Below are 57671 nucleotides of genomic sequence, written 5' to 3'. Positions count from 1 at the left end.
CTCAGCCAAAATTTATCGTTTCCCGGTATCTCAGAGCGTGGATGAGCTGATGGAAGCCTGCCGCGACGTGATCCGTAAGAACAACCTGACCAGCGCCTATATTCGTCCGCTGGTCTTCGTGGGCGACGTCGGTATGGGCGTGAACCCGCCAGCGGGCTATACCACGGATGTGATCATTGCCGCGTTCCCGTGGGGGGCTTATCTGGGTGCAGAAGCCCTGGAGCAGGGGATCGACGCAATGGTCTCTTCCTGGAATCGCGTTGCGCCAAACACCATCCCGACCGCCGCGAAAGCAGGCGGTAACTACCTTTCTTCCCTGCTGGTCGGCAGCGAAGCACGCCGTCACGGCTACCAGGAAGGTATCGCGCTCGATGTAAATGGCTACATCTCCGAAGGCGCAGGTGAAAACCTGTTTGAAGTGAAAGACGGCATTCTGTTTACGCCGCCATTCACCTCGTCCGCGCTGCCGGGCATCACCCGTGACGCCATCATCAAGCTGGCGAAAGACCTCGGTATCGAAGTGCGCGAGCAGGTGCTGTCCCGCGAATCCCTCTATCTGGCCGATGAAGTGTTTATGTCCGGTACTGCGGCTGAAATCACGCCGGTACGCAGCGTAGACGGTATCCAGGTGGGCGAAGGCCGCTGTGGCCCGGTCACCAAACGCATTCAGCAAGCGTTCTTTGGCCTCTTCACCGGCGAAACAGAAGATAAATACGGCTGGTTGGATCAGGTTAATCACTAAATATAAATTTGGGACGGCACGCACCGTCCCATTACATAGTCAGACGGGAGTAAATAAAGCATGCCTAAGTATCGTTCAGCCACCACCACCCACGGCCGTAACATGGCGGGTGCCCGCGCACTGTGGCGCGCCACCGGAATGACCGACGCCGATTTCGGCAAGCCAATTATCGCCGTGGTGAACTCCTTCACCCAGTTCGTACCGGGCCATGTGCACCTGCGCGATCTGGGTAAGCTGGTTGCCGAGCAAATCGAGGCCTCCGGCGGCGTGGCGAAAGAGTTCAACACCATTGCGGTGGATGACGGTATCGCGATGGGCCACGGGGGCATGCTCTATTCACTGCCGTCGCGCGAGTTGATCGCCGACTCGGTGGAGTACATGGTTAACGCCCACTGCGCCGATGCGATGGTCTGTATCTCCAACTGCGACAAAATCACCCCGGGGATGCTGATGGCCTCCCTGCGACTGAATATTCCGGTGATCTTCGTCTCCGGTGGCCCAATGGAAGCGGGGAAAACCAAGCTCTCCGACAAAATCATCAAGCTCGACCTGGTCGATGCGATGATTCAGGGTGCGGATCCGAAGGTTTCTGACGAGCAGAGCGATCAGGTGGAACGCTCCGCGTGTCCGACCTGCGGCTCCTGTTCCGGTATGTTCACGGCGAACTCCATGAACTGCCTGACCGAAGCGCTGGGTCTGTCTCAGCCGGGCAACGGCTCGCTGCTGGCGACCCATGCCGACCGTAAGCAGCTGTTCCTCAACGCCGGTAAACGTATCGTTGAGCTGACCAAACGCTACTACGAGCAGGACGACGCCAGCGCGCTGCCGCGCAGCATCGCCAGTAAAGCGGCATTCGAGAACGCCATGACCCTGGATATCGCCATGGGCGGTTCCACCAACACCGTTCTGCACCTGCTGGCCGCCGCGCAGGAAGCCGAAATCGACTTCACCATGAGCGACATCGACAAGCTCTCCCGTAAAGTGCCGCAGCTGTGTAAGGTCGCGCCAAGTACGCAGAAGTACCACATGGAAGACGTGCACCGTGCCGGTGGCGTCATCGGTATCCTCGGCGAGCTGGATCGCGCCGGGCTGCTGAACCGTGACGTGAAGAACGTGCTCGGGCTGACGCTGCCGGAGTCGCTGGACCAGTACGACGTGATGCTGACCAAAGACGACGCGGTGAAAAAAATGTTCCGCGCCGGTCCTGCCGGTATTCGTACCACGCAGGCATTCTCGCAGGATTGCCGCTGGGACACCCTGGACGATGACCGCGCCGAAGGCTGCATCCGCTCGCTGGAACACGCCTACAGCAAAGACGGCGGTCTGGCCGTGCTGTACGGTAACTTTGCGGAAAATGGCTGCATCGTGAAGACCGCTGGCGTGGACGACAGCATCCTGAAATTCACCGGTCCGGCGAAAGTGTACGAAAGCCAGGATGAAGCGGTAGACGCCATCCTCGGCGGTAAAGTGGTGGAAGGCGATGTGGTGGTCATCCGTTATGAAGGGCCAAAAGGCGGCCCGGGTATGCAGGAGATGCTCTACCCAACCACCTTCCTGAAATCGATGGGCCTCGGTAAAGCCTGCGCGCTGATCACCGACGGGCGTTTCTCCGGCGGGACCTCTGGTCTCTCCATCGGTCACGTTTCGCCGGAAGCGGCAAGCGGCGGCAACATCGCCATCATCGAAGACGGCGACCTGATCGAAATCGACATTCCGAATCGCGGCATTCAGCTCAAGCTGAGCGACCAGGAGATCGCGGCCCGTCGTGAAGCGCAGGAAGCGCGCGGCGACAAAGCCTGGACGCCGAAAGACCGTCAGCGTGAAGTCTCCTTCGCCCTGCGCGCCTACGCGAGCCTTGCCACCAGTGCAGATAAAGGCGCGGTGCGCGATAAATCGAAACTTGGGGGCTAACGATGGCCGAGTCGCAACCCTTATCCGCCGCCCCTGAGGGGGCGGAGTACCTGAGAGCGGTGCTGCGCGCGCCGGTCTATGAAGCCGTGCAGGTCACCCCCCTGCAGAAAATGGAAAAACTCTCTTCGCGCCTCGACAACGTCATTCTGGTGAAGCGCGAAGACCGCCAGCCGGTGCACAGCTTTAAGCTGCGCGGCGCCTACGCGATGATGGCCGGGCTGACCGACGAGCAAAAAGCGCGCGGCGTGATTACCGCCTCGGCAGGTAACCATGCGCAAGGCGTGGCGTTCTCGTCTGCTCGCCTGGGTCTGAAAGCACTGATCGTGATGCCGGTTGCTACCGCAGACATCAAGGTCGACGCGGTGCGCGGTTTCGGCGGCGAAGTCTTACTCCACGGGGCCAACTTTGACGAAGCCAAAGCCAAAGCGATTGAGCTGGCGCAGCAGCAGGGGTTCACCTGGGTGCCGCCGTTCGACCACCCGATGGTGATTGCCGGGCAGGGGACGCTGGCGCTTGAACTGCTGCAGCAGGATGCCCATCTCGACCGCGTCTTTGTCCCGGTGGGCGGAGGCGGTTTAGCCGCAGGCGTGGCGGTGCTGATCAAACAGCTGATGCCGCAGATCAAAGTCATTGCCGTGGAAGCGGAAGACTCCGCCTGCCTGAAAGCGGCGCTGGAGGCCGGGCATCCGGTTGACCTGCCGCGCGTCGGGCTGTTTGCCGAGGGCGTGGCGGTGAAGCGTATTGGCGACGAAACGTTCCGCCTGTGCCGGGAATATCTCGACGATATCGTCACGGTGGACAGCGATGCCATCTGCGCGGCGATGAAAGATCTGTTCGAAGACGTGCGTGCGGTGGCGGAACCGTCCGGCGCGCTGGCGCTGGCGGGCATGAAAAAATACATCGCACAGCACAACATCCGCGGCGAGCGTCTGGCGCACGTGCTTTCCGGTGCCAACGTGAACTTCCACGGTCTTCGCTACGTGTCCGAACGCTGCGAGCTGGGCGAACAGCGTGAAGCGCTGCTGGCGGTGACCATTCCGGAAGAGAAGGGCAGCTTCCTGAAGTTCTGTCAGCTGCTGGGCGGTCGTTCGGTGACGGAATTTAACTACCGTTTTGCCGATGCCAAAGATGCCTGCATTTTTGTCGGCGTGCGTCTGAGCCGTGGCGTGGAGGAGCGCAAAGAGATCCTCAACCTGCTGCATGAGGGCGGCTATAGTGTGGTCGATCTCTCTGACGATGAGATGGCGAAGCTGCACGTGCGTTACATGGTCGGCGGCCGCCCTTCGAAGCCGCTCAAGGAACGCCTGTTCAGCTTTGAATTCCCGGAATCGCCGGGCGCGCTGCTCAAGTTCCTGCACACGCTGGGCACGCACTGGAACATCTCCCTGTTCCACTACCGCAGCCACGGCACCGATTATGGTCGCGTGCTGGCGGCGTTCGAGTTGGGCGAGCACGAGCCGGATTTCGAAACGCGGCTGAACGAGCTGGGCTATGAGTGTCACGACGAAACCCATAACCCGGCGTTCCGGTTCTTCCTGGCAGGCTAGTGGTAGAGCTGCGCGTAGGCCGGGTAAGCGTAGCGCCACCCGGCTTCAGTGGTTCGGCAATATCGTCCAGAACGCATCAATAAGCGGCTCATGCAGCCGCTTTTTTTGTGCGCATACGCCAAGCTCAAACGGCGTTTTCTCGTCGCTGCGTTCCAGAATCATCACGCGATTGCGCACCGGTTCCGGGCTATTTTCCAGCACCACTTCCGGCAGTAGGGCCACGCCGCAGCCGAGCGCCACCATCGACACCATCGCCTCATGACCGCTGACGGTGGCGTAAATCGACGGGTTGCTGATTTTCTGACGGCGGAACCACAGCTCAATGCGACGTCGCACCGGCCCCTGATCGGCCATGATAAACGGCACCGTCGACCAGTCCGGTTTTTCCACCGACACCTGGTTACGCACCGGGCAGGGCAGCGCCGGGGCAATCAGCACCACCGCCAGATTCTCCAGCATCGAGAACGCTACCGCGCCCGGCAGGGTTTCCGGCTTCCCGGCAATGGCGAGATCCGCTTCGCCCGTCACCACTTTTTCCATTGCGTCGGCGGCGTCACCGGTAGTGAGCTTAATTTCAACGGACGGATGCGCCGCGCGGAAGCGGTCAAGGATGGGCGGCAGATGGCTGTAGGCGGCGGTCACGGAGCAAAAAATATGCAGTTCTCCGGAGAGTGACGACCCCTGCTGATCAATCGAGTGCCGCAGCTGCTGGTACTGCAACAGCGTCTGCTGGGCAAAAATGCGCAGCTCTTCGCCCGCTTCCGTGAGGGTGACCGTGCGGTTATCTCGCACGAACAGCGGCTGGCCAAGGTCTTCCTCAAGGCGTTGGATCTGGCGTGAAAGCGTGGAGGGGCTAACGTGCATCGCCCGTGCGCTGCGGCCAAAATGACGGCTTTCCGCCAGGTGAAGAAACATTTTCAGATCGCGTAAATCCACCGATTCCACTCCCTCTTTTTACATTGCAAAAATTGCAATGTGACGTTGTGAATATATCAATTTCCGCAATAAATTTCCTGTTGTAATGTGGGTACATTCTCGCTGAAACGCGAACCGAACAATAAGACACACAACATCACGAGGTATCACCCATGGCTAACTACTTTAATACACTGAACTTGCGCCAGCAGCTGGCGCAGCTGGGCAAATGCCGCTTCATGGCGCGCGACGAATTTGCCGATGGCGCAAGCTACCTTCAGGGTAAAAAAGTGGTCATCGTCGGCTGTGGCGCACAGGGTCTGAACCAGGGCCTGAACATGCGTGACTCCGGTCTGGATATCTCCTACGCACTGCGCAAAGAAGCGATTGCCGAGAAGCGCGCTTCATGGCGTAAAGCGACTGAAAACGGCTTCAAAGTGGGTACCTACGAAGAGCTGATCCCGCAGGCGGATCTGGTGGTTAACCTGACGCCGGACAAGCAGCACTCTGACGTAGTGCGTTCCGTACAGCCGCTGATGAAAGACGGCGCCGCGCTGGGTTACTCCCACGGCTTTAACATCGTTGAAGTGGGCGAGCAGATCCGTAAAGACATCACCGTGGTGATGGTGGCACCGAAGTGCCCGGGTACCGAAGTACGTGAAGAGTACAAGCGTGGTTTCGGCGTGCCGACCCTGATCGCGGTACACCCGGAAAACGATCCGAAAGGCGAAGGTATGGCGATTGCCAAAGCATGGGCAGCGGCGACCGGCGGCCACCGTGCGGGTGTGCTGGAATCTTCCTTCGTTGCCGAAGTGAAATCTGACCTGATGGGCGAGCAGACCATCCTGTGCGGCATGCTGCAGGCCGGTTCTCTGCTGTGCTTCGATAAGCTGGTGGAAGAGGGTACCGACCCGGCATACGCGGAAAAACTGATTCAGTTCGGCTGGGAAACTATCACCGAAGCGCTGAAGCAGGGCGGTATTACGCTGATGATGGACCGTCTGTCCAACCCGGCAAAACTGCGTGCTTGCGCGCTGTCTGAACAGCTGAAAACCATCATGGCGCCGCTGTTCCAGAAACATATGGACGACATCATCTCCGGCGAGTTCTCTTCCGGCATGATGGCGGACTGGGCGAACGACGATAAGAAACTGCTGACCTGGCGTGAAGAGACCGGTAAAACCGCGTTCGAAACCGCGCCACAGTATGAAGGTAAAATCGGCGAGCAGGAGTACTTCGATAAAGGCGTCCTGATGATCGCGATGGTGAAAGCGGGCGTTGAGCTGGCGTTCGAAACCATGGTGGATTCCGGCATCATCGAAGAGTCTGCGTACTACGAATCACTGCACGAGCTGCCGCTGATTGCGAACACCATCGCTCGTAAGCGTCTGTACGAAATGAACGTGGTGATCTCTGATACCGCAGAATACGGTAACTACCTGTTCTCTTACGCCTGCGTACCGCTGCTGAAAGAGTTTATGACCACTCTGCAGACGGGCGATCTGGGTAAAGCGATTGCAGAAGGTGCCGTGGACAACGCGCAGCTGCGCGATGTGAACGAAGCGATTCGCAGCCACCAGATCGAGAAAGTGGGCCACAAACTGCGTGGCTACATGACCGATATGAAGCGTATCGCGGTAGCGGGTTAACAACTTTGTCGGGTGGCGCTTCGCTTACCCGACCTACAAAACCGTAAGATGTAGGCCGGGTAAGGCGCAGCCGCCACCCGGCTTTTTTATTTGCGATACAGCACTTTAATCACGTGGTAGCCGAACTGCGTGTGCAGCGGGCCGGTTGGCTCCAGCACCGGGCAGGAGAAGACCACTTTATCGAACGCCGGTACCATCTGACCCTGGCGGAATTCACCCAGATCGCCGCCGCGTTTGCCTGACGGACAGATGGAGTGCTTCTTCGCCAGTTTGCCGAAGTCGGCGCCGTTTTTGATCTGCTCCAGAAGATCCAGAGCCAGTTTCTCTTCTTTAACAAGAATATGCAGTGCTGCTGCTGTTTTTGCCATGATCGTGCCTTGAGTGGTATGGATTAGGCTCGCTATACTACCACGCTGTTATTCTCCCCTCCTGACTTTCATTGAGTGATCATTTATGCGTTTAAACCCCGGACAACAACAAGCCGTCGAATTTGTCACCGGACCGTGTCTGGTGCTGGCGGGGGCTGGATCCGGTAAAACCCGCGTGATCACCAACAAAATTGCGCACCTGATTCGCGGCTGTGGCTATCAGGCCCGGCACATTGCGGCGGTGACGTTTACCAATAAAGCGGCGCGTGAGATGAAAGAGCGTGTCGGTCAGACGCTGGGGCGCAAAGAGGCCCGGGGCCTGATGATCTCCACCTTCCACACGCTGGGGCTGGATATCATCAAGCGCGAGTATGCGGCGCTGGGCATGAAGTCCAACTTCTCCCTCTTTGATGATACCGATCAGGTGGCGTTGCTCAAAGAGCTCACCGAGGGGCTGATCGAAGATGACAAGGTGCTGTTGCAGCAACTGATCTCGACGATCTCAAACTGGAAAAACGATCTGATGACCCCGGCCCAGGCCGCGGCGATCGCCAAAGGCGAACGGGATCGCATCTTTGCCCACTGCTATGGTCTGTACGACGCGCACATGAAAGCGTGCAACGTGCTGGACTTCGACGACCTGATCCTGCTGCCGACGCTGCTGCTGCAGCGTAATGAAGAGGTTCGCGAGCGCTGGCAGAACAAAATCCGTTACCTGCTGGTGGATGAGTATCAGGACACCAACACCAGCCAGTACGAGCTGGTGAAGCTGCTGGTGGGGCAGCGCGCGCGTTTCACCGTGGTCGGCGATGATGACCAGTCAATTTACTCCTGGCGCGGCGCGCGTCCGCAAAACCTGGTGCTGCTGAGCAAAGATTTTCCGGCGCTGCAGGTGATTAAGCTGGAGCAGAACTACCGCTCCTCCGGGCGTATCCTGAAGGCCGCAAACATCCTGATTGCCAATAACCCGCACGTGTTTGAGAAGCGTCTCTTCTCCGAACTGGGCTACGGGACGGAGCTGAAAGTGCTCAGCGCCAATAACGAAGAGCATGAAGCGGAGCGCGTCACCGGTGAACTGATCGCCCATCACTTCGTCAATAAAACCGAATATAAGGATTACGCGATCCTCTATCGCGGGAATCACCAGTCGCGCGTCTTTGAAAAGATGCTGATGCAGAACCGCATTCCGTACAAAATCTCGGGCGGGACCTCGTTCTTCTCACGGCCAGAGATCAAAGACCTGCTGGCCTACCTGCGCGTGCTCACTAACCCGGATGACGACAGCGCGTTTCTGCGTATTGTGAATACGCCAAAACGCGAGATTGGCCCGGCGACGCTGCAAAAACTCGGCGAGTGGGCGATGACGCGTAACAAAAGCCTGTTTACCGCCAGCTTCGACATGGGGCTAAGCCAGACGTTAACCGGTCGCGGCTATGATTCGTTAACGCGATTCACCCACTGGCTCGGCGAAGTACAGCGTCTCGCGGAGCGCGAGCCGGTGGCAGCGGTGCGCGATCTCATTCACGGCATCGACTATGAGTCCTGGCTGTACGAAACCTCGGCCAGCCCGAAAGCCGCTGAGATGCGCATGAAGAACGTTAACCAGCTCTTCAGCTGGATGACCGAAATGCTGGAAGGCTCTGAAATCGACGAGCCGATGACCCTGACACAGGTCGTCACCCGCTTTACCCTGCGCGACATGATGGAGCGCGGCGAGAGTGAAGAAGAGGCCGATCAGGTACAGCTGATGACGCTGCACGCGTCAAAAGGTTTGGAGTTCCCGTATGTCTATCTGGTCGGTATGGAAGAGGGGTTGTTACCGCATCAGAGCAGCATTGATGAAGACAACGTCGACGAGGAGCGCCGCCTGGCCTACGTGGGGATCACCCGCGCGCAGAAAGAGCTGACGTTCACACTGTGTAAAGAGCGCCGTCAGTATGGCGAACTTGTCCGCCCGGAGCCGAGCCGTTTCCTGCTGGAACTGCCGCAGGATGACCTGATCTGGGAGCAGGAACGCAAAGTAATTACTGCGGAAGAGCGGATGCATAAGGGGCAGGCTAACGTGGCGAACATTCGCGCCATGCTGGCAAAAGCCAAAGAGAAAGGATAAGGATGAGTAGGCCGGGTAAGGCGAAGCCGCCACCCGGCAATGTTCAGCGTATTACTTCACTTCCAGCACCCAGTGCACATAGCTCTGCCACTGGCACTCCTGATCGATCATCTCTGCCCCAAGCGGGTGACGTTCAATCCAGTTTTCCGGCAGCGTCAGCGACAGTTTTTCGTCATCAGCCACCAGGCCGATCGCAGGCAGCAAATCATCGCGACGGCGGCTGGCAAACAGAATCGCCAGACGCAGCAGGCGGCACAGATGTTCGGCCACACGCGGCGGTACGGCATTTTGCTGATGCAAAGACGAGAGATCAACGGCATTGGTCTGGTTCAGCAGCAGCGTTGCCAGCAATTTTTTCTGTGCGGGTGTGTAGCCCGGTAAATCCAGGTTGCGCACCAGATACGCTGCATGAGCAGGAGCCTGCTTAAAATCAATACTCAGCCCCACTTCATGGAGCGCACAAGCGCTCAGCAATAAATCGCGGCTCAGTGGTTCAAGATCCCAGACGTTAGCGACCTGATCGGCGAAGCGTGACGCCAGCTGCGATACGCGTCCTGCCTGATCGATATCAACCAGAAAACGACGCTGCACGTTGCGCAGGGTACGGCTGCGGATGTCCTGATCGACCGACAGATGCAGCATCCCGTAGACCAGACCTTCACGCAGCGCGCCGCCGGCCAGGGTCATACACTGGATGTTCAGTTCGGTGAAAATAGCGATCAGAATAGCCAGCCCGCTCGGGAAAACCAGCGCGCGTTCGAGCGTCAGGCCTTCAATTTCCAGCTCTTCAAGGCGTCCACATTGAATGGCGCGCTGTTTTAGCTGCTGAAGCTTGGCAAGCGTAATCCGCTCGTCCATTCCCTGCGCCATCATGATTTCCTGCAGGGCCTGCACGGTACCCGACGCACCCACGCACACTTTCCAGCCGTGATAGCGCAGCTCGTCCATGACGGGACGTAGCACCTCGCGCGCCGCATTTTCTGCCTCGTCGAAGTTCTCTTTACCCAGATTACGATCGGTAAAGTAGCGCTCAAGCCAGGTCACGCAGCCCATAGACAGGCTGAACAGCGACGTTGCCTGCGCGCCGGTGCCGGTCACCAGCTCGGTACTGGCACCGCCGATATCCACCACCAGGCGGCGATCGTCACCCCCCGTGGTATGTGCAACCCCCTGATAGATCAGGCGAGCTTCTTCTTCACCGCTGATAACCTGAACCGGGCAACCGAGAATTTCCTGCGCTCTGGCAATAAAATCCACGGCGTTAACCGCCAGGCGGAGTGTCGCGGTGGCGACGACGGTGATTTGGGCATGCGGGATATCCTGCAGACGCTCGGCAAAGAGTCGCAGACACTGCCAACCACGTTCCATGGCTTCAGGTGAGAGGTGATTGTCGCTGCTCAGGCCCGCCGCGAGGCGGACCTTGCGCTTAATGCGCGTCAGCGTTTGTATGCTTCCTGCCACCTCGCGCACAACCAGCATATGAAAACTATTCGAACCGAGATCGATTGCTGCATAAAGCGAGGTGGAGCTGAGCATATTTTCTTAACCTGAACGACGACGATTACGCGGTGCGCCGCCTGAACGACGCGGTCCATTGCCGGAGCGTGGGCGGGTTAGACGCTTAGGCGGCGGCAGTTCGCTTAACAGCGCTTCCGGATTGTATTTGCTCTGCGGAATAGAGTGACCAATGTAGGTCTCAATGGCCGGAAGATTCAGCGCATACTCTTCACACGCAAGGCTAATCGAATGACCGCTTGCGCCCGCACGACCGGTACGACCGATACGGTGTACGTAGTCTTCACAGTCGTCTGGCAGATCGTAGTTAAAGACGTGCGTTACGGCTGGAATGTGTAAACCACGTGCAGCCACGTCGGTGGCGACCAGAATATCGAGATCGCCACGGGTGAATTCTTCAAGAATTCGCAGGCGTTTTTTCTGCGCGACATCGCCGGTTAACAGGCCAACACGGTGGCCGTCTGCAGCCAGATGGCCCCAGATGTCTTCACAGCGGTGTTTGGTGTTCGCGAAGATAATGGCGCGATCTGGCCACTCTTCTTCAATCAGCGTTTGCAGCAGGCGCATCTTCTCTTCATTCGAAGGATAGAAGAGCTCTTCTTTAATGCGGTGACCCGTTTTCTGCTCCGGTTCCACTTCCACGTACTCGGCGTTGTTCATCTGTTCGAACGCCAGTTCGCGCACACGGTAGGAGAGGGTTGCAGAGAACAGCATATTCAGGCGCTGGTTAGCCGGAGGCATACGACGGAACAGCCAGCGGATGTCTTTAATGAAGCCCAGATCGTACATGCGGTCAGCTTCATCGAGTACCACAACCTGGATGGCACCGAGGTTAATGTGGTTCTGTTTGGCGTAATCGATAAGACGGCCGGTGGTACCGATCAGGATATCCACACCGCTTTCCAGCACTTTCAGCTGCTTATCGTAGCCGTCGCCGCCATAGGCCAGGCCCAGCTTCAGGCCGGTAGCCTGCGCCAGGGGTTCAGCGTCTGCGTGGATCTGTACCGCCAGTTCTCGCGTCGGGGCCATAATTAGCGCGCGCGGCTGGTTAACTTTGCGGTCTGCAATCGCTGGGTGAGAAAGTAAATAATGAAACGTTGACGTTAAAAACGCCATCGTTTTGCCGGTACCGGTTTGCGCCTGCCCGGCAACATCGCGACCGGCCAGCGTCAGCGGCAGCGCGAGGGCCTGAATGGGCGTGCAGTTATGAAACCCTTTATTTTCAAGGGCTTCAATCACCTTCGGGTGCAGCGCGAAGTCGGAAAACTTCTGTTCTGTTAAATGTGTTTTGCTCATAGTGTGGTAGAATATCAGCTTACTATTGCTTTACGAAAGCGTATCCGGTGAAATAAAGTCAACCTTTAGTTGGTTAATGCGACATCAACACGTCGTTGGTGGAGACAAAACCAACGTACCAGGCTTATTCCTGTGGAGTTATATATGAGCGATAAAATTATTCACCTGACTGACGACAGTTTTGACACGGACGTACTTAAGGCTGACGGGCTGATCCTCGTCGATTTCTGGGCTGAATGGTGTGGTCCTTGCAAAATGATCGCCCCGATTCTGGATGAGATCGCCGACGAATATCAGGGCAAACTGACCGTTGCCAAGCTGAACATCGACCAGAACCCGGGCACCGCACCAAAATACGGTATCCGTGGCATTCCGACCCTGCTGCTGTTCAAAAACGGCGAAGTGGCGGCGACCAAAGTGGGCGCGCTGTCTAAAGGTCAACTGAAAGAGTTCCTGGACGCTAACCTGGCGTAAGGTTTCTCCGCTGCGCGTTCAGAGCTCCCGGCTAAATGATCTGGAACTCTGGACGCCCGGCTGAAGTCGTGCTAAGTTAGCTATGACTTCGTTTTAAACATATCTTGTTGTTTGAATCTTGTTTTACCCGATACTTCCCGCTGTTGACATATCCAGTGCGTGAAGTGGCTAAATTCCGGGCTTGTCACTCAATCCGTCTTGTCGTTTCAGTTCTGCGTTCTTTCCCTGTGACCAGACAGCGAACAGACATGAGTTGATGGCCGCTAAACAGGCATGGATGACCCTGCCATACCATTCACAACATTAAGTTCGAGAATCACCCCGAGTTTAAGAACCCACACCATTATGAATCTTACCGAATTAAAGAATACGCCGGTTTCTGAGCTGATCACTCTCGGCGAAAATATGGGGCTGGAAAACCAGGCTCGTATGCGCAAGCAGGACATCATTTTCGCCATCCTGAAGCAGCACGCTAAGAGTGGCGAAGATATCTTTGGCGACGGTGTGCTGGAGATATTGCAAGACGGATTTGGTTTCCTCCGCTCTGCAGACAGCTCCTACCTCGCCGGCCCTGACGACATCTACGTATCCCCCAGCCAAATCCGCCGTTTCAATCTCCGCACTGGTGACACCATTTCAGGTAAGATTCGTCCTCCTAAAGAGGGTGAACGCTACTTTGCGCTGTTGAAAGTCAATGAAGTTAACTTCGACAAACCTGAAAACTCGCGTAATAAGATCCTCTTTGAGAACTTAACGCCGCTGCACGCGAACTCTCGCCTGCGCATGGAACGTGGTAACGGTTCGACCGAAGACTTAACCGCGCGTGTTCTGGATCTGGCATCACCTATTGGTCGCGGCCAGCGTGGTCTGATTGTGGCGCCGCCAAAAGCGGGTAAAACCATGCTGCTGCAGAACATCGCGCAGAGCATCGCCTATAACCACCCAGACTGTGTGCTGATGGTGCTGCTGATTGACGAACGTCCGGAAGAAGTGACCGAGATGCAGCGTCTGGTTAAAGGTGAAGTGGTTGCTTCAACCTTCGACGAGCCAGCATCTCGCCACGTTCAGGTTGCGGAAATGGTTATCGAGAAGGCAAAACGCCTGGTTGAGCACAAGAAAGACGTGATCATCCTGCTCGACTCCATCACCCGTCTGGCGCGTGCCTACAACACCGTGGTGCCAGCGTCTGGTAAAGTGCTGACCGGTGGTGTGGATGCTAACGCCCTGCATCGTCCGAAACGCTTCTTCGGTGCTGCACGTAACGTGGAAGAGGGAGGCAGCCTGACCATCATCGCGACGGCGCTGATCGATACCGGTTCCAAAATGGACGAAGTGATTTACGAAGAGTTTAAAGGTACAGGCAACATGGAACTGCACCTCTCTCGTAAGATCGCTGAAAAACGCGTCTTCCCGGCTATCGACTACAACCGTTCCGGTACCCGTAAAGAAGAGCTGCTCACCACTCAGGAAGAGCTGCAGAAAATGTGGATCCTGCGCAAAATCATCCATCCAATGGGTGAAATCGACGCGATGGAGTTCCTCATTAACAAACTGGCGATGACCAAAACCAACGACGATTTCTTCGACATGATGAAACGCTCGTAACGCAAATAAAGCCAGCGAACGCCACGTTTTTACGTGGCGTTTTTCTTTTATGGACTATACGCTAGTACCACCTACTCCCAATTTTGACGTGTAGGTGTAACAATAAGACGATTCGTAGAGTAAAAACATTAATAGCTTGAATAATATACAAATGAGGTCACAAGAGGTTTACTTTTACCTTCGGGCTATGAGCCTTCATGGTTATACTTCCGAGACTAACATTTGTTGAGAATCCATTGTGAACCTATTCGATACGTTTACTGATCTAACCAGTATTTTTTTATTCACCACCTGTTTTCTGTTTATTGCGCGTAAGGTGGCGAAATACGTGGGGTTAGTGGATAAACCCAACTTCCGGAAACGTCATCAGGGTATGATCCCCCTGGTGGGTGGTATCTCAGTATTTGCTGGTATTTGCTATGCCTTCGCAATTGCTAACTACTATGTCCCACATGTCAAATTATACCTGATGTGTTCAACGGTACTGGTTATCGTCGGCGCGCTTGACGATCGTTATGACATCAGCGTTAAAATTCGCGCCTTTGTGCAGGCGGCAGTTGGCATTGCCATGATGGTCTCAGCAAAACTCTACTTAAGTAGCCTGGGCTATATTTTTGGCTCGTGGGAGATGGTGCTCGGCCCGTTCGGCTATTTTCTGACGCTTTTCGCCGTATGGGTGGCTATAAACGCATTCAACATGGTCGATGGTATTGATGGCTTGCTGGGGGGACTCTCCTGCGTCTCATTTGCCGCGATCGGTTTTATTTTGTGGTTTGACGGACAATATAGTCTTGCTATGTGGTGCTTCGCCATGATTGCCGCCATCCTGCCTTATATCCTGTTAAACCTCGGTGCGCTGGGGCGTCGCTATAAAGTCTTTATGGGTGATGCGGGCAGTACACTCATTGGGTTTACCGTCATCTGGATCTTGCTGGAAACGACTCAGGGACAAGTCCATCCTATCAGCCCTGTTACCGCGTTGTGGATTATCGCTATCCCGTTAATGGATATGGTTGCGATAATGTATCGCCGCTTGCGCAAAGGGATGAGTCCCTTCTCAGCCGACCGACAGCATATTCATCATTTGATCATGCGAGCTGGATTCACCTCCAGACAGGCATTTGTTTTGATAACCGTGGCGGCTGCTATCCTTGCGGGAGTGGGTGTTGCCGCGGAGTATGCTCATTTTGTGCCAGAATGGGTCATGTTGGTATTATTCTTGCTAGCATTTTTCCTGTACGGCTACTGCATTAAGCGCGCATGGAAAGTGGCGCGGTTCATAAAACGTATTAAACGCCGGATGCGTCGTAACAGCGGCAAAAACACAACATTAACTAAATAAAACCGGGACTATGATGACTCAACCGTTGGCGGGAGCGAAATCAGTGGTAACAGAGAATGAACTGGATATTCGGGGTTTGTTTCGCGTGTTATGGGCAGGCAAACTTTGGATTGCGGGGATCGCGCTGGGATTTGCACTGTTAGCGCTGGCCTATACGTTCTTTGCAAAACAGGAATGGAGCGCCACGGCAATCACGGACAAACCAACGGTTAACATGCTTGGGGGATACTATTCCCAGCAGCAATTCCTGCGAAACCTGGATATCAAAGCCAACCTTGCCACGCCAGATCAGGTTTCCGTTATGGATGAGGCCTACAAAGAGTTTGTGATGCAACTGGCTTCGTGGGATACGCGTCGCGACTTCTGGTCCCAGACGGATTACTACAAGCAGCGTCGGGTTGATAACACCAAAGCCGATGCCGCCCTGCTGGACGATCTGATTAACAATATTCAGTTTATGCCGGGCGACGCGCTGCGTAACGTGAATGACAGCGTCAAGCTGATTGCAGAAACCGCGCCGGATGCCAACAACCTGCTGCGTCAATACGTCGCGTTTGCCAGCCAGCGTGCCGCAAGCCATCTTAACGAAGAGCTTAAAGGCGCCTGGGCGGCCCGTACCATCCAGATGAAAGCCCAGGTTAAACGTCAGGAAGAGGTGGCTAAAGCGATTTTCACTCGCCGTGTACACAACATTGAGCAGGCGCTGAAAATTGCGGAACAGCACAATATTTCCCGTAGTGAGACGGACGTGCCGGCTGATGAACTGCCTGACTCTGAAATGTTCCTTCTTGGTCGCCCTATGCTGCAGGCACGTCTGGAAAATCTCCAGGCCGTCGGTCCTGATGTTGACCTCGATTACGATCAAAATCGCGCGATGCTCAATACGCTTAATGTCGGTCCCTCTCTGGACCCGCGTTTTCAGACCTATCGTTATTTGCGAACGCCTGAAGAACCTGTAAAACGCGACAGTCCGCGTCGTGCATTCCTGATGATCATGTGGGGGATTGTCGGTGCACTGGCGGGCGCTGGCGTGGCGTTAACGCGTCGTCGCACAAACTAAGAATGCCGTCTACGATGAAGGCTGCGGCCTTCATCGCCTAATCGAAGAGAATCGATGTGAAAGTACTAACCGTATTTGGCACCAGGCCGGAGGCCATTAAGATGGCACCTCTGGTTCATGCCCTGGCCAGCGATCCTGATATTGAAGCGAAAGTCTGCGTCACGGCCCAGCACCGTGAGATGCTTGACCAGGTCTTAACGCTCTTTTCCATCGTCCCGGATTACGACCTTAATATTATGAAACCGGGGCAAGGGTTGACGGAGATAACCTGTCGCATACTGCAAGATCTCAAGCCGATCCTGGAGTCATTCAAGCCTGACGTGGTGCTGGTACACGGAGATACCACCACGACCGTGGCGACCAGCCTGGCCGCGTTTTATCAACGTATTCCCGTGGGGCATGTCGAGGCGGGTCTGCGTACCGGCAATCTGTATTCGCCGTGGCCGGAGGAAGCCAACCGCACGCTAACGGGCCACCTGGCGATGTACCACTTTGCGCCAACGGAAAACTCGCGTCAGAACCTGCTGCGTGAAAATATCGCCGATAACAAAATCTTTGTGACCGGCAATACGGTCATCGATGCGTTAATTTGGGTACGTGACCGCGTCCTCGCAAACGACGATCTTAAGAAAGAACTCGCTGCCCGCTATCCCTTCCTGCACAACGGTAAAAAAACCATACTGGTGACGGGCCACCGACGCGAAAGCTTTGGCCGGGGCTTTGAGCAAATCTGTCACGCGCTGGCTGAAATCGCCGCGCAGAACGACGATGTGCAGATTGTCTATCCGGTCCATCTCAATCCTAACGTCAGCGAACCGGTTAACCGCATCCTGGGTCATGTGGAAAATGTCCTTCTGATTGAACCGCAGGACTACCTGCCGTTTGTCTGGCTGATGAACCATGCCTGGCTGATCCTTACCGATTCCGGCGGCATTCAGGAGGAAGCGCCCTCTCTCGGCAAGCCGGTTCTGGTGATGCGTGAAACCACTGAACGTCCGGAAGCGGTGAAAGCCGGGACGGTGCGTCTGGTTGGCACCAACGCGCAGCTCATTGTCGAAGAGGTCACGCGCCTTCTGCATGACGATGAAACGTATCAGGCGATGAGCCGGGCCCATAATCCGTACGGAGACGGGCAGGCTTGTGGCCGTATTTTGCATGCACTTAAACACAATCAGGTATCGCTATGAGTTTTACTACCCTCTCTGTCATTGGTCTTGGCTACATCGGCTTGCCCACCGCGGCGGCGTTTGCCTCTCGTCAGAAACAGGTTGTCGGTGTGGATATCAACGCCCGCGCGGTGGAAACCATTAACCGTGGCGAAATTCATATTGTCGAGCCCGATCTGGATCGTGTAGTGAAAGAGGCGGTGGAGGGCGGCTTCCTGCGTGCCAGCACGACGCCCGTTGAAGCGGATGCCTACCTGATTGCCGTTCCAACGCCCTTTAAAGGCGACCATGAGCCCGACATGGTCTACGTCGAGGCGGCGGCGAAGTCCATTGCCCCTGTGCTGAAGAAAGGGGCGCTGGTGATTCTGGAATCGACCTCTCCCGTCGGCGCTACCGAGCAGATGGCGCAGTGGCTGGCCGACGCGCGCCCTGATTTAAGCTTCCCGCAACAGGCGGGGGAGCAGGCAGATATCAATATCGCCTACTGCCCGGAGCGCGTACTCCCGGGCCAGGTTATGGTCGAACTGATTAAAAACGACCGCGTCATTGGCGGTATGACGCCCGTCTGTTCCGAACGCGCCAGCGCGCTGTACAAGATTTTCCTGGAAGGCGAATGCGTGGTGACCAACTCCCGCACTGCCGAGATGTGTAAGCTGACGGAAAACAGTTTCCGCGACGTCAATATCGCCTTTGCGAACGAACTGTCGCTGATCTGCGCCGATCAAGGAATTAACGTTTGGGAGTTGATTAGCCTGGCGAATCGCCATCCGCGCGTCAACATTCTCCAGCCAGGCCCTGGCGTGGGTGGACACTGTATCGCCGTCGATCCGTGGTTTATTGTGGCGCAGAACCCAGCGCAGGCGCGCCTGATTCGCACCGCCCGTGAAGTCAATGACAGCAAACCTCACTGGGTGCTCAATCAGGTCAAAACCACGGTAGCGGATTGTCTGGCAGAGAGCGGCAAGCGCGCCAGCGAGCTGAAAATTGCCTGCTTTGGTCTGGCCTTCAAACCGAATATTGACGACCTGCGTGAAAGCCCGGCGATGGAAATTGCTCAGATGATTGCCGAATGGCACAAGGGTGAAACGCTGGTGGTTGAGCCGAATATTCATGAACTGCCGGCAAAACTGGCGGGGCACTGCACGCTGACAGCGCTGGATGAGGCGCTGGCGACGGCGGACGTACTGGTGCTGCTGGTGGATCATAAAGCGTTTAAAGCGACGCCTGGTGATGCGGTGCGTCAGCAGTATGTGGTTGATACCAAAGGCGTCTGGCGTTGAACAGCCTGAACGGGGTACTCGAGCCCCTGCAGTGGGAGAGTGCCTTTTTCGGCCTGCCGTCGGCCATTGTGCGCCTGCGCGATGATGCGCCGGTACTGGCTGAATCAGATTTGAACGCCTGGCAACGGATTCAGGCGAAGATCCCGGCGGACCGTACCGACCTGCTTGACGCGCTCCAGCAACGCGGCTTTCAACTGGTTGAAGGTGAGGCAGACCTTGCCATAACCCTCACCCGGCACGATGCGCCCGGTGCGGATATGGCAACCGAACAGGATATTCCCGTGCTGCGTCAGATGGCGGCTCAGGCGTTTGCGCAGAGTCGCTTTCGTACGCCCTGGTATGCACCTGACGATAGCGGACGTTTCTATGCCCAGTGGATAGAGAATGCGGTTAAAGGCACCTTTGATCACGTCTGCCTGGTTTTCCGCGCAGGGGACGGTCAACCCCAGGGGTTCGTCTCGCTTCGCAAGCTCAACGCGCGCGAGGCGCGTATTGGCTTATTAGCCGGGCGCGGCATGGGTGAGAAGCTCATGCAGGCGGCGCTGCACTGGGCGCAGCAGCAGCAGGTTGAGACGCTGCGGGTGGCGACCCAGGTGGGCAACACCGCCGCGCTTAAACGTTATATTGCGAGTGGTGCCAACATCGACGCCACCGCCTACTGGTTATACAGGTGACAAGATGATTCCATTTAACGCACCACCCGTCGTCGGAACGGAACTCGACTATATGCAGTCTGCCATGGGCAGCGGCAAACTCTGCGGTGACGGCGGTTTCACCCGTCGCTGTCAGCAGTGGATGGAACAGCGTTTTCGCAGCGCCAAAGTGCTGCTGACCCCGTCCTGTACGGCATCGCTGGAAATGGCCGCGCTGCTGCTGGATATCCAGCCCGGCGATGAAGTGATCATGCCGAGCTACACCTTCGTTTCCACGGCGAACGCGTTTGTCCTGCGCGGGGCGAAAATCGTCTTTGTGGATATCCGCCCGGATACCATGAACATTGATGAGACGCTGATTGAAGCGGCGATCACCGACAAAACGCGCGCGATCGTGCCGGTTCACTACGCGGGCGTGGCCTGTGAAATGGACACCATCATGGCCATCGCCAAAAAACATAACCTGTTTGTGGTGGAAGATGCCGCCCAGGGCGTGATGTCGACCTACAAGGGACGCGCGCTGGGTACCATCGGCCATATCGGCTGCTTCAGCTTCCACGAAACCAAAAACTACACGGCAGGCGGAGAAGGTGGCGCGACGCTGATTAACGACCGGGCGCTCGTGGAGCGTGCGGAGGTGATCCGCGAAAAAGGCACCAACCGCAGCCAGTTCTTCCGCGGCCAGGTCGACAAATACACCTGGCGCGATATTGGCTCCAGCTATCTGATGGCGGATCTGCAGGCCGCGTACCTGTGGGCGCAGCTGGAAGCCGCGGATCGCATCAACCTGCAGCGCCTCTCCCTGTGGCAAACCTATTACGATGCGCTTGAGCCTCTGGCCAAAGCCGGGCGTATTGAGCTGCCGACTATCCCGGCAGATTGCGTCCACAACGCGCACATGTTCTACATCAAGCTGCGCGATAACGACGACCGGAGCGAGCTTATCGCCTGGCTGAAAGAAGCCGAAATTATGGCGGTGTTCCACTATATTCCGCTGCACTCCAGCCCGGCGGGCGAAGCGTTTGGAACGTTCGCGGGTGAAGACCGCTACACCACCAAAGAAAGTGAGCGGTTGCTTCGTCTGCCTCTGTTCTACAACCTCGCGCCAGTTAACCAGCGTACGGTGATTAATACCCTCCTGAGCTATTTCGGCTGATATGTCTCTGGCAAAAGCATCGGTGTGGACCGCCGCGTCCACGCTTGTAAAAATTGGCGCCGGGCTGCTGGTCGTCAAGCTGCTGGCTGTCTCATTTGGCCCCTCTGGCGTGGGGCTGGCGGGTAATTTCCGCCAGCTTGTCACCGTCCTTGGGGTGCTGGCCGGTGCCGGTATCTTCAACGGCGTGACCAAATACGTTGCGCAGTATCATGATGATGCGGCCCAGCTTCGCAGGGTCGTGGGCACCTCCTCGGCGATGGTCACGGGTTTTTCGACCCTGATGGCGATTATCTTTCTGCTGGCGGCGGCGCCCATCAGCCAGGGATTATTCGGTCACACCCACTATCAGGGGCTGGTGCGTCTGGTCGCATTGGTGCAGATGGGGATTGCCTGGGCTAACCTGCTGCTGGCGCTGATGAAAGGGTTTCGTGATGCGGCCGGGAACGCGATTGCGTTAATCCTGGGCAGCGTTATCGGCGTGATTGCCTATTATTTCTGCTATCGCCTGGGGGGCTACGAAGGCGCACTGCTGGGGCTGGCGCTGGTTCCGGCGCTGGTGGTTGTGCCTGCGGCATTTATGCTGATGCGTCGGGGCGTCATCCCCCTGAGCTTCCTCAAGCCGCAATGGGACACGCTGCTTGCCAGCCAGCTGGGTAAATTTACCCTGATGGCGCTCATCACCTCCGTCACGCTGCCGGTGGCCTACGTGATGATGCGTAACCTGCTGGCGGCGCATTATAGCTGGGATGAAGTGGGGATCTGGCAGGGCGTAAGCAGTATTTCCGACGCCTATCTCCAGTTTATTACGGCTTCCTTTAGCGTTTATTTGCTGCCAACCTTATCGCGTTTGACCTCCAGACAGGATATTACGCGTGAGATTTTCCGGTCGCTGCGCTTTGTATTGCCGGCGGTTGCGGCTGCCAGCTTTACCGTCTGGCTATTGCGCGATGTCGCCATCTGGCTGCTGTTTTCGGCGAAATTCATCGCCATGCGCGATCTCTTTGCCTGGCAGCTGGTGGGTGATGTACTGAAAGTGGGGGCTTACGTTTTCGGCTATCTGGTGATAGCAAAAGCCTCCCTGCGGCTGTATATCCTGGCGGAAATTAGCCAGTTTGCATTACTGACCTCGTTCTCGCACTGGCTGATACCCGCGCACGGCGCGCTGGGGGCGGCTCAGGCCTACATGGCAACCTATATCGTTTATTTCGCCGCCTGTTGCGGTGTATTTTTATTGTGGCGTAAACGCGCATGACTGCACTGATTCACATCCTGGGATCGGATATCCCACACCATAACCAGACCGTTTTGCGGTTCTTCAACGACGAGCTGGCATCGGGGGATCCTGATGCGCGTGAGTTTATGGTTGCAGGTCAGGATAAGGGCCTGAGCGAGGCGTTTCCGGCGCTGACGATTCGCTTCTGGCCAGATAAGGCCACGCTGGCAAAGGCGGTCGTTACCAGGGCGAAAGCCGACCGCGAGCAACGATTCTTCTTCCACGGGCAGTTTAACACCGGCCTGTGGCTGGCGCTTCTCAGCGGAGGGATTAAACCCTCCCAGTGCAGCTGGCATATCTGGGGAGCCGATCTTTATGAAGTCTCCCGCGGCTGGAAATTCCGTCTTTTCTATCCATTGCGCCGTATGGCGCAGGGGCGCGTGGGCTGCGTTTTTGCTACCCGCGGCGATCTCAACTATTTTGCTAAACAGCACCCCAACGTGCGCGGCGAGTTGCTTTATTTCCCCACCCGCATGGATCCGGCGCTGAACGCCATGGCCAATGACGCGGTGCGTGAAGGCAAGCTGACGATCCTGGTGGGGAATTCCGGCGATCGTAGTAACGAACATGTCGCGGCGCTCAGGGCGGTGCATCAGCAGTTTGGCGACACGGTGAACGTGGTGGTGCCGATGGGCTATCCCGCCAACAATAACGCCTACATTGACGAGGTTCGCCAGCAGGGACTGGCGCTGTTTAGCGCAGAAAATCTGCACATCCTCAGCGATAAGCTGGAATTTGAGGAATATCTCGCACTGCTGAGAAAATGCGATCTCGGCTATTTCATCTTTGCCCGACAGCAGGGAATTGGCACACTGTGTCTGCTGATTCAGGCGGGGGTACCGTGCGTGCTCAACCGCGACAACCCGTTCTGGCAGGACATGGCCGAGCAGCATATTCCGGTGCTGTTTACCTCAGACACGCTGAACGTCGAGGTGGTACGTGAAGCTCAACGTCAGCTCACGCTGGTGGATAAAAACAGCATCGATTTTTTCAGCCCGAATTACCTCACGCCGTGGCACCGCGCGCTGCGTATCGCTTCAGGAGACAAAGCATGAGTCAGTTGCAATTCAGCGGCTTACTGGTTGTCTGGCTTCTGAGCGCCCTGTTTATCGCCACGCTCACCTGGTTTGAATTCCGCCGGGTGCGCTTCAACTTTAACGTCTTCTTCTCGTTACTGTTCCTGCTGACGTTCTTTTTCGGCTTCCCGCTCACCAGCATTCTGGTCTTCCGTTTTGACGTGAGCGTCGCGCCACCGGACATTCTGCTCCAGGCGCTTCTGGCGGCGACCTGCTTCTATGCGGTCTACTACGTCACCTATAAAACGCGTCTGCGTTCAGCGCAGACAGCTGCCCCGCGTCGGGCGCTCTTTACCATGAATAGGATGGAAACCCACCTGACATGGGTGATGCTGATGACCATCGCCCTGGTCAGCGTCGGCATCTTCTTCATGCATAACGGCTTCCTGCTGTTTAAGCTCCACTCCTACAGCCAGATTTTTTCGGCCGAGGTTTCGGGCGTGGCGCTTAAGCGTTTCTTCTACTTCTTCATCCCGGCGATGCTGGTGATCTTCTTCCTGCGCCAGGACAGCAAAGCGTGGCTGTTCTTCCTGGTCAGTACCGTCGCGTTTGGCATCCTGACCTACATGATTGTGGGCGGCACGCGCGCGAACATTATCATCGCCTTCGCCATCTTCCTGTTTATCGGCATCATCCGCGGCTGGATCTCGCTGTGGATGCTGGTTGCGGCAGGCGTGTTTGGCATTGTGGGGATGTTCTGGCTGGCGCTGAAGCGGTACGGAATGAACGTGGCGGGTGATGAGGCGTTTTATACGTTCCTCTACCTCACGCGCGATACGTTCTCGCCGTGGGAAAACCTGGCATTACTGCTGCAAAACTACGACAAGATTGATTTCCAGGGGCTGGCGCCGATTGTTCGCGACTTCTACGTCTTTATCCCTTCCTGGCTATGGCCGGACCGCCCTGGTGTGGTGCTCAATACCGCGAACTATTTTACCTGGGAAGTGCTGAACAACCATTCCGGTCTGGCAATTTCACCCACGCTGATCGGTTCCCTGGTGGTGATGGGCGGGGCGTGGTTCATTCTGCCCGGGGCGGTTGCCGTGGGGCTGATTATCAAGTGGTTCGACTGGCTTTACGTGCGTGGCAACGAAGAGACCAACCGCTATAAAGCGGCCATTTTGCACAGTTTCTGCTTTGGTGCCATTTTCAATATGATCGTTCTGGCGCGCGAAGGGCTGGACTCGTTCGTTTCGCGCGTAGTGTTCTTCATGGTTGTTTTCGGCGTCTGCCTGTTACTGGCCAAACTGTTGTACTGGCTGTTTGACAGCGCCGGGCTTGTGCACAAGCGCGAGCGGCAGGGCAGCACAACGCTGTCGCAAGTCTGAGTAAGGATAGTAATGACTGATAGAATTTCTGCACCGCGCTATGCGCTACGTGGCCTGCAGCTTATTGGCTGGCGCGACATGCAGCACGCGCTGGACTTTCTGTTCGCCGACGGCCAGATGAAATCCGGTACGCTGGTGGCCATCAACGCGGAAAAAATGCTGGCGGTTGAGGATAACGCGGAAGTCAAAAGCCTGATTGAAGCGGCCGAATTTAAATACGCGGACGGGATCAGCGTGGTCCGCTCTATCCGTAAAAAGTATCCTGACGCTAATGTTTCCCGCGTCGCGGGGGCCGATCTCTGGGAGCAGCTTATGGCCCGCGCAGGCGCGCAGGGTACGCCCGTGTTCCTGATTGGCGGAAAGCCGGAGATACTGGCCCAGACGGAGGAGAAACTGCGTCGTCAATGGAATGTTAATATTGTCGGCAGCCAGGATGGTTACTTCAAACCGGAAGATCGGCAGACGCTGTTTGAGCGCGTTCGTGACAGCGGGGCAAAGATTGTCACCGTGGCGATGGGGTCCCCGCGCCAGGAGATTCTGATGCGTGACTGCCGCCTGGTCTGCCCGGATGCCCTCTACATGGGCGTCGGCGGCACGTACGACGTCTTTACCGGCCACGTTAAGCGTGCGCCAACAGTCTGGCAATATCTTGGGCTGGAGTGGTTGTATCGTCTGCTATCGCAACCGACACGCATTAAACGACAGATCCGTCTGCTTCGCTACCTCGTCTGGCATTACACCGGAAAAATGTAATCAAAATGTAGCGCGATATGCTATTCGCGCTGCAACTCGCCTGCAAAACTGCTGATAATCTGTGCAATGCATTCATTTTTTTAATGCATCGTTTGCCATTTGGCAGATTTTAAGAAACCATTCGCTCCGTATTTTAGTCCCCCTAAAAAACAATACCCGGTCTTAAGCCGGGAAACAGCAAACACAATCGAGGATCTATGGCAGAGAAAAAACCGGAGCTGCAGCGTGGGCTGGAAGCTCGTCATATTGAACTGATAGCGCTGGGCGGCACTATCGGCGTGGGCCTGTTTATGGGCTCCGCAAGCACGCTCAAGTGGGCAGGCCCTTCCGTATTACTGGCGTACATTATCGCCGGGCTGTTTGTTTTCTTCATCATGCGTTCCATGGGCGAAATGCTCTTCCTGGAGCCGGTAACCGGCTCTTTCGCCGTTTACGCGCATCGTTATATGAGCCCGTTCTTCGGCTACCTGACGGCCTGGTCATACTGGTTTATGTGGATGGCGGTGGGCATCTCAGAAATCACCGCGATAGGGGTCTACGTCCAGTTCTGGTTCCCGGATATGGCTCAGTGGATACCCGCGCTCATTGCCGTGGGGCTGGTGGCGCTGGCAAACCTGGCCGCCGTGCGTCTTTACGGTGAGATCGAGTTCTGGTTTGCGATGATCAAAGTCACCACCATCATCGTGATGATTGTCGTCGGCCTGGGCGTGATTTTCTTCGGCTTTGGCAACGGTGGACATGCTATCGGCTTTGGTAACCTGACCGAAAACGGCGGCTTCTTTGCCGGCGGCTGGAAGGGCTTCCTGACGGCGCTGTGTATCGTTGTAGCGTCGTACCAGGGCGTAGAGCTGATCGGTATTACCGCCGGTGAAGCGAAAAATCCACAGGTCACGCTGCGTAGCGCGGTGGGCAAAGTGCTGTGGCGCATCCTGATTTTCTATGTGGGCGCCATCTTCGTTATCGTGACCATCTTCCCGTGGAACGAAATAGGCTCGACGGGCAGCCCGTTTGTTTTAACCTTCGCCAAAATTGGTATCACGGCGGCAGCGGGCATCATCAACTTTGTGGTCCTGACGGCCGCGTTGTCAGGCTGTAACAGTGGGATGTACAGCTGTGGGCGTATGCTCTATGCGCTCTCGAAGAATAACCAGCTGCCTGCGGCAATGAGTAAAGTTTCACGTGCCGGGGTGCCGGTGGCGGGCGTGGCGGTCTCCATTGCAATCCTGCTGATTGGATCTTGCCTGAATTACATCATTCCTAATCCGCAGCGGGTGTTCGTTTACGTCTACAGCGCCAGCGTCCTTCCGGGCATGGTGCCGTGGTTTGTTATCCTCATCAGCCAGCTGCGTTTCCGTCATGCGCATAAAAAGGCGATTGAAAGCCATCCGTTCCGTTCAATTCTGTTCCCCTATGCGAACTATTTGACGATGGCGTTCCTGATTTGCGTATTAATCGGAATGTACTTTAATGAAGATACCCGCATGTCGCTGTTTGTCGGGGTGATCTTCCTGGCCGCCGTGACGGCTGCCTATAAGCTTTTTGGCCTGGGTCGCCGTGCCACCACGCAGAAAGTGGAGGAATAAGCGGCAAAATGTGCAAACCATAACCAAACGCGCATTTTTTTCAAAAAAGCACTAGACAGCGGGGACGGAGGTACGTAATATCCAGCCCCGCAACGGCGCTAAGCGCCCGTAGCTCAGCTGGATAGAGCGCTGCCCTCCGGAGGCAGAGGTCTCAGGTTCGAATCCTGTCGGGCGCGCCATTTTAGTCCCGGCGCTAGAGCTGCGGTGGTCTGAGAAGTAGTCAGTACCGCGTGAAAGAATACAGTGGTGGCTATAGCTCAGTTGGTAGAGCCCTGGATTGTGATTCCAGTTGTCGTGGGTTCGAATCCCATTAGCCACCCCATTATTGAAAGAGTTGTGAATTGCGAAGGTGGCGGAATTGGTAGACGCGCTAGCTTCAGGTGTTAGTGTCCTTAGGATGTGGGGGTTCGAGTCCCCCCCTCGCACCACGACTTTTTAAATGAATTGAACTAAAAATTCAAAAAAGCAGTACATCGGCGAGTAGCGCAGCTTGGTAGCGCAACTGGTTTGGGACCAGTGGGTCGGAGGTTCGAATCCTCTCTCGCCGACCAATTTTGAACCCCGCTTCGGCGGGGTTTTTTGTTTTCTGCCATTTTCATCCCTGTAGTGATTCCCCGACAGCGTCCGGTTTCATTGTCGCGATTCAGCGACATACAATCCATTGAAAATAAAACAATTATTCATACTTCCATTTTGCTGTCTCCTCCTGGCGACAGAATTCTGTCCTTACCGATACATTGTGGGGCTTAAGACGGCGCTTAACAGCATAATTTCCTTTTATCTTAAAATGTTGCGTCATGTAAACGTTTTGGGTGCGAACCTGGCACGTTACGTGCAATAATATGCGTGTAGATGCTCATTCCATCTCTTATGTTCGCCTTCGTGCCTCATAAACTCCGGAATGACGCAGAGCCATTTACGGTGCTTATCGTCCACTGACAGATGTCGCTTCGGCCTCATCAGACACCATGGACATAACGTTGAGTGAAGCACCAAATATGTTGTCTTACAGACCTGTTTTAACGCCTGCTTTTATAGCAGGCGTTTTTTTATGCCTTATTCCCGATACCGGCGCACGATCAGGGCAACCAGCACCAGGGCCGCTGACGAGACGGCATAGAGTGCCGCTACTGAGCCAAACCCGGCAGCCACTGCCGCAGCGATGCCGGTGAAAAGAGAGGCGCTGAGCGTTTGCCAGCGCCAGGCTTTCCCACTGGCTGAAGCGGTTTGCGTGAGATGAAAACTACTGAGTACCCCAAACGTCCCGGCTGCAAAGAGAATATTCGAGGCCAGATGTGCGATAAAAATCGCCCCCAGTGCACATGCCATCCATCCGGACAACAACGGTAGCGTTCCATAAGCGGCCAGAAAGATGCCGAGACAAACGATGATGCGCGGCGTGTGAGCGGCAAAACGCGTCAGGCTCTCTTTTTTTAGCAGCATGGGACCGCAAAGCTGACCCATGCTTCTTGCGAAAAGCAGCGGCAGAGCAAGGCCCGCCGCATCCTGAGGATGGATTTGCTGTGCCAGTGCCGGAAGCAGTGCCATGGCCGGCGAGCCGACGGCCGCCAGCGCTGGCAGCATGAGCAGACTGCGTTTCTGCCGAACGGTCAACGTCCGCCAGCGTAATGCCGCAGGGGCTTCCTCTTCCCCGGAGGACGGGAGTGATGGCGCAGAAAACCGGCGTCCAGCCAGCCATAGCATGAGCAGTGACCCGAGAAAGCTGGCGGCATCAATGGCCAGCAGGGTAAACACGGACGTCTTCTGGAACAGCACCACGCCCAGGCCAGTCCCTAACAATACCTGCGAAGCAAAAATCACATTTTCCAGACAGGTCGCAGCAGGCAGCTCTGCTTCGCTAAGTCCGCGCTTAAAGAGCAACGTCAGCGCGGGCCAGCTCATCCCGCTGAGCAGCGCCTCGGTGGATTGTACGGCGAGTAACGCGGCAACGCTGTGATAACCCACACCAAGCAGGGGAAAGAGCAGGGCGAGCAGGCCCAGCCCTTCGGTCAGTATCAGCAGGGATATCGGAGACCAGCGTGAGCATAGCTTTTCGCCGATCGTACTGCCGATAAATCCCGGTACCGTCGCGAAAAGAAAAGCAAGGGTGAGCAGAGCGGGCGGAGCTGACCACGCTAACAGCAAGCCGAAGACCACAACCTGGGTTAAGCCATTCCCCAGCGAAGAAAAGATAAAAGCACAGGCAAGCAGGCGCAGCCAGCTGTGGCAGCGCAGCGCTTCAATAAGCGCATATAAAAGCGAGTTCATGACGATTTCCTTTCAAAAACGATTTAGTCCACGCCGCAGCAAGTGCGCGTGTGTGAAAAAAGTTAATGAAAAGACATCGTTACATTGGCGGGTTCGTTTGCAGATGCGGGTGTAAAGAATGTAGCAGGAGAAAAGCGATAAAAAAAGGAGGCCATCTGGCCTCCTGATGAATTACTGCTGCGTACCGTTATTTTGCAGCGTCAGTAATAGCCCATCACGGCGCATGGCGGCCGCCTCTTCCGGCTTATGCTGCTTGTCCAGCGTATCGGCAAGCCATGCGTAGTCGAAGGCATCCGGACGCTGCTTGAGCGCGGCGCGGAAGGCGAGGCTCGCCTCCTGCCATTCGCCGTGCTTCATCAACGACTGGCCGAGCGTACTCCACAGCAGCGGGCGATCGCCAACGGTTTTAATCTGCTGACGCAGCACTTTTTCGATTTGCTCAGGATTGTTGGTTTTCAGGCGCGGGATCACCATCACCAGGCGATCGTCGTACTGGCGCTTCAGACCGTCGAGGAGGATCTCCTGAGCCGTGTCGTGATCGTCACACTCGATGAGATGTTCCGCCATCGCCACCTGCAGAGGAACCTGCTGGCGCGTTTTACGGCTCTGATTCTTCCACCAGGTTTTCAGACCGTCGCTGCCCAGGTCAGCGCGCGCCTGATCCATCAGGCCAATCCACGCCAGACGCTGAAGCTCGTCACGATGTTCATCGTCGCCCACCTCGGCCTTCGCCATCGATGGAATGATGTCCAGCAGTGAGCCCCAGGCGCCGGTACGAATATAGGCCTGCTCGGCAAGACGCAGCACTTCCGGATGACGCGGCGCGACTTCCAGCAGACGGTCGATACCGTGGCGAGCCGCGTGATTCTCATTGCGTGCCAGCTGCAGACGAACGCGCGTGATTTCCACTGGAATCGGGTCGCCGTGAGCCAGCTCAGCCGCTCGCTCCAGGTGCTGATTAGCGCGGGCTTCGTCACCGCGCTGCTGCGCTGCTTCGGCCGCCAGCAGATAGTTCACCACCGGCTGTTCGGCGTGGTCGGCGTTTTTCGACATCAGCTTTTCAACCTGCTGATAGTCACCCTCTGCGAGCTTAAGCAGCGCCTGCTCGGTCTGTTTACGGGCGCGGCGGCGCTTACGGCCAACGAACCAGCCGCGGGTATGGGCGCCGGTACGGAAAATACGGCGCAGGATCCACTCGATCGCAAACAGCACCACCACGCCGAGGATCAGAATGATCGTCAGACCCGTTACGCTGGTTTCAATGTTGTAGTTATCGGTCTGGATCAGGACGTAACCCTGATGACCCGCAAGCATAGGCCCCAGGACGATCCCGGCGATCAGCAGGATGAAGAGTAAGAGGACTTTTAGCATCATTACTCTCCCTGCGGTGCGCTTTCAGGCGCAGGAGCCGGAGCAGGTGCTGCTCCGCTCGTCTGCTCTGCCGGTACGCCCGGCTGTGCCAGCAGGTTACGTACGCGCGTCTGCATCAGTTTCTCCAGAATCGGCTGGCTGGCCAGCTTATCCGGCACGTTCATGGTGATGTTCTGCTGGCTTAGCTTATCAATGTCTTCGAGGAAGGCGGTGGTCGTCGCATCATCGGTGTTGTAGTAGGCGCGTACCCACGTTGAGACGTTATCCAGCGCCTGTTTGTAGGTCTCTTCCTGATGACGCGGCACGGCCTGGGCAGCGACCAGCAGGCGGGAACGAATGTTCTCGCGCAGATAGATGTCCTGGTTCGGTGCGAGCAGCGGTACGGCAGTTTCGTCACGACGGCGGACAGTGATAAAGCTGTCCATAAAGTTCTGCCAGCTTTTTTGCAGGTTAATGCGCCATTCGCTCAGGGAGCTTGAAAGCTCGGTACCGTCGGAATCCATCGGGGAGTCGTCGTCGTTATTATCCGCCAGCTGCAGGTTATCAATCTGATTCGACAGCTGATTCACTTTAAGGATAATGCCGTCGTAATCCACCTGCGAGACGGCGGAGAGGCTGGCGATGTCTTCGGTAATCGCGCGACGGGCGGTAATAAGGCTTGGGTCGTTCATGTCCGCCAGGCTTGCATCAGCGCTTTTCAGCAGCGCGGCAGCGGTGGTGACGTCCTGATCGCTCCAGAGCTTACGTCCGGCGAGCTTCACCAGGAAGTCAGCCTGCGAGAGCAGCCAGGTTTTGGCATCGGTACCGGAAATGGTGGCGACTTTCTGCTGTACTTCACCCAGCTGTTTGGTCAACTCTTCCTGTTTGCTGTTCGCTTCGGCGAGCGCCGCGGCCTGCTGCTTAATCACGGCTTCCAGCTCGGTTTTCTGCGTCTCCTGCTCTTTTTGCAGGGCCGTGAGCTGAGTCACCAGCGCGTCGCTGGTAGACGTCTGGTTAGCGCTCTGTTGCTTCACCAGCCCGTACAGGCCAACCCCCGCTGCCAGCGCAATGGCGATGGCAATTGCGCTCAGCGTGAGGCTTGTTTTGTTGCTGCTGTTTTTCTTCTCAGCGGTTTTCTCAGTCGTCTCTGGCTGTGGCGTCGTCTCCACAGTCTCCCTGGTCTCTTCAACCACGGCGGAGGATTTGTCGTGTTCCGTCATTATGGCTTCCCATTTGAGAGTTATTGTAATGCGCGCAGCAGCGCATCGTTGTCGGCGTTATCAGCGATCCGAATATCCTGCCAGCCCAGTTCCCGGGCCTGGTTCGCCAGACGCTCACTGACGACCAGAAGCCGACAGCGGAGTAACCAGTTTTCGCGATACCAAAGCGGTATCAGCGTCCAAAGCTGTTGTAACATTTCACCGCTGGTGACCACCAGCGTATTGATGCCTCGCGCGTGCCAGCGCATCGCCTCTTCCGCACCATCGTAGTGTTTTGCACAGCGCTGATAGCACTCAACGAACGTCACGTTCGCACCACGTTCACGCAGCGTTTCGCCCAGCAGCTCGCGACCCCCATTGCCGCGCAAAATGAGCGCACGCTTGCCGGCAACGGTTTGTAATTCAGGTAATTGTAGCAAGACTTCACTGATTTCCCGATCTAACGGGTAACGAACGTCCGCGCTGCTTACGGTATGCAGTGCCAGTGCCGTTGTACGGCCGATCGCGAAATAGCGGGGGGCGGTTGGCCAGGCCTGTCCCTGCTGCTGCAACTGTGCGTGGGCAAATTCCACGGCATGCTGCGACAGCGCAAACAGCAGGTCACCGTCCTGAAGAGTATTCATCTGGTCGGCGAGCGCAGAGAGCTCGCGACCGGGGGAGAATTCAATGAGCGGAAAACTCCAGGCCACCTGCCCCAGTGTGCGCAGACGGCTCACTAACTGCTCTCCTGCGGGAGAAGGGCGGGTGACGAGAATACTCATGCAGGGGGTTCTCCATTGTAAACGTCAGCCAGAATCTCGCGGGCGCCTTTATCCAGCAATTCTTCCGCCAGCGATACGCCAAGCTGCTCGGCATCTTGCGCTTTTCCGCGACGTTCGCCGCGCACCATCTGCGAACCGTCCGGGGCGCCTACCAGCGCGCGCAGCCACAGTTCGCCATTCGTCAATTCAGCATAGCTGCCAATCGGAACCTGGCACCCGCCTTCGAGGCGGGTATTCATCGCCCGCTCCGCTTTTACGCGGGTAGCGGTTTCGTCATGATTCAGTGGAGCAAGCAGCGCGCGGGTACGTGCATCGTCCAGACGGCACTCGATGCCGACAGCACCCTGACCAACAGCCGGCAGCGACAGCTCTGGCGGCAGCGCCACGCGAATACGTTCCTCCAGCCCCAGACGCTTCAGGCCGGCAACGGCGAGAATAATGGCATCGTAATCTCCGTTATCCAGCTTGCCCAGACGCGTGCCGACGTTACCGCGCAGCGAGCGAATGATCAGATCGGGACGACGCTCCGCCAGCTGACACTGACGGCGTAAACTGGACGTGCCAACCACGCTACCCGCTGGCAGCGCGTCGAGCGAGTCATAGCGGTTAGAGACAAACGCATCGCGCGGATCTTCGCGCTCGCAGATGGTCACCAGCCCCAGCCCCTCCGGGAACTCGACGGGCACGTCTTTCATCGAATGTACGGCGATATCGGCGCGGTTCTCAAGCAATGCCAGTTCCAGTTCTTTGACGAACAGGCCTTTGCCGCCCACTTTCGCCAGCGGCGTATCGAGGATCACGTCACCGCGCGTGACCATCGGCACCAGCTCGACGCGCAATCCGCTGTGGCAGGCTTCCAGGCGCTGCTTCACATAATGTGCCTGCCAGAGCGCGAGAGGGCTTTGGCGTGTGGCAATTCTCAAAACATTGTCTAACATGCTTGTTACCGTCATTATCAATCGCTAACCATCCTAACATTGTTGACTCTGGGATGGCAGTTTTACGGTTGATGAAGCGTGAGAGGGACAAGGCGGCGTATTCGTCAGCCATAGCCGTATTCAGGAATTTACACGTACAGAACGGTGCTACACTTGTATGTAGCGCATCTTTCTTTACGGTCAATCGGCAAGGTGTTAAATTGATCACGTTTTAGACCATTTTTTCGTCGGTACCACCAAAAATGATAAGGGCGAAAAAGGGTAACGGTTATCTTTTTGAAATACTGCGGGTCCGCTGTTACTCGTGTTTTGAATAGCTGCGACACCCGGAAACATCAGGCGATACGTCTTGTACCTCTATATTGAGACTCTGAAACAGAGACTGGATGCCATAAATCAACTGCGTGTGGATCGCGCGCTTGCTGCTATGGGCCCTGCTTTCCAGCAGGTATACAGTCTGCTGCCGACATTATTGCACTATCACCACCCGCTGATGCCTGGCTACCTTGATGGTAACGTTCCCCAGGGCATTTGCCTTTTCACGCCTGATGAAACCCAACAGCATTATTTGAACGAGCTGGAACTCTACCGTGGCATGCCGCCGCAGGAGTCCCCAAAAGGTGAACTGCCGATTACCGGTGTTTACTCAATGGGGAGCACCTCATCGGTAGGGCAAAGCTGTTCTTCGGACCTGGACATCTGGGTCTGCCATCAGTCCTGGCTCGATAACGAAGAGCGTCAGCTGCTGCAGCGTAAATGCAGCCTGCTGGAGAGCTGGGCGGCATCGCTCGGTGTGGAAGTGAGCTTCTTCCTGATTGATGAAAACCGTTTCCGCCATAACGAAAGCGGCAGTCTGGGTGGTGAGGACTGCGGCTCGACCCAGCACATCCTGTTGCTGGATGAATTCTACCGTACTGCTGTGCGTCTGGCCGGGAAGCGTATTCTGTGGAATATGGTCCCGTGTGAAGAGGAAGAGCATTACGACGATTACGTCATGTCGCTTTATGCGCAGGGCGTACTGACGCCAAACGAATGGCTGGACCTCGGCGGTCTCAGCTCTCTGTCTGCGGAAGAGTACTTCGGCGCAAGCCTCTGGCAGCTCTATAAGAGTATCGACTCGCCGTACAAAGCGGTGCTCAAAACGCTGCTGCTTGAAGCCTATTCCTGGGAATACCCGACGCCGCGCCTGCTGGCGAAAGACATCAAGCAGCGCCTGCACGACGGGGAAATTGTCTCCTTCGGGCTCGACGCCTACTGCATGATGCTGGAACGCGTGACCGAATATCTGAAAGCCATTGATGACACCACGCGTCTTGACCTGGTGCGTCGATGTTTCTATCTCAAAGTCTGTGAGAAGTTGAGCCGCGAGCGCGCCTGCGTGGGCTGGCGTCGTGAAGTGGTCAGTCAGTTAGTCAAAGAGTGGGGATGGGACGAAGCGCGTCTGTCCATGCTCGACAACCGGGCCAACTGGAAAATCGATCAGGTGCGTGAAGCGCACAACGAACTGCTCGATGCGATGATGCAAAGCTACCGTAACCTGATCCGCTTTGCGCGCCGTAACAACCTCAGCGTTTCCGCCAGTCCGCAGGACATCGGGGTGTTGACCCGTAAGCTGTACGCCGCGTTTGAAGCGCTGCCGGGTAAAGTCACGCTGGTTAACCCGCAGATTTCGCCTGACCTGTCAGAACCGAACCTGACCTTTATCTACGTGCCGCCGGGCCGCGCGAACCGCACCGGGTGGTATCTGTATAACCGTGCGCCAAGCATGGATTCCATCATCAGCCATCAGCCGCTGGAATATAACCGCTATCTGAACAAGCTGGTGGCCTGGGCCTGGTTTAACGGCCTGCTGACCTCGCGCACGCGCCTGTTTATCAAAGGCAACGAGGTGGTCGATCTCGCTAAACTGCAGGAGATGGTCGCGGATGTGTCGCACCACTTCCCGCTGCGTCTGCCTGCGCCGACGCCAAAAGCGCTCTACAGCCCGTGCGAGATTCGCCATCTGGCGATCATCGTCAACCTGGAATATGACCCGACGGCGGCCTTCCGCAATCAGGTGGTCCATTTTGACTTCCGCAAGCTGGACGTCTTTAGCTTTGGCGAGCAGCAAAACTGCCTGGTCGGCAGCGTGGACCTGCTCTACCGCAACTCGTGGAACGAAGTGCGTACCCTGCACTTCAACGGCGAGCAGGCGATGATCGAGGCGCTGAAAACCATTCTCGGCAAGATGCACCAGGATGCCGCGCCGCCGGACAGCGTGGAAGTGTTCTGCTACAGCCAGCACCTGCGTGGATTGATTCGTACCCGCGTGCAGCAGCTGGTCTCGGAATGTATCGAACTGCGTCTCTCCAGTACCCGTCAGGAAACCGGGCGCTTTAAGGCGCTGCGCGTCTCCGGTCAGACCTGGGGCCTGTTCTTTGAACGCCTCAACGTGTCGGTACAGAAGCTGGAAAACGCCATCGAATTCTACGGCGCGATTTCGCATAACAAGCTGCATGGCCTGTCGGTGCAGGTGGAAACCAACCACGTTAAGCTTCCGCAGGTGGTGGACGGCTTTGCCAGTGAAGGGATTATTCAGTTCTTCTTTGAAGAGTCGGGTGATAACGCCGGGTTTAACATCTACATTCTGGATGAGACCAACCGCGCCGAGGTGTATCACCACTGTGAAGGCAGTAAAGAGGAGCTGGTGCGCGACGTCAGCCGCTTCTACTCCTCTTCGCATGACCGCTTTACCTACGGCTCAAGCTTTATCAACTTTAACCTGCCGCAGTTCTACCAGATTGTGAACGTCGACGGTCGTACGCAGGTGATTCCGTTCCGCACCCAGGCCGTCACGCCTGCCGGGCCTGCCAATCAGGACACCGCGCCGCTGTTGCAGCAGTATTTCTCCTGAGCCTTTTCGCCGGGTGGCTAATACTTACCCGGCCTACCGTTCGAGCCGTTGTAGGCCCGGTAAGGCGTAGCCGCCACCGGGCGACAAAACTACCTGAAACTCACCGCCTCACCCGCCTGTGCAGTCGCGGCCTGTTCCAGCAGATCCCAGAACGGCACGCCGCTGCGGTCGCAAACCCATTCCCCGTCTTTCAGATCGAAATGATAGCCGCCCTGTTTAGCGGCCAGCCAGACCTGGTGAAGCGGCTCCTGGCGGTTAATAATAATTTTGCTGCCATTTTCGAAGCTCAGGGTCAGAATACCGCCGTTGATTTCACAATCGATATCGCTGTCGCCGTCCCAGTCGTCAATACGTTCTTCAATGGTCATCCACAGGTTGTCGGCAAGGCGATGGAATTCACTGTCGTTCATGGTTTTGTTCCTGTTTTTCGTGATGCCGGCAGTATAACCCTAAATAATTCCCGTTGCAGGAAAGCGGCAAACTCTTGCTTTTGTGTCTTCTCCTGCGATGATAGAAACAGATTTGAACTTACGGGCAACTTTATAATGAAAAACGCTTTCCGAACGCTTGCCGTTCTCATCACGCTGTTTAGCCTGACTGGCTGCGGACTGAAGGGACCACTGTACTTTCCGCCTGCGGATAAAACCGCACCGCCGCCGACGAAACCGGTTAACAGCGGCATTGAGTCTTCCACGCCAAACACTAACGACCGTGGCGACAACGGCGGCCCGACTCAGGTTAATCTCTGACGACAACGTTCTGTACCCGCGCAATGGAGCAAATGATGCAGTTCTCTAAAATGCATGGCCTTGGCAACGATTTTATGGTCGTCGACGCGGTAACGCAGAATGTGTTTTTCTCCCCGGAACTGATCCGTCGTCTGGCGGATCGGCATCTGGGCGTGGGGTTCGATCAGCTGCTGGTGGTTGAGCCGCCGTACGATCCCGACCTCGATTTCCACTACCGTATTTTTAATGCGGACGGCAGCGAAGTTAACCAGTGCGGCAACGGCGCGCGCTGTTTCGCCCGCTTTGTGCGCCTGAAAGGGCTGACCAACAAGCGTGATATTCGCGTCAGCACGGCGAATGGTCGCATGGTGCTCAGCGTCACCGATGATGAGCTGGTGCGCGTGAACATGGGCGAACCTAACTTCGAGCCCTCCGTCGTGCCGTTTCGCGCAAACAAAGCGGAAAAGACCTATATTATGCGGGCGGCCGAGCAGACAGTATTGTGCGGCGTCGTCTCAATGGGTAACCCACACTGCGTAATTCAGGTTGATGATGTGGAAACCGCGGCGGTCGAAACGCTCGGCCCGGTGCTGGAAAGCCACGAACGTTTCCCGGAGCGCGCGAACATCGGTTTTATGCAGGTGGTGAAGCGCGAGCACATTCGTCTGCGGGTTTATGAGCGCGGCGCGGGCGAGACTCAGGCCTGCGGAAGCGGAGCCTGTGCGGCAGTGGCCGTGGGCATCTCCCAGGGGCTACTGGCAGAAGAGGTTCGCGTGGAATTACCGGGCGGTCGGCTTGATATCGCCTGGAAAGGACCGGGTCATCCACTGTATATGACTGGCCCGGCGGCACATGTCTATGACGGGTTTATCCATCTATGAAACAACCAGGGGAAGAACTGCAGGAAACAGTGACGGAACTGGACGACAGGGCTGTTGTTGATTATCTGCTGCGCAATCCTGAGTTTTTTATTCGCAATGCACGCGTCGTCGAAGAGATGCGCGTGCCGCATCCGGTTCGCGGGACCGTGTCGCTGGTGGAATGGCACATGGCGCGCGCGCGCAACCACATCAACCAGCTCGAAGAGAACATGACGCTGCTGATGGAGCAGGCCAGCACCAACGAAAGCCTGTTCTATCGTCTGCTGCATCTGCAGGCGCGTCTGGCGTCGGCGCACAGCCTTGACGAGTTCCTCAGCCGCTTCCACCGCTGGGCGCGCGAGCTGGGGCTGGCGGGCGCAACGATTCGTCTTTTCCCTGACCGCTGGCGCATCGGCGCGCCGTCGGGATTTACCCATCTGGCACTGAGCCGTCAGGCGTTTGAACCGCTGCGCATACAGCGTCTGGGCCATGAACACCACTATCTGGGGCCGCTTAATGGACCTGAGCTGCTGGTGGTGTTGCCGGAGGCCAAAGCGATTGGCTCGGTGGCGATGTCGCTGATGGGGCGCGATGGCGATCTGGGCGTCATCTTATTTACCAGCCGCGACGCGCATCACTATGAGCAGGGGCAAGCCACGCACCTGCTGCAGGAGATCGCCCTGATGCTGCCTGAGCTGCTGGAGCGCTGGATTGAGCGCGTATGACGGACGGACTGCTCGCCACTGACGTCTCGCGCTTTCTGCGCTATCTCGGCGTGGAACGTCAACTTAGCCCCATTACGCTGCTTAACTATCAGCGTCAGCTTGATGCCATCATGCAGATCGCCGACGAAATCGGCCTGAAAAGCTGGCAACAATGTGATGCTGCGACGGTACGCGGGTTTGTTGTGCGTAGCCGTAAAAAAAACCTCAGCCCGGCGAGCCTGGCGCTCAGGCTCTCAGCGCTGCGCAGCTTCTTCGACTGGCTGGTCAGCCAGGGGGGCTTAAAAGCCAACCCGGCAAAAGGGATCGCCACGCCGAAGGCACCGCGCCATCTGCCTAAAAATATTGACGTTGACGACGTAAACCGCCTGCTGGATATCGATCTGAACGATCCGCTGGCCGTGCGCGACCGCGCGATGCTGGAGGTGATGTACGGTGCCGGGCTGCGTCTGTCTGAACTCGTCAACCTTGATCTCAAGCATCTCGATCTGGAATCGGGTGAAGTGTGGGTAATGGGTAAGGGCAGCAAAGAGCGCCGCCTGCCGATTGGCCGCAATGCGGTCTCCTGGATTGAGCACTGGCTTGACCTGCGCGGGCTGTTTGGCTCCGACGAAGATGCGCTGTTCCTGTCGAAACTCGGCAAGCGGATCTCGGCGCGTAACGTGCAGAAGCGCTTTGCGGAGTGGGGCATTAAGCAGGGTCTAAACAGCCACGTGCATCCGCACAAGCTGCGCCACTCCTTTGCAACACATATGCTTGAGTCGAGCGGCGATCTGCGCGGCGTGCAGGAATTGCTCGGCCATGCGAACCTGTCGACAACACAAATTTATACCCACTTAGACTTCCAACACCTTGCCTCGGTGTATGACGCGGCGCATCCACGCGCCAAACGGGGGAAATAATGCGTTTTTACCGCCCACTCGGTCAGATCTCAGCCCTGACGTTTGACCTTGATGACACTCTTTATGACAACCGCGAGGTGATCCTGCGTACCGAGCAGGAGTCCCTGGCGTTTGTGCAGAACTACCATCCCGCGCTGAAGGCGATACAGAACAAGGATTTCCAGAAGCTGCGCCAGTCCCTGCGGGAGACCGAGCCGGACATTTACCACGACGTGACCGAATGGCGTCGTCGCGCGGTTGAGCAGGCGATGCTGAATGTGGGCCTGAGCGCGCAGGATGCCGCCATTGGCGCGGAAGCGGCCATGGAAAACTTCGCCAAATGGCGCAGCCGTATCGACGTGCCGCAGGAAACCCACGACACGCTGGCGAAGCTTGCCGAAAAGTGGCCGCTGGTGGCCATCACCAACGGCAATGCCCAGCCGGAGCTGTTTGGCCTGAGCGATTACTTTGAATTCGTGCTGCGTGCGGGTCCTCACGGGCGCGCGAAGCCGTTCAGTGACATGTACCATCTGGCGGCAGATAAGCTTAACCTGCCGCTGGGTGAGATCCTGCACGTGGGGGATGACCTGACCACAGACGTGGCGGGCGCTATCCGCTGCGGCATGCAGGCCTGCTGGATCAAGCCGGAAAACGCTGACCTGATGATCGCCTCCGATAGCCGTCTTCTGCCGCACGTGGAAATTTCGCGGTTGGCATCCCTCACGACGCTGATATAATCATCAATTGTTCTGTATAAATTAACAGGGTTTTGGCGAATGCGCTTCGCCTGCCCGACATGACGTGACGGTGCCAATGGACGTTTCTTACCTGCTCGACAGCCTTAATGACAAACAGCGTGACGCGGTTGCCGCCTCGCGCACCAACCTGCTGGTGCTGGCTGGAGCGGGCAGTGGTAAGACGCGCGTGCTGGTTCACCGTATCGCCTGGCTGCAGAGCGTGGAAAACTGCTCGCCGTACTCCATCATGGCGGTCACGTTCACCAACAAGGCGGCGGCGGAGATGCGACACCGCATCGCGCAACTGATGGGCACCAGCCAGGGCGGCATGTGGGTCGGTACCTTCCACGGTCTGGCGCACCGCCTGCTGCGTGCGCACCACATGGACGCCAACCTGCCGCAGGATTTCCAGATCCTCGACAGCGAAGACCAGCTCCGTCTGCTGAAGCGCCTGATCAAGGCGATGAACCTCGATGAGAAGCAGTGGCCGCCGCGTCAGGCGATGTGGTACATCAACGGTCAGAAAGACGAAGGGCTGCGCCCGCATCACATTCAGAGCTTCGGCAACCCGGTCGAGCAGACCTGGCAGAACGTCTACAAGGCCTATCAGGAAGCGTGCGATCGCGCCGGCCTGGTGGATTTTGCCGAGCTGCTGCTGCGCGCCCACGAGCTGTGGCTCAACAAGCCGCACATTCTGCAGCACTACCGTGAACGCTTTACCAATATCCTGGTGGACGAATTCCAGGATACCAACAATATCCAGTACGCATGGATCCGTCTGCTGGCCGGTGATACCGGCAAGGTGATGATCGTGGGCGATGACGACCAGTCGATCTACGGCTGGCGCGGGGCGCAGGTGGAGAACATCCAGCGCTTCCTCAACGATTTCCCGGGTGCACAGACCATCCGTCTGGAGCAGAACTACCGCTCAACCAGCAACATTCTGAGCGCGGCCAACGCCCTGATTGAGAACAACAACGGGCGTCTGGGTAAAAAGCTGTGGACCGACGGCGTAGACGGCGAACCAATTTCGATTTACTGCGCGTTTAACGAACTCGACGAAGCGCGCTTCGTGGTCAACCGCATCAAAACCTGGCAGGACAACGGCGGCGCGCTGGAGCAGTGCGCTATTCTCTATCGCAGCAACGCCCAGTCGCGCGTGCTGGAAGAGGCGCTGCTGCAGGTGAGCATGCCGTACCGCATTTACGGCGGCATGCGCTTCTTCGAACGTCAGGAAATCAAAGATGCGCTCTCGTATCTGCGTCTGATTGCCAACCGTAACGACGACGCGGCGTTTGAACGCGTGGTGAACACCCCAACCCGCGGGATTGGCGACCGTACGCTGGACGTGGTGCGTCAGGCCTCGCGCGACCGCCAGCTGACGCTGTGGCAGGCGTGCCGCGAGCTGCTGCAGGAAAAGGCCCTTGCCGGACGCGCGGCCAGCGCCCTGCAGCGCTTCCTTGAGCTGATTGACGCCCTGGCGCAGGAAACCGCCGACATGCCGCTGCACGTGCAGACCGACCGGGTGATTAAAGACTCGGGCCTGCGCACCATGTACGAGCAGGAAAAAGGCGAGAAGGGCCAGACCCGTATTGAGAACTTAGAGGAACTGGTCACGGCAACGCGCCAGTTCAGCTACAACGAAGAAGACGAAGACCTGATGCCGCTGCAGGCGTTCCTCTCCCACGCCGCGCTGGAAGCGGGGGAAGGGCAGGCGGACACCTGGCAGGATGCGGTTCAGCTCATGACCCTGCACTCCGCCAAAGGTCTGGAGTTCCCACAGGTGTTCATCGTTGGCATGGAAGAGGGGATGTTCCCGAGCCAGATGTCGCTGGATGAGGGCGGGCGTCTGGAAGAGGAGCGTCGACTGGCCTACGTGGGTGTGACGCGCGCGATGCAAAAGCTGACGCTAACCTACGCCGAAACCCGCCGTCTGTACGGTAAAGAGGTCTATCACCGTCCGTCGCGCTTTATCGGTGAACTGCCGGAAGAGTGCGTGGAGGAGGTACGTCTGCGGGCGAGCATCAGCCGTCCGGTCAGCCATCAGCGCATGGGCTCGCCGATTGCGGAAACCGACACCGGCTACAAGCTGGGCCAGCGCGTGCGCCATTCGAAGTTTGGCGAAGGTACCATTGTGAATCTGGAAGGCAGCGGCGAGCACAGCCGCCTGCAGGTGGCGTTCCAGGGGCAGGGGATCAAATGGCTGGTGGCGGCCTACGCGAAGCTGGAAACAGTCTAACATTCAGAAAAATATCATTATTTTTCAATAATCTGCTAGCCTTATACAGTGAAGGTCAATTAATGCCCTTCAGCGTTCCGTTGCGTGTTGACGCCACAGTTATAGCTGGCGTAACATGCGCGCACGATTACGCTAAGAGGACATTCGCCTTGGACACACCCAGTAGATACTGGCTCAATTCCCTGTCATCCAGGAACAACTCCTAAGGCTATCTCCTCTTGCTGATGGCCTTAGTGGTTGTCAGCGACTGCTCTATTCCCGTCGCGCTGAGTCAGGCTGTTTAATGGTCTGAAACCCAATTTGTTTCTGTGTGCCCACCGAACTGTCCGATATTTTTTGCATTGGGAGTCCCGGTCATGTTGAGCGCATTTCAACTCGAAAATAACCGACTGACTCGGCTTGAAGCCGAAGAGTCACAGCCCCTCATTGATGCCGTATGGGTGGATCTGGTCGAGCCGGACGACGATGAGCGCCTTCGCGTACAATCTGAGCTAGGGCAAAGCCTGGCAACGCGCCCGGAACTGGAAGACATCGAAGCATCCGCCCGTTTTTTTGAAGACGAAGACGGTCTGCACATTCACTCCTTCTTCTTCTTTGAAGATGCCGAAGACCACGCGGGTAACTCCACCGTGGCGTTTACCATTCGCGACGGTCGTCTGTTTACCCTGCGCGAACGTGAGCTGCCGGCATTCCGTCTCTACCGCATGCGCGCCCGTAGCCAGGCGATGGTAGACGGCAACGCGTACGAACTGCTGCTCGATCTGTTCGAGACCAAAATTGAACAGCTGGCGGATGAAATTGAAAACATCTACAGCGATCTGGAAAAGCTGAGCCGCGTGATCATGGAGGGCCATCAGGGCGATGAGTACGACGAAGCGCTTTCGACGCTGGCGGAGCTGGAAGATATCGGCTGGAAGGTGCGTTTGTGTCTGATGGATACCCAGCGCGCGCTGAACTTCCTGGTGCGCAAGGCGCGTCTGCCGGGCGGTCAGCTGGAGCAGGCGCGTGAGATCTTACGAGATATCGAGTCCCTGCTGCCGCACAACGAATCCCTGTTCCAGAAGGTCAACTTCCTGATGCAGGCGGCGATGGGCTTTATCAACATCGAGCAGAACCGCATCATCAAGATCTTCTCGGTGGTGTCCGTGGTGTTCCTGCCGCCGACGCTGGTGGCCTCCAGCTACGGGATGAACTTCGAGTTTATGCCAGAGCTGAAATGGAGCTTTGGTTACCCGGGGGCGATTATCTTTATGATCCTCGCGGGCCTGGCGCCGTATCTGTACTTTAAGCGTCGTAACTGGCTTTGAGAATCCGCCCGGTGGCGCTACGCTTACCGGGCCTACAGATCCTGTAGGCCCGGTAAGCGCAGCCGCCATCCGGCAAAAAGGCACTACAGCCCTTTACGCACCCTGCGTTGGGTATAAATCGCATCCGCAACGAAAATCGCCAGCGCCACCCAGATAAAGGCGAACGTCACCATCTTATCTGCCCCCGGCACTTCGCCGTAGAACACCACTGCCAGCAGGAACATCAGCGTCGGGCCAATGTACTGGAAGAAGCCCAGCGTGGAGAGACGCAGGCGCGTCGCTGCACCGGTGAAGCACAGCAGTGGAATGGTAGTTACCACGCCCGCCGCCATCAGCATCAGGTTCAGCGACCACGGGTTGCTGCCCATATGGCTGGTTGGGCTGTCGGCGATGCCGAAGAGATAAATCGCCGCCACCGGCAGCAGCCAGAGGGTTTCAAACAGCATCCCCGTCTGCGCTTCCACCGCAATCTTCTTGCGAACCAGGCCGTAGAAGGCAAAGCTGAACGCCAGACCGAGGGCGATAATCGGCAGCGAGCCGAATGTCCACAGCTGCACCAGCACGCCGCAGAAGGCCAGAATCACCGCTAACCACTGCATACGACGGAAGCGTTCGCCAAGGAAAATCATCCCCAGCACGATGTTCACCAGCGGGTTAATAAAGTACCCCAGGCTCGCCTCGAGCATGTGATGGTTATTCACTGCCCAGATAAACAGCAGCCAGTTACCACCAATCAGCACGGCAGAGAGTGCCAGCAGGAAGATCTTCTTCGGGGTCTGCAGCAGCGTTTTGACGCCCGACCACTGACGGCTGAGGCTCATCAGCGCAATCATAAAGAAGAACGACCAGATGACGCGGTGAGTGAGGATCTCGTCAGCCGGAACGTAGGCGATAAGCTTGAAGTACGCCGGGGCGATACCCCAAATAAAATAAGCGGCAAGGGCGAGTAAAACGCCCTGCCGCGTCTGTTTAGCATCCATCGGGAAAATCCGTTACAAAAAAGTGAATCAATTTTACCCGATTTTCCCGCCTCAACCCACCATATAAGTGGCGGTTGCGCTGGCGATATAAACCTGTTCTTCGTTGTGTAACTCAACGCGCGCCACGGCGACTTTATTCCCTGCGCGCAGCAGGCTGCTGGTACAGGTAAAGCGATTTCCGCGCCCCGGACGAAGATAGTCGACGCGTAAATCAATGGTGCCCATGCGCGCCAGACGCTGGCGAAGCTCGTCTTCGTTAATGGTGTCATGGCGCGTCAGCGTACTGCCCACGCAGACCAGACCTGCCGCCACGTCCAGCGCGGAGGCAATCACCCCGCCGTGCAAAATACTTTGCGCCCAGTTCCCTACCATCATCGGCTGGTTGTTGAAGCTCAGTTGGGCAAAGTCCTTCTCGTAACGCTCCAGCTCCAGTCCCAGCGCGCGGTTAAACGGCATATGGTAAACAAAAATCTCGCCCACGAGTTTTAACACTTCTTCGGCGGTAAGCATGGCTGACATGAGGCATTACATCCTTATTGTTAACAAAATGTTGATTTTATGCCTCAGCAACGAGGAATGCCACTTTCAGAAACGAGGATGCAGCAGTTGTCGCAGAAGTCTGTAGAATGTTCGCCACATAACTATTCAATCAATTTTACTCTTTTGCAGGAGAACACCACCGATGCGGACGTATCTGGCCTGGTTACTGGCGGCGGTTTCGCTGCCCCTCACAGCCTATGCGCAGGAAGCGACAATCAAAGAGGTGCACGATAAGCCTGCCGTTCACGGTAGCATTATCGCGAACCTTCTTCAGGAGCATGACAATCCGTTCACGCTCTATCCGTATGACACCAACTACGTGATTTATACCCAGACCAGCGATCTCAACAAAGAGGCGATAAGCTCCTATAACTGGTCTGATAATGCGCGTAAAGATGAGGTGAAGTTCCAGCTCAGCCTCGCCTTCCCGTTCTGGCGCGGCATTCTGGGGCCGAACTCGGTGTTTGGTGCCTCTTATACGCAGAAGTCCTGGTGGCAGCTCTCAAACAGCGGGGAATCCTCGCCGTTCCGCGAAACCAACTATGAGCCGCAGCTGTTCCTCGGCTTCGCAACGGATTATGAATTTGCCGGCTGGACGCTGCGCGACGTCGAAGTGGGCTTTAATCATGATTCTAACGGCCGTTCCGATCCGACATCCCGTAGCTGGAACCGCGCCTATACGCGCCTGATGGCGCAGAACGGTAACTGGATGGTGGAAGTGAAGCCGTGGTATGTGGTCGGCAGCACGGATGACAACCCGGACATCACCAAATATATGGGCTACTACCAGCTTAAAGTCGGCTACCAGCTAGGTGATGCCGTGCTGAGTGCGAAAGGCCAGTACAACTGGAACACCGGCTACGGCGGTGCGGAAGTGGGCTTAAGCTATCCGGTAAGCAAGCATGTTCGCCTTTATACGCAAGTCTACAGCGGCTACGGCGAGTCGCTTATCGATTACAACTTCAACCAGACCCGCGTCGGCGTGGGCGTGATGCTGAACGATATTCTCTAGGTTGCTCGAATGTTTTTGCGTTAAACGTTGAAGTTTCTCTCTCAGGCGCTGAAAATAGCGCCTGTTTCATTTCAGGCATATGGGGTTAATGTGGCGCAGGCGGAAGTATTGAATCAGGAGTCGCTGGCTAAACAGGTTTTGCATGAAACCTTTGGCTACCAGCAGTTCCGCCCTGGCCAGGAAACCATCATTGAAACGGTGCTGGAAGGCCGTGACTGCCTGGTGGTGATGCCGACCGGCGGCGGTAAATCCCTCTGTTATCAGGTTCCCGCGCTGGTGCTTAACGGCCTGACGGTCGTGGTATCCCCGCTTATTTCGCTAATGAAAGACCAGGTTGACCAGCTGCTCGCCAACGGCGTCGCGGCGGCCTGCCTTAACTCGACCCAAACCCGGGAGCAGCAGCAAGAGGTGATGGCCGGGTGCCGCACCGGGCAGATCCGCCTGCTGTATATCGCGCCGGAACGCCTGATGCTGGATAACTTCCTCGACCATCTCGCACACTGGAATCCGGTCCTGCTGGCGGTGGATGAAGCGCACTGTATTTCCCAGTGGGGACACGATTTCCGCCCGGAATACGCCGCACTCGGCCAGCTGCGTCAGCGCTTCCCCGAGCTGCCATTTATGGCGCTTACCGCCACGGCAGATGACACCACCCGTCTGGATATCGTTCGTCTGCTGGGGCTGAACGACCCCTATATTCAGGTCAGCAGCTTCGACCGCCCCAACATCCGCTACATGCTGATGGAAAAATTCAAGCCGCTGGATCAGCTCCTGCGCTACGTCCAGGAGCAGCGCGGCAAGTCCGGCATCATCTACTGCAACAGTCGGGCGAAGGTGGAAGACACCGCCGCGCGGCTGCAAAACCGCGGCTTTAGCGCCGCCGCCTATCATGCCGGGTTAGAGAACCACATCCGCGCCGACGTGCAGGAGAAATTCCAGCGCGATGATCTGCAGATTGTGGTTGCGACGGTGGCGTTCGGGATGGGCATCAACAAGCCGAACGTGCGCTTTGTGGTGCACTTCGACATTCCGCGCAATATCGAATCCTACTATCAGGAAACTGGCCGCGCCGGGCGTGACGGCCTGCCTGCGGAAGCGATGCTGTTTTACGATCCGGCCGATATGGCGTGGCTGCGCCGCTGTCTGGAGGAAAAACCGCAGGGGCAGTTGCAGGATATCGAACGCCACAAGCTCAACGCGATGGGCGCGTTTGCCGAAGCGCAAACCTGCCGTCGTCTGGTGCTGCTCAACTACTTTGGCGAAGGGCGACAGGAGCCGTGCGGTAACTGCGATATCTGCCTGGATCCGCCGAAACAGTATGATGGTCTGATGGACGCACGTAAGGCACTCTCGACCATTTACCGCGTGAACCAGCGCTTCGGGATGGGCTACGTGGTGGAGGTGCTGCGCGGTGCCAACAACCAGCGTATCCGCGATATGGGCCACGACAAGCTGCCTGTCTACGGTATTGGCAAGGACCAGAGCCACGAGCACTGGGTCAGCATTATTCGTCAGCTGATCCACCTCGGCTTTGCCACACAGAACATTGCTCAGCACTCCGCGCTACAGCTGACCGAAGCGGCGCGTCCGGTCCTGCGCGGTGACGTTGAACTGAAGCTCGCCGTGCCGCGCGTGGTCGCCCTCAAGCCGCGGGTGATGCAAAAATCGTACGGCGGCAACTACGACCGCAAGCTGTTCGCCAAACTGCGCAAGCTGCGTAAAGCCATCGCCGATGAAGAGAATATCCCGCCTTACGTGGTGTTCAACGACGCGACCCTGATTGAGATGGCCGAGCAGATGCCGCTCAGCGCCAGCGAAATGCTCAGCGTCAACGGCGTCGGCACGCGCAAGCTGGAGCGCTTCGGTAAAGAGTTTATGGCGCTCATCCGTTCTCACGCCGACGGTGATGATGAGGAGTAGTCAGCCGGGCGAAAAAGTGCCAGGATGATGACTCACTGAATTATTTCCCCGCGAGTTAATTATGTTGATGCTATTTCTCACCGTGGCGTTAGTGCACATTGTTGCGCTGATGAGCCCGGGACCTGACTTTTTCTTCGTGTCGCAAACGGCCGTCAGCCGCTCCCGCAAAGAGGCGATGATGGGCGTGCTCGGTATCACCATGGGCGTTATGGTCTGGGCGGCCGTTGCGCTGCTCGGTCTGAACCTGATCCTGGCGAAGATGGCCTGGCTGCATAACATCATTATGGTCGGCGGCGGGCTGTACCTGTGCTGGATGGGCTACCAGATGCTGCGCGGGGCGCTGAAGAAAGAAGAGAAAAAACCGGAAGAGCCAAAGGTAGAGCTGGCAACGGGCGGCCGCAGCTTTGTAAAAGGGCTGCTGACCAACCTGGCGAACCCGAAAGCGATTATCTATTTCGGCTCCGTGTTCTCGCTGTTTGTGGGTGATAGCGTCGGTGCGGGCGCACGCTGGGGTATCTTCCTGCTGATCGTTGTGGAAACCTTTGCCTGGTTTACCATCGTGGCCAGCCTGTTTGCCTTACCGGCGATGCGCCGTGGCTACCAGCGTATCGCGAAGTGGATTGACGGCTTCGCCGGCGCGCTGTTCGCCGGCTTCGGCATTCATCTTATTATTTCTCGCTAAGCATGACGCGCTGACGCAAGCAGCGCGCCAACCAGCATGAACAGCGAACCAAAGACTTTATTCAGGGCCTTCATCTGCTTAGGCCCTTTAATCCACGCCGCAATCCGCTGCGCCAGCGTCGCGTAACCAATCATTACGATGATATCGACAATAATGGTGGTCGCGCCCAGCACCACGTACTGCATCACCTGGGGCTGATGTGGCACGATAAACTGCGGGAACAGCGCGGCGAGGAACACAATGCTTTTCGGGTTGGTCAGGTTGACGAACACCGCGCGCTTAAACAGATGACCGCGGTTTTGCGTCTGCGCGAGCGTGTTCAGGTTGATGGAGCCTGCCGCGCGCCACTGCTGGATGCCGAGCCAAATCAGATACGCCGCCCCGGCCCATTTCAGCACTTCAAAGGCCAGCACGGAGCGGGAGAACAGGGTCCCCAGACCAATCCCGACCAGCACGATATGAATGCCCAGCCCGGTCTGCAAACCGGCAATGGATGCCGCCGCACCGCGATAGCCGTGGTTGATGGAGGTGGTCATGGTGTTAATGGCGCCCGAGCCCGGTGAAAGGCTAAGGATGATGGATGTCAGCAGGTAAGCGAACCACCACTCGAAGGTCATTTGAAACTCCCGAAACGTCTGTTTTTATGCCACAATACGCTATTGTTGAGTCATTTTGTGACCGGTTACGAAAAAACGATATTCCTTGGCTTAGGTGAGTAGAAACCCGATGTTTCAGCAGAAAAAGGACTGGGAAACACGAGAAAACGCATTTGCTGCTTTCTCCATGGGGCCGCTGACCGATTTCTGGCGCCAGCGTGAGGAAGATGCGTTTACGGGCGTCGGGGGCATCCCGGTGCGCTTCGTTCGTTTCCGTAATGAAAAAAATGATCGGGTCATCGTGGTCTGCCCGGGGCGTATTGAAAGCTACGTTAAATACGCCGAACTGGCCTACGACCTGGTCCATATGGGGTTCGATGTGCTGATCATCGACCACCGTGGACAGGGGCTGTCCGGGCGCATGCTTCCGGACACGCACCGTGGGCACGTCGATCGCTTCAGCGATTACGTCGACGATTTTGCCGCGTTCTGGCAGCAGGAAGTTCAGCCCGGTCCCTGGCGTAAGCGATACATTCTTGCGCACTCCATGGGGGGCGCGATATCGACGCTGTTTTTGCAGCGTTATGAACACCAGTGCGATGCGATTGCGCTGACCGCGCCGATGTACGGTATCGTCATACGTTTCCCGGACTGGATGGTGCGCCATCTCCTTGACTGGGCTGAGGGCCATCAGCGCATTCGTGAAGGCTATGCCATCGGAACCGGACGCTGGCGCGCGCTGCCGTTCGCCATCAACGTCTTAACCCACAGTCGGCAGCGTTATCGCCGTAACCTGCGCTTTTATGCCGATGAACCACGCTTACGCGTCGGCGGCCCGACCTGGCACTGGGTGCGGGAAGGTATTCTGGCCGGTGAGCAGGTGCTGGCAGGCGTGGGCGATGATGACACGCCAACGCTTCTGATCCAGGCGGAAGAAGAGCGTGTGGTGGATAACCGCATGCATGACCGCTATTGTGAACTGCGCGCCGCCGCCGGTCACCCCTGCGAAGGGGGAAAACCGCTGGTCATCAACGGCGCTTACCATGAGATCCTTTTCGAAAAGGACGCTATGCGCTCAGTCGCGCTCAACGCCATTGTTGAATTTTTCAACAGGCATAATTGATTATCGTTTTCCACCAGAGGTTGAAATCCCTATGTACCAGGTTGTTGCATCTGATTTAGATGGCACGCTGCTTTCCCCTGACCACACCCTGTCGCCTTACGCGAAAGAGACCCTAAAGCTGCTGACGGCACGGGGCGTGAACTTTGTGTTTGCCACCGGCCGCCACCACGTCGACGTGGGGCAGATCCGCGATAATCTTGAGATCAAATCGTACATGATCACCTCCAACGGTGCGCGCGTACATGATACCGACGGCAACCTGATCTTCACCCACAACCTGGATCGCGATATTGCCGCCGATCTGTTTGGCGTGGTGCACAACAACCCGGCTATCGTCACCAACGTTTACCGTGACGACGACTGGTTCATGAACCGCCACCGTCCGGATGAAATGCGTTTCTTTAAAGAAGCAGTATTTAACTACTCCCTGTACGAGCCGGGCCTTCTTGAGCCAGAGGGGATCAGTAAGGTGTTCTTCACCTGCGACAGCCACGAAGAACTGCTCCCGCTGGAACAGGCGATCAACGCCCGCTGGGGCGATCGCGTGAACGTCAGCTTCTCAACGCTCACCTGTCTGGAAGTGATGGCGGGAGGTGTCTCCAAAGGCCACGCCCTGGAAGCGGTCGCGAAACGTCTGGGCTTCGAGCTGAAAGACTGTATCGCCTTTGGTGACGGCATGAACGATGCCGAAATGCTGTCGATGGCGGGCAAGGGCTGCATCATGCAGAACGCGCATCAGCGTCTGAAAGATCTGCACCCGGAGCTGGAGGTGATTGGTTCTAACGCTGACAACGCGGTACCGAAATACCTGCGCAAGCTGTTCCTTGAATAATCTTCATTTGATTGTTTATTGCTCAGATGTCAACTAAAGAGTTCGCTACAATGCCTGTCCTTCTTTCTGAGAGACAAGCATTGTGGCGCTACTCATTATCACCACTATCCTGTGGGCCTTCTCCTTTAGCCTGATTGGCGAATACCTTGCCGGTTCAGTCGACAGCTACTTCTCGGTGCTGATGCGCGTAGGGCTGGCGGCGCTGGTGTTCCTGCCGTTTCTGCGCACGCGCGGACAGTCGCTGAAAACGATTGTGCTGTACATGCTTGTGGGGGCGATGCAGCTCGGCATCATGTACCTGTTCAGCTTCCGGGCTTACGTCTATCTGTCCGTCTCGGAATTCCTGCTCTTTACCGTGCTGACGCCGCTCTACATCACGCTGATTTACGATCTGCTGAGTAAACGCCGTCTGCGCTGGGGATACCTGCTGAGCGCGGCGCTGGCGGTGATCGGCGCGGCGATTATTCGCTACGACAAAGTGAGCGATCACTTCTGGACCGGGCTGATGTTCGTCCAGCTCGCCAATATCAGTTTCGCCATCGGCATGGTAGGCTACAAACGCCTGATGGAAACCCGTCCGATGCCGCAACATAACGCGTTCGCGTGGTTCTACATGGGGGCCGCGATGGTCGCGGTGGCGGCGTGGTTTATGCTCGGTAACCCGCAAAAGCTGCCGACTACCCCCGTGCAGTGGGGCGTGCTGATCTGGCTGGGCGTCGTGGCTTCCGGGCTGGGGTACTTCATGTGGAATTACGGCGCGACGCAGGTCGACGCCGGTACGCTGGGGATCATGAACAACGTACATGTTCCGGCAGGGTTGTTGGTCAACCTTGCTATCTGGCAGCAACAGCCGCACTGGCCGAGCTTCCTTATTGGGGGAGCGGTGATCCTGGCTTCGCTGTGGGTCCATCGCCGCTGGGTCGCTCCGCGCTCCGCACAAACGGAAGATGGTCGCACGCGTGGTTCCGCGCTGAGCGAATAAACGCCTCCGTAATCGGCTGACGCTGCTCACCATCGCGCACGGCGGCGTACAGCCGGCTCCACAGTCCTTCACCCAGGGTTTTGGTCACCACCAGACCCTGGCGTTCAAAGCTCTCTACCACCCAGTGCGGCAGCGCCGCGATACCCATTCTGGCCGCCACCATCTGAATCAACAGCAGGGTGTTATCCACGCTTTTCAGCTGCGGACTGATGCCCGCGGGCTGCAGGAAGTGTCGCCAGATATCCAGACGACTGCGCTGAACCGGGTAAATCAGCAGCGTTTCCGTCGCCAGGTCCTCTGGCGTGATGCGCGTTTTGGCCGCCAGCGGATGATCCGGCGCCAGTACCAGGCGTACTTCATAATCAAACATCGGCGAATAGTGCAGGCCGCTGCGCGGCAGAATATCGGACGTCATCACCAGATCCAGCTCGCCCTGCTGCAGCGAGGGCTGCGGGTCGAACGTTACGCCGGATTTAAAGTCCATCTCCACCTGCGGCCACTTTTGGCGGAAGTTCTCAAGCGCGGGGGTCAGCCACTGAATACAGCTATGGCACTCGATGGCGATACGCAGCGTGGTCTGCTGCGGTTCGTTGCACGCCTGGAGCGCGCTGGCGATCTGCGGCAGGACCTGATTCGCCAGCTGCAACAGGATCTCGCCCTGGGGCGTAAAGCGCAGCGGCTGGCTCTTGCGCACAAAAAGACGGAAGCCGAGGCGTTGTTCCAGATCGCTGAACTGGTGAGAAAGGGCGGACTGGGTCTGGTGCAGCGTGGCCGCCGCCGCCGCGAGCGAGCCGCAGTTCCGCAACGCTTGTAGCGTTTTCAGGTGTTTTATCTCGATCATGAAAGTCCTTCACTTCGGCATGAACATTTTGCGCTTGAGGAATATACAGTACCTGCCAATTATAGATGTGTAAACATCTGGACGTCTAAATAACGAATTTCATAAGGGGCACACCATGACAATCCGCAATCACACACTCGGTTTCCCTCGCGTTGGCCTGCGTCGCGAGCTGAAAAAAGCGCAAGAAAGCTACTGGGCGGGTAACGCCACCCGTGAAGAACTGCTGGCGGTGGGACGCGAGCTGCGCGCCCGTCACTGGGATCAGCAAAAACAGGCGGGGATTGACCTGCTGCCGGTGGGCGATTTCGCCTGGTACGACCATGTTCTGACGACCAGCCTGCTGCTTGGCAACGTGCCGGCTCGTCATCAGAACAAAGATGGATCGGTAGATATCGATACTCTGTTCCGCATCGGCCGTGGCAGTGCGCCAACGGGTGAGCCAGCGGCAGCGGCGGAAATGACTAAATGGTTTAACACTAACTATCACTATATGGTGCCGGAGTTCGTAAAGGGTCAGCAGTTCAGGCTGACCTGGACGCAGCTTCTGGATGAAGTGGACGAAGCGCTGGCGCTGGGCCACCAGGTGAAACCCGTGCTGCTTGGGCCGGTCACGTACCTGTGGCTGGGCAAAGTAAAAGGCGAGCCGTTTGACCGGCTCAGCCTGCTGAAGGATATTCTGCCGGTCTATAAACAGGTGCTGATTGAGCTGGGCAAGCGCGGCATTCAGTGGGTGCAAATCGACGAGCCGGCGCTGGTGCTCGAACTGCCCAAAGTTTGGCTTGATGCTTTCAAACCGGCGTATGACGCGCTGGCGGGGCAGGTAAAGCTGCTGCTGACCACCTATTTTGAGGGCGTTACGCCGAACCTGAACACCATTACCGCGCTGCCGGTTCAGGGCCTGCACGTTGACCTGGTTCACGGCAAAGACGATGTCGCGGAACTGCACAAGCGACTGCCCGCAGACTGGCTGCTCTCCGCCGGTCTGGTTAACGGTCGTAACGTCTGGCGCGCCGATCTGACCGAGAAATACGCGCAGATTAAGGACATCGTCGGCAAACGTGAGCTGTGGGTGGCCTCGTCCTGCTCCCTGCTGCACAGCCCGATCGATTTGAGCGTGGAAACCCGTCTTGATGCTGAGGTCAAAAGCTGGTTTGCCTTCGCCCTGCAAAAATGTGAAGAGCTGGCGCTGCTGCGCGATGCGCTGAACAGCGGCGACACGGCGGCGATCAGCGCATGGAGCGCGCCGATCCAGGCACGTCGTCACTCGGCGCGCGTGCATAACCCGGCGGTGGAAAAACGCCTGGCGGCCATCACCGCCCAGGACAGCCAGCGTCAGAGCCCATATGAGGTACGCGCCGAAGCGCAGCGTGCCCGCTTCAACCTGCCTGCGTGGCCGACCACCACCATCGGTTCTTTCCCACAAACCACCGAAATCCGTGGCCTGCGTCTGGACTTCAAAAAGGGCAACCTGGATGCGAATCACTACCGCACCGGTATCGCCGAACACATCAAGCAGGCGATTATCGAGCAGGAGCGACTGGGGCTGGACGTGCTGGTGCACGGTGAGGCCGAGCGTAACGACATGGTGGAGTACTTCGGTGAGCATCTCGACGGCTTTGTGTTTACCCAGAATGGCTGGGTGCAGAGCTACGGCTCCCGCTGCGTGAAGCCGCCGGTGGTGATCGGCGACGTCAGCCGTCCGGAAGCGATCACTGTGGAGTGGGCGAAATACGCGCAGTCTCTGACCGACAAGCCGGTGAAAGGCATGCTCACCGGTCCGGTGACTATTCTTTGCTGGTCCTTCCCGCGCGAAGACGTCACCCGTGAAACCATCGCGAAGCAAATCGCGCTGGCGCTGCGTGATGAAGTGGCAGATCTGGAAGCTGCAGGCATAGGCATCATCCAGATTGACGAACCGGCCCTGCGCGAAGGTCTGCCGCTGCGCCGCAGCGACTGGGATGCCTACCTGAAGTGGGGCGTGGAGGCATTCCGCATCAACGCCGCGGTGGCGAAGGACGACACGCAGATCCACACCCACATGTGTTACTGCGAATTTAACGACATTATGGATTCGATTGCCGCGCTGGACGCTGACGTGATCACCATTGAGACGTCGCGCTCAGACATGGAGCTGCTGGAGTCGTTCGAAGAGTTCGAGTACCCGAACGAAATCGGACCGGGCGTGTATGACATTCACTCCCCGAACGTGCCGAGCGTGGAGTGGATTGAAGCCCTGCTGAAAAAAGCGGCCCAGCGCATTCCGGCTGAGCGCCTGTGGGTGAATCCGGACTGCGGCCTGAAAACCCGCGGCTGGCCGGAAACCCGCGCCGCGCTGGCGAACATGGTGAAGGCAGCACAGAATTTGCGTCAGGCATAATTGTGACGCGTGATGGCCGGGCGTCTGCCCGGCCTGAAATACGCATGCTTAGTTCAGATCTGCGCCGTTGCTGGCAATCACTTTTTGGTACCACCAGAAGGAGTCTTTTTTCAACCGTTTCAACGTACCGTTACCTTCATCGTCCTGATCGACATAGATAAAACCGTAGCGTTTGGACATCTGCGAGGTGCCCGCACTAATGATGTCGATACAGCCCCACGTGGTGAACCCCATCACCTCCACGCCTTCATTAATCGCGGCCAGCGTTTGTGCGAAGTGCGCGCGGAAATAGTCGATTCGATAGCTATCGTGGATCTTGCCGTTTTCGACCACATCCTTCGCGCCCAGTCCGTTTTCAACGATAAACAGCGGCTTCCGGTAACGGTCATACAGCTCCAGCAGCGAGATTTTCAACCCAAGCGGATCAATCTGCCATCCCCATTCGGACGCAGGCAGATACGGGTTTTTCACACCGAGAACGGTATTCCCGGGAATGCGTTCGGCGTCAGGCTGCGTGGATTCGGTCATCGACATGTAATAGCTGAAGGAGACGAAATCGACGGTATGCGCCTTTAAAATACGCCGATCGTCAGGGTGCATTTCTATATGGATATTTCGTCGTTCCAGATCGCGCAGGATCAGCGGCGGATAGTCACCAAATACCTGCACGTCGGCATAAAAATAGTTTTCCAGGTTTTTCTTCAGCGTGGCTTCAACGTCTTCCGGACGGCAGCTGTGCGGATAGGTCGTCAGTTTCGTCAGCATGCACCCGACCTGGCTGCCCGGAATTTTGGCGTGGCAGTCGCGCGTGACCAGTGCAGACGCGACAAACTGATGGTGCAGACCCTGATAGATATCCTGTTTCGCGTTGCCCGGCGCGCTTTTCTCTTCGCGAATGCCCGCGGTCGTAAAGGGATGGCGGTGAATACTGTCTATTTCATTGAAGGTTAGCCAGTAACGCACCAGCTCTTTGTAGCGGTCGAAACAAACATTGCTGAAGCGAACGAAAGCATCGACCACATTGCGGTGCACCCAGCCGTTATATTTTTCGCTCAGCGCCAGCGGCATTTCGTAGTGGGAAAGTGTGACCAGCGGCTCGATGTTATGACGACGCAGCTCGCGAAACAGTTCTTCATAAAACTGCAGCCCGGCCTCGTTTGGCTCGGCGTCCTCTCCGGTCGGGAAAATACGTGACCAGGCAATAGATACGCGCAGCACCTTAAAACCCATCTCAGCAAACAGCGCGATGTCGTCTTTATAGTGGTGATAAAAATCGATGCCGCGGCGTTTCGGATACAGCGCATCATTTTTACCTTCAAACGCGTCGCGAATATTCTCGTTCGTCAGGGCCATGTGGCCGCTGTAATCTTTCACGGAGAGGTTGGGTTTCCAGGCGACAGCGTCGGCAACGGACGGCCCTTTGCCGTCCACGTTCCAGGCGCCTTCGGCCTGGTTGGCGGCAATCGCGCCGCCCCATAAAAAACCGTGTGGAAACGCGAGGGAATTGTCCATAACACGCACTCCTTATACGTCATGATGATGGGAAAGGCTTACCCTTTTTTACCACCGTACTGACGGAACCACGTAAGCATCCGTTGCCATCCATCTTTAGCCGATTCAGCGTGATAGCTCGGACGATAGTCGGCGTTAAACGCATGCCCGGCATCCGGGTATACCACGATCTCCGCCTTCGCATTTGCCGCGCGGAGCGCATGGCGCATGGTTTCTACCGAATCCAGCGAAATACCGGTGTCCTGACCGCCGTAAAGCCCTAACACGGGGGCATTTAAGTCTGTGGCGATATCAACCGGATGTTTTGGTGAATTCAGCGTTTTTTCACCCACCAGTTTGCCGTACCAGGCGACAGCGGCTTTGAGCTGCGGGTTATGCGCGGCATACAGCCAGCTAATGCGTCCGCCCCAGCAGAAACCGGTGACCAGCAAACGATGGGGATCGCCCCCGTTGCGCGCCGCCCAGCTGGCGACGTGGTCGAGGTCGGCCAGCACCTGCGCGTCCGGGACTTTGCTGACCAGGTTGCTGAGCAAGGTGGGAATATCGCTGTAGTCGTTCGGATCGCCCT

General features: G+C 56.9%; 50 protein-coding genes and 4 tRNA genes (2 of these 54 running past the window's edge). 38 read left to right on the top strand and 16 right to left on the bottom strand.

Going from position 1 to position 57671, the window contains the following annotated elements; translation table 11 throughout:
• The 3 genes in view from ilvE to ilvA are tightly spaced (at most 60 nt apart) and all read left to right on the top strand, a layout consistent with a single transcriptional unit that may run on beyond the window.
• Window positions 1–742, top strand: the 3' portion of a protein-coding gene (gene ilvE, locus ACMGGQ_RS20285; RefSeq protein WP_023309654.1) for a branched-chain-amino-acid transaminase. 188 nt of this gene lie to the left of the window's left edge; only the last 742 of its 930 coding nucleotides appear in the window; its start codon lies off the left edge, out of view; it ends in the stop codon at window positions 740–742.
• Window positions 743–802: 60 nt separating this feature from the next.
• A complete protein-coding gene (ilvD, locus tag ACMGGQ_RS20280) occupies window positions 803–2653 on the top strand; it encodes a dihydroxy-acid dehydratase (protein WP_045909248.1) in 1851 nt (616 codons plus the stop codon).
• A 2-nt stretch (window positions 2654–2655) separates the two neighbouring features.
• A complete protein-coding gene (ilvA, locus tag ACMGGQ_RS20275) occupies window positions 2656–4200 on the top strand; it encodes a threonine ammonia-lyase, biosynthetic (protein WP_045909247.1) in 1545 nt (514 codons plus the stop codon).
• Between the two features lie 45 nt (window positions 4201–4245).
• Here ilvA and ilvY read toward each other — a convergent pair whose 3' ends face one another.
• Window positions 4246–5136: an HTH-type transcriptional activator IlvY gene (gene ilvY / locus ACMGGQ_RS20270; RefSeq protein ID WP_420290435.1), complete on the bottom strand. Its 891-nt coding sequence runs from the start codon at window positions 5134–5136 to the stop codon at window positions 4246–4248.
• Between the two features lie 152 nt (window positions 5137–5288).
• Between ilvY and ilvC the strand changes: the two genes are divergently transcribed.
• Complete coding sequence (gene ilvC, locus ACMGGQ_RS20265; protein ID WP_420290434.1) at window positions 5289–6764, top strand: ketol-acid reductoisomerase; 1476 nt, start codon at window positions 5289–5291, stop codon at window positions 6762–6764.
• An 86-nt stretch (window positions 6765–6850) separates the two neighbouring features.
• On the opposite strand, the gene ppiC is transcribed toward ilvC, so the two are convergent.
• Window positions 6851–7132, bottom strand: a complete 282-nt coding sequence (gene ppiC, locus ACMGGQ_RS20260; protein WP_008501570.1) for a peptidylprolyl isomerase PpiC — start codon at window positions 7130–7132, stop codon at window positions 6851–6853.
• Between the two features lie 85 nt (window positions 7133–7217).
• On the opposite strand from ppiC, the gene rep reads away from it, so the two are divergent.
• Window positions 7218–9242, top strand: coding sequence for a DNA helicase Rep (gene rep, locus ACMGGQ_RS20255; protein WP_008501569.1), 2025 nt, complete (start codon window positions 7218–7220; stop codon window positions 9240–9242).
• A 51-nt stretch (window positions 9243–9293) separates the two neighbouring features.
• On the opposite strand, the gene gppA is transcribed toward rep, so the two are convergent.
• The gene (gene gppA / locus ACMGGQ_RS20250; RefSeq protein ID WP_032654053.1) at window positions 9294–10778 is read right to left on the bottom strand and encodes a guanosine-5'-triphosphate,3'-diphosphate diphosphatase; all 1485 of its coding nucleotides are present in this window, start codon (window positions 10776–10778) and stop codon (window positions 9294–9296) included.
• 6 nt (window positions 10779–10784) lie between these two features.
• Window positions 10785–12053 carry an ATP-dependent RNA helicase RhlB gene (gene rhlB, locus ACMGGQ_RS20245; protein ID WP_021242834.1) on the bottom strand — a complete coding sequence of 423 codons (1269 nt, stop codon included), beginning with the start codon at window positions 12051–12053 and terminating at the stop codon, window positions 10785–10787.
• A gap of 144 nt (window positions 12054–12197) precedes the next feature.
• On the opposite strand from rhlB, the gene trxA reads away from it, so the two are divergent.
• From trxA to ACMGGQ_RS20160, 17 genes are all read left to right on the top strand, one after another.
• A complete protein-coding gene (trxA, locus tag ACMGGQ_RS20240) occupies window positions 12198–12527 on the top strand; it encodes a thioredoxin TrxA (protein ID WP_006179218.1) in 330 nt (109 codons plus the stop codon).
• 345 nt (window positions 12528–12872) lie between these two features.
• Window positions 12873–14132, top strand: coding sequence for a transcription termination factor Rho (gene rho, locus ACMGGQ_RS20235; protein WP_008501566.1), 1260 nt, complete (start codon window positions 12873–12875; stop codon window positions 14130–14132).
• A 238-nt stretch (window positions 14133–14370) separates the two neighbouring features.
• A complete protein-coding gene (gene wecA / locus ACMGGQ_RS20230; protein ID WP_045909243.1) occupies window positions 14371–15474 on the top strand; it encodes a UDP-N-acetylglucosamine--undecaprenyl-phosphate N-acetylglucosaminephosphotransferase in 1104 nt (367 codons plus the stop codon).
• A 13-nt stretch (window positions 15475–15487) separates the two neighbouring features.
• Window positions 15488–16534, top strand: a complete 1047-nt coding sequence (wzzE, locus tag ACMGGQ_RS20225; RefSeq protein ID WP_045909242.1) for an ECA polysaccharide chain length modulation protein — start codon at window positions 15488–15490, stop codon at window positions 16532–16534.
• Window positions 16535–16590: 56 nt separating this feature from the next.
• Window positions 16591–17721, top strand: a complete 1131-nt coding sequence (gene wecB / locus ACMGGQ_RS20220) for a non-hydrolyzing UDP-N-acetylglucosamine 2-epimerase (protein ID WP_063622987.1) — start codon at window positions 16591–16593, stop codon at window positions 17719–17721.
• Window positions 17718–18980: a UDP-N-acetyl-D-mannosamine dehydrogenase gene (wecC, locus tag ACMGGQ_RS20215; protein ID WP_196365685.1), complete on the top strand. Its 1263-nt coding sequence runs from the start codon at window positions 17718–17720 to the stop codon at window positions 18978–18980. The genes wecB and wecC overlap by 4 nt, the downstream gene beginning before the upstream one ends.
• Window positions 18977–19654 carry a dTDP-4-amino-4,6-dideoxy-D-galactose acyltransferase gene (gene rffC, locus ACMGGQ_RS20210; protein WP_420290433.1) on the top strand — a complete coding sequence of 226 codons (678 nt, stop codon included), beginning with the start codon at window positions 18977–18979 and terminating at the stop codon, window positions 19652–19654. The genes wecC and rffC overlap by 4 nt, the downstream gene beginning before the upstream one ends.
• A gap of 4 nt (window positions 19655–19658) precedes the next feature.
• Window positions 19659–20789 (top strand): dTDP-4-amino-4,6-dideoxygalactose transaminase, encoded by a 1131-nt coding sequence (gene rffA, locus ACMGGQ_RS20205; RefSeq protein WP_045909238.1) that lies wholly within the window; start codon window positions 19659–19661, stop codon window positions 20787–20789.
• A 1-nt stretch (window position 20790) separates the two neighbouring features.
• Window positions 20791–22041, top strand: a complete 1251-nt coding sequence (wzxE, locus tag ACMGGQ_RS20200) for a lipid III flippase WzxE (RefSeq protein ID WP_223539683.1) — start codon at window positions 20791–20793, stop codon at window positions 22039–22041.
• Window positions 22038–23117: a TDP-N-acetylfucosamine:lipid II N-acetylfucosaminyltransferase gene (locus tag ACMGGQ_RS20195; RefSeq protein ID WP_262779252.1), complete on the top strand. Its 1080-nt coding sequence runs from the start codon at window positions 22038–22040 to the stop codon at window positions 23115–23117. The genes wzxE and ACMGGQ_RS20195 overlap by 4 nt, the downstream gene beginning before the upstream one ends.
• Window positions 23114–24466 (top strand): ECA oligosaccharide polymerase, encoded by a 1353-nt coding sequence (gene wzyE / locus ACMGGQ_RS20190; protein WP_420290432.1) that lies wholly within the window; start codon window positions 23114–23116, stop codon window positions 24464–24466. The genes ACMGGQ_RS20195 and wzyE overlap by 4 nt, the downstream gene beginning before the upstream one ends.
• 12 nt (window positions 24467–24478) lie before the next feature.
• Window positions 24479–25219 (top strand): lipopolysaccharide N-acetylmannosaminouronosyltransferase, encoded by a 741-nt coding sequence (gene wecG, locus ACMGGQ_RS20185; protein ID WP_048226905.1) that lies wholly within the window; start codon window positions 24479–24481, stop codon window positions 25217–25219.
• A 197-nt stretch (window positions 25220–25416) separates the two neighbouring features.
• A complete protein-coding gene (thrP, locus tag ACMGGQ_RS20180) occupies window positions 25417–26802 on the top strand; it encodes a bifunctional threonine/serine APC transporter ThrP (protein WP_045909233.1) in 1386 nt (461 codons plus the stop codon).
• 102 nt (window positions 26803–26904) lie between these two features.
• Window positions 26905–26981: transfer RNA gene (locus ACMGGQ_RS20175), tRNA-Arg, on the top strand.
• 67 nt (window positions 26982–27048) lie between these two features.
• Window positions 27049–27124 (top strand) — tRNA-His (locus tag ACMGGQ_RS20170).
• A gap of 21 nt (window positions 27125–27145) precedes the next feature.
• A tRNA-Leu gene (locus tag ACMGGQ_RS20165) sits at window positions 27146–27230 on the top strand.
• 46 nt (window positions 27231–27276) lie between these two features.
• Window positions 27277–27353: transfer RNA gene (locus tag ACMGGQ_RS20160), tRNA-Pro, on the top strand.
• Window positions 27354–27858: 505 nt separating this feature from the next.
• Here the strand turns inward: ACMGGQ_RS20160 and ACMGGQ_RS20155 are convergent.
• From ACMGGQ_RS20155 to hemC, 5 genes are all read right to left on the bottom strand, one after another.
• Window positions 27859–29070 carry an MFS transporter gene (locus ACMGGQ_RS20155; protein WP_420290431.1) on the bottom strand — a complete coding sequence of 404 codons (1212 nt, stop codon included), beginning with the start codon at window positions 29068–29070 and terminating at the stop codon, window positions 27859–27861.
• Between the two features lie 171 nt (window positions 29071–29241).
• On the bottom strand, window positions 29242–30441 hold the full coding sequence (hemY, locus tag ACMGGQ_RS20150) for a protoheme IX biogenesis protein HemY (protein ID WP_008501551.1): 1200 nt from the start codon (window positions 30439–30441) through the stop codon (window positions 29242–29244).
• Window positions 30442–30443: 2 nt separating this feature from the next.
• On the bottom strand, window positions 30444–31640 hold the full coding sequence (gene hemX, locus ACMGGQ_RS20145) for a uroporphyrinogen-III C-methyltransferase (RefSeq protein WP_420290430.1): 1197 nt from the start codon (window positions 31638–31640) through the stop codon (window positions 30444–30446).
• Window positions 31641–31660: 20 nt separating this feature from the next.
• Window positions 31661–32401, bottom strand: a complete 741-nt coding sequence (gene hemD / locus ACMGGQ_RS20140; protein ID WP_048226899.1) for a uroporphyrinogen-III synthase — start codon at window positions 32399–32401, stop codon at window positions 31661–31663.
• Window positions 32398–33339: a hydroxymethylbilane synthase gene (hemC, locus tag ACMGGQ_RS20135; protein ID WP_420290429.1), complete on the bottom strand. Its 942-nt coding sequence runs from the start codon at window positions 33337–33339 to the stop codon at window positions 32398–32400. The genes hemD and hemC overlap by 4 nt, the downstream gene beginning before the upstream one ends.
• A 349-nt stretch (window positions 33340–33688) precedes the next feature.
• Here hemC and cyaA point away from each other — a divergent pair, with 349 nt between their 5' ends.
• The gene (gene cyaA, locus ACMGGQ_RS20130; RefSeq protein ID WP_420290428.1) at window positions 33689–36232 is read left to right on the top strand and encodes a class I adenylate cyclase; all 2544 of its coding nucleotides are present in this window, start codon (window positions 33689–33691) and stop codon (window positions 36230–36232) included.
• An 89-nt stretch (window positions 36233–36321) separates the two neighbouring features.
• Here cyaA and cyaY read toward each other — a convergent pair whose 3' ends face one another.
• On the bottom strand, window positions 36322–36642 hold the full coding sequence (gene cyaY, locus ACMGGQ_RS20125) for an iron donor protein CyaY (protein WP_045909228.1): 321 nt from the start codon (window positions 36640–36642) through the stop codon (window positions 36322–36324).
• Between the two features lie 135 nt (window positions 36643–36777).
• Between cyaY and lptM the strand changes: the two genes are divergently transcribed.
• The 8 genes from lptM (at window position 36778) to corA (ending at window position 43706) form a co-directional block, all read left to right on the top strand.
• Entirely contained in the window at window positions 36778–36981 is a 204-nt protein-coding gene (gene lptM / locus ACMGGQ_RS20120) for an LPS translocon maturation chaperone LptM (protein WP_032646076.1), read from the top strand.
• Between the two features lie 35 nt (window positions 36982–37016).
• Window positions 37017–37841: a diaminopimelate epimerase gene (dapF, locus tag ACMGGQ_RS20115; protein WP_008501545.1), complete on the top strand. Its 825-nt coding sequence runs from the start codon at window positions 37017–37019 to the stop codon at window positions 37839–37841.
• Window positions 37838–38545 carry a DUF484 domain-containing protein gene (locus ACMGGQ_RS20110; protein WP_032646075.1) on the top strand — a complete coding sequence of 236 codons (708 nt, stop codon included), beginning with the start codon at window positions 37838–37840 and terminating at the stop codon, window positions 38543–38545. Before dapF ends, ACMGGQ_RS20110 begins: the two co-directional genes overlap by 4 nt.
• Entirely contained in the window at window positions 38542–39444 is a 903-nt protein-coding gene (xerC, locus tag ACMGGQ_RS20105; protein ID WP_024907983.1) for a tyrosine recombinase XerC, read from the top strand. Before ACMGGQ_RS20110 ends, xerC begins: the two co-directional genes overlap by 4 nt.
• Complete coding sequence (gene yigB / locus ACMGGQ_RS20100) at window positions 39444–40160, top strand: 5-amino-6-(5-phospho-D-ribitylamino)uracil phosphatase YigB (RefSeq protein WP_045909227.1); 717 nt, start codon at window positions 39444–39446, stop codon at window positions 40158–40160. The genes xerC and yigB overlap by 1 nt, the downstream gene beginning before the upstream one ends.
• A 76-nt stretch (window positions 40161–40236) precedes the next feature.
• Entirely contained in the window at window positions 40237–42399 is a 2163-nt protein-coding gene (gene uvrD, locus ACMGGQ_RS20095) for a DNA helicase II (RefSeq protein WP_023333805.1), read from the top strand.
• A gap of 149 nt (window positions 42400–42548) precedes the next feature.
• Window positions 42549–42605, top strand: coding sequence for a YsgD/CorL family protein (gene ysgD / locus ACMGGQ_RS20090; protein ID WP_212743980.1), 57 nt, complete (start codon window positions 42549–42551; stop codon window positions 42603–42605).
• 150 nt (window positions 42606–42755) lie between these two features.
• Window positions 42756–43706: a magnesium/cobalt transporter CorA gene (gene corA, locus ACMGGQ_RS20085; protein WP_008501540.1), complete on the top strand. Its 951-nt coding sequence runs from the start codon at window positions 42756–42758 to the stop codon at window positions 43704–43706.
• 83 nt (window positions 43707–43789) lie between these two features.
• Here corA and rarD read toward each other — a convergent pair whose 3' ends face one another.
• The gene (gene rarD / locus ACMGGQ_RS20080; RefSeq protein WP_045909225.1) at window positions 43790–44686 is read right to left on the bottom strand and encodes an EamA family transporter RarD; all 897 of its coding nucleotides are present in this window, start codon (window positions 44684–44686) and stop codon (window positions 43790–43792) included.
• Window positions 44687–44737: 51 nt separating this feature from the next.
• Window positions 44738–45205: an acyl-CoA thioesterase YigI gene (yigI, locus tag ACMGGQ_RS20075; RefSeq protein ID WP_008501538.1), complete on the bottom strand. Its 468-nt coding sequence runs from the start codon at window positions 45203–45205 to the stop codon at window positions 44738–44740.
• 163 nt (window positions 45206–45368) lie between these two features.
• Between yigI and pldA the strand changes: the two genes are divergently transcribed.
• The 3 genes from pldA (at window position 45369) to rhtC (ending at window position 48840) form a co-directional block, all read left to right on the top strand.
• A complete protein-coding gene (gene pldA / locus ACMGGQ_RS20070) occupies window positions 45369–46238 on the top strand; it encodes a phospholipase A (RefSeq protein ID WP_023615553.1) in 870 nt (289 codons plus the stop codon).
• Between the two features lie 90 nt (window positions 46239–46328).
• Window positions 46329–48158 carry an ATP-dependent DNA helicase RecQ gene (gene recQ / locus ACMGGQ_RS20065; protein WP_032644788.1) on the top strand — a complete coding sequence of 610 codons (1830 nt, stop codon included), beginning with the start codon at window positions 46329–46331 and terminating at the stop codon, window positions 48156–48158.
• A 61-nt stretch (window positions 48159–48219) separates the two neighbouring features.
• The gene (rhtC, locus tag ACMGGQ_RS20060) at window positions 48220–48840 is read left to right on the top strand and encodes a threonine export protein RhtC (RefSeq protein WP_010426287.1); all 621 of its coding nucleotides are present in this window, start codon (window positions 48220–48222) and stop codon (window positions 48838–48840) included.
• Here the strand turns inward: rhtC and rhtB are convergent.
• Complete coding sequence (gene rhtB / locus ACMGGQ_RS20055) at window positions 48837–49457, bottom strand: homoserine/homoserine lactone efflux protein (protein ID WP_008501533.1); 621 nt, start codon at window positions 49455–49457, stop codon at window positions 48837–48839. The genes rhtC and rhtB overlap by 4 nt on opposite strands.
• 109 nt (window positions 49458–49566) lie before the next feature.
• Here rhtB and pldB point away from each other — a divergent pair, with 109 nt between their 5' ends.
• From pldB to ACMGGQ_RS20040, 3 genes are all read left to right on the top strand, one after another.
• A complete protein-coding gene (gene pldB / locus ACMGGQ_RS20050) occupies window positions 49567–50559 on the top strand; it encodes a lysophospholipase L2 (protein WP_045417641.1) in 993 nt (330 codons plus the stop codon).
• A gap of 31 nt (window positions 50560–50590) precedes the next feature.
• A complete protein-coding gene (yigL, locus tag ACMGGQ_RS20045) occupies window positions 50591–51391 on the top strand; it encodes a sugar/pyridoxal phosphate phosphatase YigL (RefSeq protein WP_021242854.1) in 801 nt (266 codons plus the stop codon).
• 82 nt (window positions 51392–51473) lie between these two features.
• Window positions 51474–52373, top strand: coding sequence for a carboxylate/amino acid/amine transporter (locus ACMGGQ_RS20040; RefSeq protein ID WP_045909224.1), 900 nt, complete (start codon window positions 51474–51476; stop codon window positions 52371–52373).
• On the opposite strand, the gene metR is transcribed toward ACMGGQ_RS20040, so the two are convergent.
• Window positions 52261–53214, bottom strand: coding sequence for an HTH-type transcriptional regulator MetR (metR, locus tag ACMGGQ_RS20035; protein WP_024907993.1), 954 nt, complete (start codon window positions 53212–53214; stop codon window positions 52261–52263). The two genes, ACMGGQ_RS20040 and metR, sit on opposite strands and share 113 nt — an antisense overlap.
• Before the next feature lie 115 nt (window positions 53215–53329).
• On the opposite strand from metR, the gene metE reads away from it, so the two are divergent.
• Window positions 53330–55591 (top strand): 5-methyltetrahydropteroyltriglutamate--homocysteine S-methyltransferase, encoded by a 2262-nt coding sequence (metE, locus tag ACMGGQ_RS20030; protein WP_420290427.1) that lies wholly within the window; start codon window positions 53330–53332, stop codon window positions 55589–55591.
• Between the two features lie 48 nt (window positions 55592–55639).
• On the opposite strand, the gene ACMGGQ_RS20025 is transcribed toward metE, so the two are convergent.
• Together ACMGGQ_RS20025 and ACMGGQ_RS20020 are read right to left on the bottom strand one after the other, a co-directional pair.
• Window positions 55640–57103, bottom strand: a complete 1464-nt coding sequence (locus ACMGGQ_RS20025; protein ID WP_420290426.1) for a glycoside hydrolase family 1 protein — start codon at window positions 57101–57103, stop codon at window positions 55640–55642.
• A 38-nt stretch (window positions 57104–57141) separates the two neighbouring features.
• Window positions 57142–57671 carry the 3' portion of a dienelactone hydrolase family protein gene (locus ACMGGQ_RS20020; protein ID WP_252074202.1) on the bottom strand. The gene runs 277 nt beyond the window's last position, so 530 of the gene's 807 nt are visible here — the last part of the coding sequence; its start codon lies beyond the right edge, outside the window; the stop codon is at window positions 57142–57144.

Source organism: Enterobacter sp. BNK-13 (assembly GCF_048685015.1).
Lineage (GTDB): Bacteria > Pseudomonadota > Gammaproteobacteria > Enterobacterales > Enterobacteriaceae > Enterobacter > Enterobacter quasiroggenkampii.
Note: the sequence above shows the minus strand (reverse complement) of the source record. Positions and strands in the feature narration are given on the sequence as shown.

What these genes read in the sequence shown, in the direction of transcription:
- ilvD (WP_045909248.1), top strand. Translation starts at nt 803, where the DNA reads ATGCCTAAGTATCGTTCAGCCACCACCACCCACGGCCGTAACATGGCG.
- ilvA (WP_045909247.1), top strand. Translation starts at nt 2,656, where the DNA reads ATGGCCGAGTCGCAACCCTTATCCGCCGCCCCTGAGGGGGCGGAGTAC.
- ilvC (WP_420290434.1), top strand. Translation starts at nt 5,289, where the DNA reads ATGGCTAACTACTTTAATACACTGAACTTGCGCCAGCAGCTGGCGCAG.
- ppiC (WP_008501570.1), bottom strand. Translation starts at nt 7,132, where the DNA reads ATGGCAAAAACAGCAGCAGCACTGCATATTCTTGTTAAAGAAGAGAAA.
- rep (WP_008501569.1), top strand. Translation starts at nt 7,218, where the DNA reads ATGCGTTTAAACCCCGGACAACAACAAGCCGTCGAATTTGTCACCGGA.
- gppA (WP_032654053.1), bottom strand. Translation starts at nt 10,778, where the DNA reads ATGCTCAGCTCCACCTCGCTTTATGCAGCAATCGATCTCGGTTCGAAT.
- rhlB (WP_021242834.1), bottom strand. Translation starts at nt 12,053, where the DNA reads ATGAGCAAAACACATTTAACAGAACAGAAGTTTTCCGACTTCGCGCTG.
- trxA (WP_006179218.1), top strand. Translation starts at nt 12,198, where the DNA reads ATGAGCGATAAAATTATTCACCTGACTGACGACAGTTTTGACACGGAC.
- rho (WP_008501566.1), top strand. Translation starts at nt 12,873, where the DNA reads ATGAATCTTACCGAATTAAAGAATACGCCGGTTTCTGAGCTGATCACT.
- wzzE (WP_045909242.1), top strand. Translation starts at nt 15,488, where the DNA reads ATGACTCAACCGTTGGCGGGAGCGAAATCAGTGGTAACAGAGAATGAA.
- wecC (WP_196365685.1), top strand. Translation starts at nt 17,718, where the DNA reads ATGAGTTTTACTACCCTCTCTGTCATTGGTCTTGGCTACATCGGCTTG.
- rffA (WP_045909238.1), top strand. Translation starts at nt 19,659, where the DNA reads ATGATTCCATTTAACGCACCACCCGTCGTCGGAACGGAACTCGACTAT.
- wzxE (WP_223539683.1), top strand. Translation starts at nt 20,791, where the DNA reads ATGTCTCTGGCAAAAGCATCGGTGTGGACCGCCGCGTCCACGCTTGTA.
- ACMGGQ_RS20195 (WP_262779252.1), top strand. Translation starts at nt 22,038, where the DNA reads ATGACTGCACTGATTCACATCCTGGGATCGGATATCCCACACCATAAC.
- wzyE (WP_420290432.1), top strand. Translation starts at nt 23,114, where the DNA reads ATGAGTCAGTTGCAATTCAGCGGCTTACTGGTTGTCTGGCTTCTGAGC.
- wecG (WP_048226905.1), top strand. Translation starts at nt 24,479, where the DNA reads ATGACTGATAGAATTTCTGCACCGCGCTATGCGCTACGTGGCCTGCAG.
- thrP (WP_045909233.1), top strand. Translation starts at nt 25,417, where the DNA reads ATGGCAGAGAAAAAACCGGAGCTGCAGCGTGGGCTGGAAGCTCGTCAT.
- ACMGGQ_RS20155 (WP_420290431.1), bottom strand. Translation starts at nt 29,070, where the DNA reads ATGAACTCGCTTTTATATGCGCTTATTGAAGCGCTGCGCTGCCACAGC.
- hemY (WP_008501551.1), bottom strand. Translation starts at nt 30,441, where the DNA reads ATGCTAAAAGTCCTCTTACTCTTCATCCTGCTGATCGCCGGGATCGTC.
- hemX (WP_420290430.1), bottom strand. Translation starts at nt 31,640, where the DNA reads ATGACGGAACACGACAAATCCTCCGCCGTGGTTGAAGAGACCAGGGAG.
- hemD (WP_048226899.1), bottom strand. Translation starts at nt 32,401, where the DNA reads ATGAGTATTCTCGTCACCCGCCCTTCTCCCGCAGGAGAGCAGTTAGTG.
- hemC (WP_420290429.1), bottom strand. Translation starts at nt 33,339, where the DNA reads ATGTTAGACAATGTTTTGAGAATTGCCACACGCCAAAGCCCTCTCGCG.
- cyaY (WP_045909228.1), bottom strand. Translation starts at nt 36,642, where the DNA reads ATGAACGACAGTGAATTCCATCGCCTTGCCGACAACCTGTGGATGACC.
- lptM (WP_032646076.1), top strand. Translation starts at nt 36,778, where the DNA reads ATGAAAAACGCTTTCCGAACGCTTGCCGTTCTCATCACGCTGTTTAGC.
- dapF (WP_008501545.1), top strand. Translation starts at nt 37,017, where the DNA reads ATGCAGTTCTCTAAAATGCATGGCCTTGGCAACGATTTTATGGTCGTC.
- ACMGGQ_RS20110 (WP_032646075.1), top strand. Translation starts at nt 37,838, where the DNA reads ATGAAACAACCAGGGGAAGAACTGCAGGAAACAGTGACGGAACTGGAC.
- xerC (WP_024907983.1), top strand. Translation starts at nt 38,542, where the DNA reads ATGACGGACGGACTGCTCGCCACTGACGTCTCGCGCTTTCTGCGCTAT.
- yigB (WP_045909227.1), top strand. Translation starts at nt 39,444, where the DNA reads ATGCGTTTTTACCGCCCACTCGGTCAGATCTCAGCCCTGACGTTTGAC.
- uvrD (WP_023333805.1), top strand. Translation starts at nt 40,237, where the DNA reads ATGGACGTTTCTTACCTGCTCGACAGCCTTAATGACAAACAGCGTGAC.
- corA (WP_008501540.1), top strand. Translation starts at nt 42,756, where the DNA reads ATGTTGAGCGCATTTCAACTCGAAAATAACCGACTGACTCGGCTTGAA.
- rarD (WP_045909225.1), bottom strand. Translation starts at nt 44,686, where the DNA reads ATGGATGCTAAACAGACGCGGCAGGGCGTTTTACTCGCCCTTGCCGCT.
- yigI (WP_008501538.1), bottom strand. Translation starts at nt 45,205, where the DNA reads ATGTCAGCCATGCTTACCGCCGAAGAAGTGTTAAAACTCGTGGGCGAG.
- pldA (WP_023615553.1), top strand. Translation starts at nt 45,369, where the DNA reads ATGCGGACGTATCTGGCCTGGTTACTGGCGGCGGTTTCGCTGCCCCTC.
- rhtC (WP_010426287.1), top strand. Translation starts at nt 48,220, where the DNA reads ATGTTGATGCTATTTCTCACCGTGGCGTTAGTGCACATTGTTGCGCTG.
- rhtB (WP_008501533.1), bottom strand. Translation starts at nt 49,457, where the DNA reads ATGACCTTCGAGTGGTGGTTCGCTTACCTGCTGACATCCATCATCCTT.
- pldB (WP_045417641.1), top strand. Translation starts at nt 49,567, where the DNA reads ATGTTTCAGCAGAAAAAGGACTGGGAAACACGAGAAAACGCATTTGCT.
- yigL (WP_021242854.1), top strand. Translation starts at nt 50,591, where the DNA reads ATGTACCAGGTTGTTGCATCTGATTTAGATGGCACGCTGCTTTCCCCT.
- metR (WP_024907993.1), bottom strand. Translation starts at nt 53,214, where the DNA reads ATGATCGAGATAAAACACCTGAAAACGCTACAAGCGTTGCGGAACTGC.
- metE (WP_420290427.1), top strand. Translation starts at nt 53,330, where the DNA reads ATGACAATCCGCAATCACACACTCGGTTTCCCTCGCGTTGGCCTGCGT.
- ACMGGQ_RS20025 (WP_420290426.1), bottom strand. Translation starts at nt 57,103, where the DNA reads ATGGACAATTCCCTCGCGTTTCCACACGGTTTTTTATGGGGCGGCGCG.